This is a genomic window from Paenibacillus durus, assembly GCF_000756615.1.
GTDB classification, from domain to species: Bacteria; Bacillota; Bacilli; order Paenibacillales; family Paenibacillaceae; genus Paenibacillus_AQ; species Paenibacillus_AQ durus.
Genome location: NZ_CP009288.1, coordinates 5,646,867 through 5,704,537, shown reverse-complemented (window position 1 = coordinate 5,704,537; position 57,671 = coordinate 5,646,867). Strand labels below are relative to the sequence as shown.

Here is a 57,671-nt window from a genome sequence, read left to right as displayed (position 1 = left end):
TGCCAGTCGAGTTAACCGAACGCGTTAGTATGTAGCGGGCTTTAGAAATTGCGGTGTCCATGGAAACTTCATTTTGTTTAGACTGATGGAATATAGACTCCAGGTCAATCAGAATCGGATGATCCTTGCAGGCAATGATGTTCTCATGATGGAAATCTACGGCATCAATACTGTACAAAATGGCCAGTATTTGACCCAGCCGTATGTAATAATCGTTCAATTGCTCCAGTTGATCACATTCCCGGTATACGACAAAATTGGACCAGCCGTAGGTTCCGCAATTCAGAATCGTATATGTGGCCAATTTTCTCGGCGGCTGTCTGAGGTTGACCCAGCTCAAGATCTGTTGGAACTTGATATCCACCTCATGGCTTCGAGGTTTATAGACAACTCTTCCGTTCGCAAAGGTGATAATAGCGACCATTTTTCCTTTATCATGGGAGTCGCCAAGGCCGAGATCCAGATCGATTATATCCCCGCTGACGCCGAACTGCTGGCTAATTTGTTCAGCATCATTTGATAGGCGGTGCAGTAATTCGGCAACATTTTGTACCCAATAGGCGGTTTTCGTACACATGAGCCGGAGCAGAACCGGGTATTCATCAAAAAAGGAATGGATATAGGAGATATCATTCAGGAAAAGACGGTTGAAGCTGTGGTATCTTTCTTCTGGACTACCACCGGTCAACTGCTCTTGAACCCGTAACACGTTCAATTCAAGAATAAGGGTCTGATAGCCGATTTCCAGAAGTGTTTTTTTCAGGTGATACAAGGTTTTGTCCTTAATTGAAGCAGGTAAAGCTACCTTGTGGGAAGCAAGCTCCAAATCGGCCACATACGCAAAGCGCATCAGAAGGGTATCAAAGAAAAGGGGATTTTGTATTGTGTTATCCGTCGTAAAGCCGGATTCGCTGTAAGTGGCAAAGAAACGGTACTTTATATTCAGCCAATGATCATGATCGTATGAACTACTGGTATTTAATTCGATAGAAGCAGATAAAGAGGATTTAGCAATTGATTCCACATCGTCATTTGTAAAGATGGAAATCGATTTGTTAAGCCAATCTTGGTCATCGTTAAACAAAGTACGCCAATAAGAGGTTTTTTCCTGTACCTCCGCATTGCTGGCCGCATCCGTAACGAGTTCTCTTTCACTGTAGACATAATATTTATTGTTCATGGTCGGCACACACCTACTAAGGTATTTGTAGTGAATTAGTTATAGCAATATACATTCCTAAGGCGAATAGGTAAAGCGGGCGAGGGAAATAAGGTCCCCGCCCGCGGTTTGTAGCCTTGCTTTTTTAGTTGCAGCTAGGCATACATTCTTTGGTGGCTGTACAAACCCAACCATTGTTGCCCAGTGTCATGCTGATCAAGATGCTTGTGCTTGTAGTCAAAGTGTTGGTGTCAAAACCACCAGTAAAATCCTGCAAGTCTTCTTCTTTCAGTTCCGCTAATACATCACCGGAAGGATGATGGATAGCACCAAGGCCTTTTCTCGCCATCGGGTTTTTCCATGCTGTTACCAATGCTTTGTCGTACATAGTAATCGCTCCTTTTCCTTTAATTGAAAAAATTAGTAGACTTGGAATTCCAGACATAGTATATTTTATTCCATAAAGGGTAGTCAACCCCTAATTCTTACATATATTTTAAATTACAATTTTGAAAGGATGATGATTTCTATGAAAAATTCGAAGATCCGTAATGAGTTTCTGAAAACTAGTAAAACTGTAGGTGTAGTTACAGAGGAAGAATTGAAAATGCTCACTGGGGGAGCAGGCGATGTAAATCCGGAAACTACTATACTGACTACATCTTCATGGACTTGTATTACAGCGGGAGTAACGGTGTCGGCAAGCCTTTGCCCAACTACCAAATGCACTAGCCAATGCTAATTTAACTTCTGTTATAGTGTAAACCTGACCTAAGTGGCTATCCTTTTTTTGTAAGAATAAGGGAGAAGGAAAAATGAAGAGACCTGCGGGCAGAGGGTTAACACTAACCCCATCTGCTCGCGTATTATGTTGCATCAAACTTGTGCCGCAGCCGATTTCTCTGGAGTCCAAAGGACGAGCCGCAGCTGAACCGTTGCTAAGCGGCTGTCATGAAGTTTGTTTTCATGGTAGCCCTTTTTTATTAATTTATGATAAGGGATGATAAATGATGAATAAGCTTCAATCCGCGTTTAAGCAGAGCGCTTACCTGCGTGAACTGGCTCCCTTTTCAACCGAGATGGAGAATGTCGACGAGGGTACGGTTAATTACAATATTTCCGAGAAAGCGCTATACAATAAGCTGAGTTCGCTTCGTCTGACTAAGCAAAACTATGAACATATAATCCGGAATTACCCGCAACTGATAGAGAATCATTTGCCGGAATGGGTTCAAGTCTTACGAAAAATTACAGCTTATGATCCAAAAGCTGTCTCGCATATAAAATACGAGCTCCCCCATAAATCCTTTGTTACTTATTTCACCCCATTTATTCTTTATGTCCAGAATGAAATGGAAGATTTCTTCAAATCACTGTCCCGAGAAAATAGTCTGGTGAAAACTAAGATTGATATCCATCAATACATGGAATGCGTTATTTCCATTATCCATAGCGACATTGATAAGCTATCGACCAAGATGCTGATTGCCGAGCTGAATATAGCAAGAATGGAAGGAAGTCTGAAGGGCAGCGACGGTGAAGAACGCTATATTTATTTTGTTGAGCAGTACTTGGGGGATTCCGAGAATTTCGCGGGAATTTTTGAGGTGTACCCTGTACTGGGAAGAGTTCTCTGTGAACGGCTTGTTCAATTGATTGAAATACATAAAACGCTGGTAAAGCATTTCCTGATGGATTACGAAACAATTGAAGAAACATTCGGCTTCCGCTCACCCCGCTTGACCGGGGTCAAAGGAGATTTGGGCGATTCCCATAAGAAGGGGCGCAGTGTGGAAATTATTGAGACGACTGCGGGCAAGCTAGTTTACAAACCGCGCTCGCTCGCGGTTGACTCCCATTTTACTGAGATCGTGGCTTGGGTGAATGCGAGCGGCGTGAAGCATTCTTTGCGTGCTGCCAAAGTACTAGACCGTGAGCAATACGGCTGGCAGGAATTTATTCAATATGACGATTGTATCGACGAAGCGCAGATCCAGCGTTTCTTTTACAGACAGGGAATGAATGTGGCTCTTCTTTATGCTTTCCGTTCCGTCGATTTTCATAATGAGAATTTGATTGCAGCGGGTGAGTATCCGATCCTGATCGATTTAGAGACTTTGTTCGATAATCAAATTGATTTGTTCCAAAACCAGAACCAGCTTCATATCACTGCGCTGGAGCTGAAGAATTCCGTGCTGTCTTCGATGATGCTGCCGGTCAAATTCAATCACGATCAGGCCTTGGACTACGATTTGAGTGGTATTGCGGGCAGAGGAGGACAAAAGTCCAAAAGGAACAAAGGTTATACCATCAGCAACTTTGGCACGGATGCGATGGCCTTTGTCGAGACGGAGCTGGTGACAAAAAATAAGCTGAATGTTCCTGCTATCAACGGACAGGATATTCAGATTTTTGACTATAAAGAGTATTTGCTGGAAGGCTTCCGCGACACGTACCGCTCAATCGAATCCCATAAATTTGAATTCGAGTCCCTGTTGAACATGTTCAGCAAGGATGAAGTCCGGCATGTCTTCCGACCTACACATGTGTATGGAAAATTCCTAGAGGCGAGCACCCATCCAAAGTATTTGCAAAGGGGGATTGACCGGGAAGGCTTGTTTGATTATATGTGGTCCATTACGGAATGGTCCGAACTCGCCAATGTGTTTGTCCGTTCCGAAATCAATGATTTGGTCGTCCATGACATTCCTTATTTCACTTTCCTTGTGGGTGGCAAACATCTGTATAACTCAGCGGGCAAAGAATACAGGGACTTCTATAAAGAAAGTAGCCTGGCATTGACCAAATCGCGTATCCGCTCCTTCTCGGAAGCAGATCGTCTGAAGCAAGAGCGGTATATCTCGCTGTCGCTGGCTACGCTGATCGACAACGTCTGGAACGGCATTTCAGAACAACCGGCAGAACTGCCCACGCCGGTTCATCTAAGGGATGAAATTGTAACAATTGCTGACGGGATGTTAGCCAAGGCCTTATATGATAAGAAGGGTAGAAGCCCCTTTTGGATCAGTACCAGTGTCGGAAATGAAGACGACATATTCCTGTCACCGCTCCCACCGGGCGTGTATGACGGCATCGGAGGAATAGCGATCTTTTATGCTCAACTGGGTGTTTTCTTAAAGTCGGCGGAATATGAGAGAACCGCAAAATCGATCTTGAACGTGCTTATGGGTGAAGAAAAGTTTTGGTTGGCTAATATGGACTCGACCTCGGCATTTTTTGGGATTGGGGCGTTTGTTTACGTGTATTCTTACTTGGGCTGCTTGTGGAATGATTCGTCCTTGCTTCATAGGGCCGTTGGTCTGCTCCCCGCAATTGAAAAGCTTCTCCCGCTCGAAGAAGAGATAGATATTATCAGGGGCCATGCCGGTTTATTAAAGGTATTGGCTAACCTTTACCGTGCATATCCGGCCGATGAAGTCATTCGGGTGCTTCAGATCCTATCAGAACGATATTTGCAGCAAATTAGAAATACTGTAATTCATTCGGACAGCGGGCGGTCCGCCGGATTTGCCCATGGCATCAGTGGGATTGCCTTTTCCTTGGCCCATGTCTATTGTGTGCTTCCGTCAAGCGATATTCAGCGTACGATCATGAAACTGGTGGAGATAGAAAATCGCTTTTATGTGGGATCGGAGCGGAAATGGTTAGACTTGCGGGAGAACAAACATGCGCTAGCCGCTAATTATTGGTGTCACGGTTCATACGGTATTCTGTTGGCTCGAGCCCATATCCATGCTCTGCTGCCCAGCTTCCCAGCCGAGCTTCTGATGATTGACCGTTTGCTGAACGACCTTTCCGAAACGGAGGGAGCCACTGGGCATTCGATGTGTCATGGAGAACTGGGGAACCGCAATGTTCTCCTGGATGTACACCGTTTGTTGCAAGGAGCGAAGCTGGCCGGTGAAGCTGAGTGGATGCAGCTTAACAAAACACCGGACAGACCATGGAGAACCGGGATGCATCCTGATATCGAGTCGCTTGGTCTGTTTACTGGAATTAGCGGAATTGCTTTTGGTATGCTGCGGCTCCTTGACCCTGAGATTCCATCTATTCTGGCGCTGGATATCCCGCTGAATGAGGTAGATGTATGTTCATAAATAGAACGCCGTTTGTGGAACAAATGCAGCAGACGGAGTGTGGCATATGCTGTATTTCGATGGTTGCCGGGAAATACAATGCCCACAAGACCCTAAGGGAACTGCGGAACATGGCGGGCATAGGCCGTGACGGTGTCACACTGTACACGATGCGAAATACGGCCGTCCGGTTAGGCTTCAAGGCCAAAGTATTCCGGGCGGAATTGCATCAGTTGTCGCAGCTTCGGCTGCCGGTGATTGCCCATTGGAACGAGAATCATTATGTAGTCATCGATAAAATAAACAAAAACAGCATAAAAATTATCGATCCGGCTGTGGGCAGACAAACGATTTCCTATGAGGAATTTCAGAAAAGCTATAATTTCATTGTTTTGGAAATGACCCCGACGGAACAAGTCGTTCCGCAAAAAAGAGTATCGGTTTGGGGCAAGTTTCTGAAGTATCTTATGGAAATTCCTAAAAAAGTGACTATTGTCATTATAATAGCAATTATCTACCAGTTAGGAACACTTGGGATGCCCATCTTGGTCCAATATCTCATTGATAACATTATTACGGCCAATAAATTTCAATTACTGTCCATCTTTATGGTGAGCGTTATCTTTTTGACGATCGTTCAAGGTTTTGTTCAATTTTTCCGAGGCAAATTCATCATTGTACTGAACAATACGTTGGATAAAAGGATGATGCAGCATTTCTTTTCTCATATCTTGAAACTCCCTTACCAGTTCTTTCAATTAAGGTCGTTTGGGGATCTGTTATTCAGGGCGAGTAGCCTCCGGATTATCAGAGAGATGCTCTCTTCTAAGCTTGTACTTGGATTGCTTGATTTCAGTGCGATTACATTTATTACAATTTACATGCTTAATAAATCCTTAGTCTTAACTAGTCTGGTGGTCGGGCTGTCGCTGTTGAATGTTCTGATGCTGATCCTTACCAAACGCAGGTTAAAAGAGGTAAATCAAGACGAAATTCTGAAAACCTCCCAACTTCAGAGCTATCAAACCGAGTTTTTGTACGGTATCTTCGGAATTAAAACGGCAGGCATAGAGAAGGAAACTTACCACCGCTGGGCCTCCTTTCTCGATCAACTGATTCAGGCTTACAAAAACAAGGAAGGGTTCATGAATATGATCGCTTCCCTTTCCGGAACACTCCAAATGATGTCGCCGCTTCTGGTACTGTGGATCGGGGCCATGCTGGTATTTAACAACCAGCTTTCGCTGGGGGAACTGATCGCGTTCTACTCGCTTTCGAATAACTTCTTCAGTATGAGCGGTTCCATCGTCCAAACGATCAACTCGTTTATGTTGACAGGCGCTTATCTTGAGCGGGTCCAGGATGTACTGGACGAGCCGTTGGAGCATACGGACGATGACAAGGAGAGCATTACTGAGTTCAAAGGCAACATCCGCCTAGACAATGTGTCATTCCGATACAGCGAGCACAGCGATTGGGTGGTCAAGGACATTAGCCTTGATATTGTATCCGGCCAGAAAATAGCAATTGTCGGGCAGTCCGGTGCAGGCAAAAGCACCTTGGCCAAGCTAATTCTAGGCCTGTATATGCCGTCGAATGGTAAGGTTTATTTTGACGGCAAGGATATCCGCGAATTGAATCTGAGCGCCTTGCGTAAGCAAATTGGCGTTGTTCCACAGGATGTCTCTCTGTTCAACCGAAGCATTAAAGATAATATCTCTTTGTATAAGGAAGATGTCAGTCTGGAGGAAATTCAAAGCGTCACAAAGATGGCTGAAATCTATGAGGATATTGTCAGAATGCCGATGGGATTTAACACCATGGTATCGGAACTAGGAATGAACATCTCCGGTGGACAAAGACAGCGAATCGCTCTCGCCAGGGCGCTGCTAAACAAGCCGTCTGTCATTCTGCTGGATGAAGCAACCAGTTCCCTGGATCATCAGAATGAAAAGCGCATTGATCATTTTTTAAGACGGCTAAAATGTACCCGGGTGGTGATTGCCCATAAGCTCACGACCATTATGGACTCGGATCTCATCATCGTAATGGAGAATGGAGAAATTACGGCCCTGGGAACGCATCATGACCTACTGAAGAAAAGTGAGTTCTATGCGGAATTTTACGCTAAATTTCAAGAGCATGCGTATTCACCCGTTTGAAGAAAGGGGAAGTGTAATTTGAAAAAGAAAAAACCGCTGGCGTCCCTGTTGCTGCTCATGGTGTGCGCGCTCCTTGCAGCCACGCCTTTCAGAACGGTCAGCGCTGTGGATGTGGGAAACAGTCAGTCGGAGACGATATTTGTTCTGCTGGACAGACCGCACCAAATGAAAACGATCGATTCTCTTCTAAGTAAAAGTCAGCTTACGGCAGATAAAATTCAGGAAATTGGCTTCCTAAAGTTGCAAGGAACTTCTGAGGAATTGGATAGGTGGCTGAAGAAATCCGCAAGCGAGGTGGATTTTTCCTGGTATAAGGACCCCGGAGAATCCGCAGAAGCCAAAATGCTTCAAAACAGAAACTACTGGGATTTGCATGGAATGGAAGAACTGAATGCGTATTTATGGTATGCGGAAGCACAAACTAATCATTATACGACATATGATATTCAGGAAGGCAATCCTAAGGTCAAGATAGCTTTGCTGGACAGTGGTGTGGATTTAGCGAATGAGCATTTTGGACAGACAATTCTTACAGTGGACAGCTGGAATTATGTTGACGGCAACAATAGTGTTCAGGATGAGAATGGCCATGGTACTCAGGTAGCAGGCGTTTTGAGTCTGCTGGCTCCGAAGATCAGCATTGTCCCTTACAAAATCATGAATAATGGTGGCGGGAACAGCTTCGCACTTCTAAGCGCCATCGTTCGGGCAGCCAATGACGGGAACCAGGTGATCAATATCAGTGCTGGCAGTTATATCCGATTGGATGATGCAGGGCGTATTCTGCGGGAAGCTTACCAACGGGCGGTCGATTATGCAGATAAAATGAATGCCATTATTGTGGCGTCTGCTGGAAACCGTGGGACCGGTGATAAATCCAATGCTGCGTCAAATGAAATTCATGCCCCCAGTATGCTGGAGCATGTCATCAGTGTCGGTGCGGTAATGAAGAGCAATCGGCTGGCTCCTTATTCCAACTATGGCCCATATATTGATTTTGTCGCTTACGGCGGGTATTTTGGCGACGACTTCGATACGACCGGAAATGTGAACGTGACGGATCTGATGTTGACGGCATTTCCCAAGTCGTTACCGAACACTGCATTGGATATTATGCTGAATATTCCGCAAGGCTACTCCCTTTCCTTCGGAACGAGTCTGGCTGCGCCGCAAGTATCAGCAACGGCAGCTCTGCTGATTTCGAACTATTACGACAGGCATCATCATTATCCGCAAGCCGATAATATTTTCCGCCTTCTGAAGCAAAGTGCTGTCGATCTTGGCGATCCAGGTAGGGATGACAAATTTGGCTACGGTGAGGTTATTGTGGACCAGGCTCTTAAACTGAAGAACTGACAAGGAGGAATGAATCATGTATAAATATGAATTTGTATCCATTTCCGTAGGAACGCTGAGTGGCAAGTTGAAGGAAGATTACCGGCAGGTGATCGAGCAGCATTCAGCAAGGGGATGGAAGTTGCACAGCATTGTCCCGATGCCAGTGCTGGCGGGGGGCCAGGTGTCAACGTTGGAGCTAATCTTCGAACGTTTTGAACAATAATAGTGAAGGAAAAGACTGGCCTGAACTGCTCCCCGTCAAGTAGACAGCATAAAAAATAAAAGCGTTTAGGCGGCCTTGGTCCTGAATTCCATGGGAATAAGGCCGTTTAATTTGGCTTGCAACCGTTCGTTATTGTAAAAATGGATATAGTCCTCCATATCGTGCTGAAGTTCCTCAAAGGTCGAGTAAGAATGCAAGTAATACCGCTCACACTTGAGGGTTCCCCAAAAGGACTTCATGGGACCGTTATCGATACATCGACCCACTCGGGACATGCTCTGCGTCAGTTTTGCACCAAATCGCTTCTTAAACTTCAAAGAGGTGTACTGAAAACCCCGATCGCTATGAAGCATAGGCTTACTTCCCTGTGCCGTCCGCAAGGCGGTTCGTACCGTTTCAAAGACAAGCGCGTTGTTGTTGGAACGCCCCCAGTACATAAGAGATAATCGTGTTGTCATAAAGATCCAGGATGGCACTTAAATAGGCCTTCTCGCCATTTCCATATTTGAGTTCCGTGACATCGGTTACCTATTTTTTATTGGGAGCCGACGCATGGAACTTACGGTTCAGCAGATTCTCTGCCACCTGCTGCGGGGTGGATCGGGCATAGGCTTTTCGCGCTCTGCGGATCACCGACTGAATGCCTCGAATCTTCATCAGCGGCGGATTCGCTTGGGATTCAACGCTTGTTCCGTCTGCCGGCGCAGATGCAGGGTTAGTCGGCGGTATCCGTAGATTCCCCCAACCTGCTCGTACAGCGAAATCAGGGCATCGGTAAGCTTCCGGTTTTCCCGTTCACGGGCACTGGGGCGATGCGCCCGCCATTTGTAGTAGCTGGATCGTGAAATCCCTGCAAGATCACATAACAGCTGGACCGGGAAGGCTTCTTGCTCATGAACCGCCTGAATGGCCAGATAAATCCGTTCCTGACGATGTGCGCTTAGCGTCGGCCTGCTTTCGAGTTCCTGCAACTTTTTGAAGAACGCATTCTCGGCCCGAAGCCGCTCATTCTCATATTCCAGCTTCTTCATTGCGAGCTTGTGGTGTTCCGTTTCGGTGGTCTCTTCGGGTTCCTTTTTTCGCCCCCCCGGCCATCCCGGAGCGCATCCTCGCCACCCCTCTCGTACTTCTTGACCCATTGGTACACCTGCTGGTACGAAACCTGAAAATGGTCCGCTGTCTTCTGATAGTCGTGTTGCTGTGCAAGGCAATAGAGCACGATGTCTATCCGCTCCTGCCACGTTGTCGTCCGCCCCTTGGTCATAGCCTTTGTTCCACCTGAATAGATTTTTATGCTGCTATGATCATTATACGTCTTCACCCAATTGCGAAGTTGGGTTCGGCTGACGATTTGGTATTTATCGATAATTTGGGATTGGGACAAACTCCCCGAAAGATAATCCAGTACCGCTTGAAGCTTGAACTCTGCGGAATACCTTCGATTACGGGTCCGAGTCTCCAGCCCGGCATAGCCATACACCTCATATCGCGGCTGCCACTCTGCCAAGGTTGTTCTCCCGATGCCATAGATCTTCGCGGCTGCCCTGATACTTATCTGCCCACTTTCCATTGCTTGTAGGATCATGAGTTTCTGCGCAACTTGATATGGTGGTTTTTGCATGAAAAATGCTCCCCTCACAGTAACAAGTTTTTATTATTTCACCTGTCTACTGTATGGGGAGCATATCAAATTCATCCTTGGCCGGCCGGTTTCATTTTGGCCTACCGCATGTTTCCTCAGCAAATTATGGGCGAGCGAAAGCCGCTCTGGCCCCCTGGCTCACCCCGATCCCTCGGTTTCCTTTCGCTCCGGTATATCCATAGCTTCACTTCATATCCACTACACGTTTTACTCCGGATTTTCCGCACAAAAACCCAGTTTTCGACTAATCCCGCGCACCCATGGATATCTCCATTAGAAGAAATATACAAGAATTTGGTGAAATTTGTCGATCCAGATATTGTATTTGAGCTGGCGTATTCCGATATATCAAATATATGAGGGAAGAGTTGGAATGAAAAACAGTAAGAGGAAGGGGATTGAATGAGAATGAGCGTAAAATTTATAAGTAAAAAAGTAAAAGGTGTACTATACGCAGTCCTTGTTGGATTATTATTTACTTTTGGATTTGTTGGATCGAAAGAAGCCTTTGCGGATAGTGAATTAAATCGTCCGGAGTATCACATTACTCCTCAAGCAGAGTGGATGAACGACGTCCAAAGACCTTTATACATCAACGGTCAACACCATCTGTACTATCTTTATAACGACGACTTTTCATGGGGTGGAAATGGTACGGAGTGGGCTCATGCGGTGTCTACGGATTTAGTTCACTGGGAGAGAAAACCAGTCGCTATAGAAAAATATAAAACTCCGTATGGAGACCCTTGGACGGGCAGTACGGTTATCGATGAAAATAACACAGCAGGGTTTGGTAACAATGCTGTAATTGCGTTAGTAACGATGCCATTTGAAGGACAATCTACTCACCTTTGGTATAGTACAGATGGCGGAAATTCCTTTAAACATTATAATATCGTCCAGCATAACCCAACAGGAAGTGCCGATTTTAGAGATCCCAAAATCATTTGGCATGAACCAACAAAAAAGTGGGTCATGCTATTAGCAGAAAGAGATAAAGTAGGGATTTATACATCTTCTAACTTAAAAGACTGGGAGTATGCTTCTTCTTTTGTCAGACAGGATATTGGAATTGTTGAATGTCCTGATCTTTTTCAATTGAACGTAGATGATAATAGCGACACTAAAAAATGGGTCTTGATGGTAGGGGGAAATGGGTTTAATTATGGTGTTACCACAGGTTCCAGTTACTTTGTAGGGGACTTTGATGGAAGGGAGTTTCACGCTGAAACTCCTGTCAAATGGCTGGAACGGGGCGCAGACTCCTATACAGGGGTTACTTGGGATGCTCCGTATACAAATGGGAACTACAGGTACTTTATTTCGTGGATGAATAATTGGAATTACGCTCGCAAGCTCCCGTGGGATACGTTTAATGGAAATACGAGTATCGTAAGAGAAATGCGGCTAAAAACAACAACAGAAGGATTAAAGCTGGTGCAAAAACCAGTATGGAATCTTCTGGATAGTTTTCCCACAATATTGGATATAAAAGAGGAAGATATATACACGGGTCAAGAGAATATTTTTAAAGATTTTCATGGACTTTCTTATTCAATTGAGGCCCAAATAGATGTCGGAGATTTAACGGAAGGAAAGTTTGGGTTTTCTGTTAGAGATGGGGATGGGCAGCATGCAGATTTGACATATGATAAATCAATAAATGAATTTGTGTTTAATAGGGAAAATTCAAGGATAAAGATTGATGTTGAGGAGTTCAAGAGACCACAAAGAGTGATCGTAAAGCCGAAAGACGGGAAAATTAAGTTGGATATATTAGTAGACAGGGGTGCCGTCGAAGTATTTATCAATGACGGGGAATACGTGCTGAGTAATTTAGTATTAAATGATTTGTCTTCAGATGGATTGAGACTATGGGCAGATGGACATGTACATTTAGAGTACCTAAAACTAAGGACTTCTAATAAATTTACGATACTTTAAACAAAAAGACCCGCACAGCACGCGGACTTCGGCTGCCGTATCCGTCCATGGCTATTTCCTCAAAGTTAGGGGAAAATAGTGGCGTACAGTCTTCTATGGGCGTTTGCAAGCCGCGCGTCTATGGGTAATGTACAACAGAATGCCCAAAAGGAGACGCAGGTTCGATGAACTATGAAATTATGCATACGAATACGTTCAAGTATGAAACGCAGGTCGATCAAAGCCTGAATACGATCCGGCTTAAACCTTTGACGGACGAAGTACAGCGGTTGCTAATGTACCGGGCGGAGATTACGCCGGCTTCCCTGACCAAAGAATACACCGATTTGTGGGGCAATCAGGTGGAGACTTTTTTTATACCCGAGAAGCATAATCTGCTGGAAGTGAAGACCACGTCGGTCGTGAGCATTCAGCGAGGTTCCTTTATTCATGAAATCCGGTATTTGAAACGGATGCAGGATATTTTTCATTCTCAGCAATTCCGGCAGCATTATCTGTCCTATCTGAACGAGACCGACTATACTCTTCTGCACCCGGAGCAGTTGTCAGAAGTGAAGCGCGGGCTGGGCGAGATGGACAATCCCGTTCAGTACGCTTTACGGGTCATGAGGTATGTATACGAAACGTTCACCTATTGCGGAGAGGTGACAAGCGTGGATACGCTGGCCCGGCAGGCTTTTGAGCTGAAAAAAGGGGTGTGTCAGGATCTGGCCCATGTCATGATCGGCATCCTGCGCGCGTGCCGCATCCCGGCCCGGTATGTAAGCGGGTATTTGTACGTCGGCGAAGATTCCGCCCTTAAGGGCGATGCGGCTACTCATGCCTGGGTCGAGGTGATGGTACCTGGCATCGGCTGGGTCGGCCTTGACCCGACCAACAATGTGGAGGCGCTGGACAATCACATTCGTGTTGGAACAGGGCGCGATTATGCCGATGTCAGCCCGCTGCAGGGCGTGTACCGCGGGGGCAGCAGCACGCTTGAAGTCGGCGTGTCCGTGACGCTGCTGGAGTAACCCGGGGACTAAAGGCCGGAGCAGCCGGAAGGGCAGAGTGCGGATTTCAGCGCGGTATATGTCTAAAGTTGTAGACTGAGAAAATAAAGTGTTAAGCCGGGTTAATTAGAGTATCGTAAATAGAGGATAGTTAGTTCATTATATGAGCTAATATCCTCTATTTTTTGTTTTAATAGATAGACAAACTATAGCTTTTAAAGAAATAGGAGTTAAGGATCTGGCGGACTTTGTAGGTTGGTTGCGTAATCCATTTGAAAGTGGAAAAGTTACTCCATTACAAGAGGTTGAAGCGAAAGAACAGAAAAATCAGTGAATCTCATAATTACGCTGGTAACAAACTTATATGATTACTTTTACCGTAATCAAGAGATCCAACACGATATGGTAGATAAACTGATAAGACAGGTATATAGAGGAGGACATAGTCCATATAAGGGATTCCTACACCATGTAAATGAGGGAAAACGACGAATAAGAATATTAATTAAAAGGAAAAAAATGGTTCTCGATGTGCGTTTAATCGCGCAGCGTTGCATGTTAAAATAGTTTTATTTATGAAAGAAGAGGAAAAAATGAATAAAGAGACATCCGAAAAAAAGTTATTCTATTTGGATGGCATTAGGGGACTCGCGGCATTTGCCGTGGTTATTTCGCACTACATACAAGTATTTTATCCAGCTGCGTTAAATGGAAGACCGCAACAAGCTCATTTTGAATGGGATATCTGGTACGGACATTCTCCAATTAATTTATTTTATAATGGACAATTTGCCGTTTGTTTGTTTTTTGTGCTAAGTGGTTATGTGCTCAGTGTCAAAATGTTTGAAAAAGAGCTCGATAGTGAGACCTTTCAAAAATTGTTGCATTCCAGCGCCCTACGAAGGTACATTCGGCTTGCCGTGCCGGCAGCGGTATCCGTATTGCTTGTGTATCTAGCAATTATTACGAATGCCTTTCATCTCCAAGAAATATGGGGAACAACTTGGACGGATATGAAAAAGAACTACTACGCTTTAGATACTAATGTATATACCGTTATCAAGGCTGCTATTTTTGATCCGTTTTTCCGTTTTAAAGCACATCCTTACAATCCAGTCCTTTGGACAATGAGCTATGAGCTATTAGGTTCTTTTTTAATTTTCGGTCTTCTTGCTTTATTTGGACGAGTGAAAAAAAGATGGATTGTGTATGTGGTCTTATCTATTTCTTTTATTCAAACCTATTTTGTCGCTTTTTTGTGGGGAATGCTGCTCGCCGATTTACTCAAGCACAAATGGGTCCAAAGTAAAATAACGGCAGTACTTGTGCTTTTAATGGGGATTTACTTAGGTTCGGCGCCTTATACTCCATTAATGGGGACTATGTACGAACCCATAGAAGTGTGGACAAAAAATATCAATGAATGGATTCAATTTGACATCGAACCACGACTTCTTGCACGAACCCTAGGTTCTGTTATGATTTTGTTTGCTCTGCTTCGTTTAAAAGTGCTGCAGCATGTGTTTGGATGGAAACCGTTTGCTTATTTAGGACAAATTTCATTTTCTCTTTACCTCATTCATTTCACTTTCCTAAATACGTTCTCCGCGTTCCTGTTTAGTAAAGTGATTCATCATTTTAGATATAATCTTGCCTATGCAATTACGTTTCTGGTTTCCATGGTGCCCTTATTTATTTTGTCGCATTACTATATGAAATATATTGATCAAGGTGCTTTAAAACTAGCTCGAAAAGTTGAAAAAAAGATGACCGCATAACCCCAAAAAAGCGCAGATTTCCTACTTTTGTATGGAAACTGATTATAATTAAAAAATCCCCTTGTTCAGCTAACGGAGAACGATAGTTAAACATAAAGGGTTCCACATATTAGTCATGTACAATATGTAGAACTCTTTATTTTATCTGATTTTCTTATATTTAGCTCTTGATAAACTGAGAAAATAAAGTAATAGACTGGCGAGGGTATTAAACTACCATGAAAGAACGGATTAATTTTCATACTCTGTGGTGCAGCGCGCTCTCTGGCGCTGCATGTATGGCTAACGGGCAGGATAATTCAATAAACAGATCAAATAAGGGTATAATTTGAAGTTATACCTTTATGACAATCTGATCAACTCCTTTTCCTTAAACCTAATAAATATGATACAGACGGCTTTCTTTTGGCGGCAAAACTTGCGGGTACTTTAGACAATCACGAATCGTAACCGATTCTTTCACCGTTAATGGATGTCCTCTAGGAACAACAATTTGAAACTCTTCTTCAAAATCAATTTCCCCTGATTCAAGCATGCAAATCAGCACGGCTTTGCAATCGGCTCTCAAACACCTCGCAGATGCGTATGAACAATTTTTCAGAAAATTAAACAATGCTCCCTGTTTTAAAAGCAAGAAGAATCCGGTACAATCCTACACTACACAAATCCAAGGGAAAAGCCAATGTCCGGAAGTGAGTATTGTAGACAGTCGCATCAAGCTCCCTAAACTGGGGTGGGTGAAGTTTGCCAAAAGCCGTGAAGTGATGGGGCGCATCATCCATGCGACCATTCGTCGCAATCCTTCGGGAAAATACTTTGTATCCGTGCTTGCGGAAACGGAAGTGGATGCGCTGCCCAGGGCCCATTCCGAGGTCGGCATCGATGTCGGACTCAAGGATTTTGCGGTTTTGTCAAATGGTGAAGTATTTGACAATCCCAAATTCTTTCGCACCTTGGAGAATAAACTAGTCAAAGCCCAGCGCAAGCTCTCACGCCGGATGAAGGGCGGCTCGAACTGGAACAAACAGCGGATCAAAGTAGCTCGGATACATGAAGACATCAGCAATGCAAGGAAAGATTACCTGGATAAAATCTCCACGCATATTGTCAAAAACCACGACATGATTGCAATCGAAGACCTACCCGTCCGGAGTATGCTAAAAAATAGGAAGTTGTCCAAAGCGATTAGCGAAGCCTCCTGGTCCCTGTTTCACAAGATGCTGGAATATAAATGTGCATGGTATGGGAGGGTGCTGGTCTCCGTAGGCCGTACCTTTGCCTCTTCCCAATTATGTTCTTGCTGTGGGTACCGGAACCCAGAGGTCAAGAATTTGAACGTGCGTGAATGACATGCCCGGGGTGTGGAACTCGCCATGACCGGGACTTAAATGCCAGCCTTAACATCATGGCCGAAGGCCAAAGACTGCTACAAGTGTAGATCTTACATAACTGCCGGAACGGCAGGGTTCGCTTGGTAAACTTCTCTTCGGTAGTAGGAGTATTGCCTTTGTATGATAGGGACAAAGAAAGCTATTGGATGCTGCCAGGATATATGAAAGGGATTGAAGCTGCTGGTGGAATTCCGTTCATATTGCCGTTAACCTCGGATATAGAGATCATTACAAAAATAGCAAATATGTTTGATGGGTTTCTCTTTACAGGTGGACATGACGTTAATCCCGAAATTTACGGTGAGAACGTAGAAGATGTTTGCGGGGAATTGTGTAATGAGCGGGATGATATGGAGACAGCTTTATTTAAACAAGTTGTAGATTTGGATAAACCAGCATTTGGGATCTGCCGTGGGATACAGTTGTTTAACGCTTTGCTGGGCGGAACTCTATATCAAGATCTTCCGACCCAATTCAAGTCTGGAAATAAAATTGAACATAAACAAGCACCCCCATATTCTGTACCAGTTCACAATGTTTACATAGAAAAAGGTAATCCGCTTTACCGAATTATTGAAACGGAAAACTTTAAAGTCAATAGCTACCATCATCAAGGGATTAAGGAGCTGTCAGATCAACTAATTTCCGTTGCGAAAGCTGAAGATGGACTAATAGAAGCTGTTATTATGCCGCAAAAAAATTTATCTTAGCTGTTCAGTGGCATCCGGAATTCAACTACAAATTGGATGATTATAACTTTAGATTATTTGAGGAATTTGTAAAATCATGTGAGAAGTAAGGAGTTCAAGCTATAAAATACTTTTTTGCTAGCTAAACTTGTTTCCGCTAACGGAGAACGATAGTTCAATGAAACCGCGAAAGTCTAGGACTTTTTCTCGTCCTTGACAGTCGCTGTTTCATTTTCAAGGGACAGTCTAATACTTATTTCTGCTGACAACATACTCTTTCGGATAAAGTCATGCCGAGCGGGGCCTTGGCTTCGGTCACCCGCTATGCTGCGCGGCAGCGTACGGAGGATCGGCTTAGGCGCGGGCTCCTGCTCGCGTTAACGTCCCGCCTCGTATTCCGTCCGCAGAATCGACAGGATGTGAAGCGAATCGAACCTGTCGCCGGCCTTCACGCATTCCCGCAAGGTACCTTCCGGAGTGAAGCCCGCCCCCTCGTAAATATGGTGCGCTTTGGCGTTATGCGTCTTGACGTCCAGCCACAGGCGGTGTGCGGATGTGCTGCGGAACAGCCATTCCTTGAGCAGCCGGAGCGTCTCTTTGCCGTAGCCGCTTCCTTTTTTCACCACAACTATACGTTTGATGCATATCGACAGATTGGGATCGGTAAGACCCGTTACGATCACGTATCCCGCTTGCTCCCCCGCCGCATCTTCGATAATGATGTGCAAAATATCGGGGTCCCGCAGTGCGTCCCGGTGTTCTTGCTCGTTCCATTGGCCTACATAAAGGCTGTTGTGCCGATCCCGCTCGGCCTCAATCACGAATGCCAAGTCGTCCTCTTTCGTCCTCCGCAGACATATTTTTCCTGATTCGATCAAATTCCGCCCTCTCCTTCCATAAATTTTCATAATTATATATTAAAGAAGAAGTTTTGTCCCCCTGACATCTGTTAGAATACGGGAGTACACTGTTTTCTGTAAATATTCATCAGGCTTGCACAGGCCGGTCAAGGCTTTGGTCGGGAGCAGCCCGACGTGATATAATTAAGAATCACAAAACTTCTTATAGAATGAGGAAAATACATGGATTCCATAAATCAACCTTCCAGGCCTCCGCAAAAAGCGACGATTGCCGATGTGGCCAAAGCGGCGGGGGTTTCCAAAACGACGATATCCCGCTATTTGAGCGGTGACTATAAATCCATCTCCGAAGCCACCCTGCAAAGAATTAAGCAGAGTGTAAAGGAGCTTCGCTACCGCCCAAGCCGTCTGGCAAGGGGCCTGCGGCAAGACCGCAGCTATTCCATCGGCATGATTTTCGCCGACATCTCCAACCCCTTCTCAACCTCCGTTCTTAAGGGGGCTGAGGACGTGTGCACCAAGCAGGGGTACAGCATGATTGTGTGCAATACGGATAACGATCCCGAGAAGGAAAAAAATTATATCTCGATGTTGCATGCCCAGCGCGTTGACGGGCTGATCATCCACCCGACCTGCCAGAACCTGGAGAATCTGCGGGAACTCTCGGAGGACCAAATTCCGATCGTATTGATCGATCGCAGAATCCCGGGACTTAAAGTCGATACGGTCGGGACCGATAATGACAAGGCCATGACCGAAGCGACGGGGTATTTTCTTGACCAGGGGTTCGAGCGGATCGGCTTCTTCTCGCAGCCGATTCAGCATGTCAGCTCCCGGATTGAGCGGGCTAGAACCTTTGTCCAGATTCTGGCTGCGGCCGGACATCCCAGCGTCGACGATATTTACGAATATGAGCCCCGGATCCAGGGGCAGTTCGACGAACAGCTGGACCGGTTTATCGCCGAGACGCAGGGTCAATACCGCATGATTTTTGCGGTCAACGTAGTGACCCAGCTGAAATTGATCAACGCTCTGCAGAAGCGGGGGCTCCGCATCCCGGAAGATGTCGGCTTTGCCGGAGTTGACGATTCGGAGTGGGCGCCCGTGGTCGGTTCTGGACTTACAACCATTGCGCAGCCGACCTATGAGATCGGCTATAAGGCGATGGAGCGGATTCTGGAGCGGATTGCCGGAGATAACGGCCCGCAGCAGCATTTTGCATTGTCTGCGAATTTGATCACAAGAGGCTCAACTCCTTCACGAAATGCTAAGATCCTGTGAACTGTATTGACTGGGGAGCCTCCCCTCATGTATCTTAATGCCAGTGGAACCGATACCGATAACCGATTCCATTCCTAATCGATTAGCGTAGGTTGTGAAAAGTGTCACGTAGGGTCGCTTTTAAACAAAGCGGCTCATCTTTAGAAGTTCAATGGAACCGATACCGTTTATCGATACCATAAATTGAATTCTAGGGATTTGAATGGCTATTTTTTGACTAAAGGAGAATTTGGGATGACTCAGGTATTTACAACAACGGCTTCCCTGGGGCCTTTGGCCGCAGACGGTGGACAGGAATTATGTGTCCCGGTAGCCATAGCCGCAGGCTGTGCCGGTATTGAAATCCGCAGAGAGCTGTTTCGGGAGGAAACCCCTCGCCTGGACGATCTGAAAGACTTGATCAGGAAGGGTCAGCTTGTAAGCGTTTATTCGGCACCTATTGAGCTGTGGAAGGCGGATGGTTCGCTGAATGTGGAGAAGCTGGATGTTGTTATACCGGAGGCGCTGTCAATCGGAGCGGTATGGCTCAAGACTTCGCTTGGGCATTACAAATCCGGAGTATCGGATCTTGAAGGGCTTAAGAAATACTGGAAGAGCCTTGTATCCGATTCGGAAGCTTTGGAATTGACGGTTGAGAATGACCAAACACTTCATGGCGGTAATGTAATGAAGCTCCGGAAATTTTTTGAAGATTGCACAGAAGCGGGGCTTTTTATCCAGATGACCTTTGATATCGGCAACTGGGAATTTACCGAAGAAGAAGCCATGAAAGCGGCGGCGGAACTAAACAAATATGTCGGCTATATTCATTTAAAACATGTAGAGAAAATCGATGGGAAACTGGTAACTCTGGGACTTCCGGAAGAAAAAGATAGCCTATGGCGTAACATTCTGGATCTGCTCCCGCGCGATGTGCCGCGAACGATTGAGTTCCCGGTTGAAGGTGAAGATGTTGAAGGGGTTCTGCGGCAGTACGTATCAATGATATCGGAAGCATAAGAAGCAAGTTTTGCGAAGTGGACACTGTAAGCAGATGCTGTCAAAACTTATGGCCTATGCTTTCGAAGAGAGTTTTGCGAAGTGCACACTGGAAGCTTATGCAGTCAAAACTTATAGGAGGAATGGTTATGAAAGCATGCGATGTTGTAACATTCGGAGAAGCCATGGCTATGTTCATCGCCGATCGTCCGGGCGAGCTGCATCAAATCGAACAATTCACGAAGGCCCTTGCCGGAGCGGAAACAAATGTCTCCACAGGTCTGGCACGGCTCGGCTTTGGCATGCGGTGGATCAGTAAGGTCGGAAACGACGCATTTGGAAAATTCATTATTGATGCTCTTCGCAAAGAGAACGTTGATGTGGATGCCGTATTTACGGATGAACGTTATCCAACGGGATTTCAAATGAAATCCAAGGTCTTGGACGGCGACCCGCAGGTACAATATTTCCGTAAAGGCTCCGCCGCCAGCACAATCTGCCCGGCAGATGTCGATATGAAGTACTTTACCACTGCAAAGCATCTCCATTTGACAGGAATTCCTGCGGCAATCTCGGAATCCGCCCGCGAACTGTCTTTTGAAGCGATTAAAGCAATGAGAGCGGCCGGACGGAGTATTTCTTTCGATGTGAATCTGCGGCCGAAGCTGTGGAGCAGCGAAGCGGAAATGATCGAGAACGTTAATGCACTGGCTGTTCAGGCGGATTGGGTGCTTCCGGGCGTAGGAGAGGGCAAGCTGCTTACCGGTTATTCCGATCACAGAGATATTGCGGCTTACTATCTTGACCGCGGAGTGAAGCTTGTTGCTGTGAAGCTTGGACCGGAAGGCGCATACTACCGCACACCGACTGAAGAAGGCGTTGTTGAAGGTTTCAAAGTAAAGGCGGTCGATACGGTTGGAGCCGGAGACGGTTTTGCGGTCGGCGTAATCAGCGGTCTGCTTGACGGTCTGGCGGTTAAAGAAGCGGTACGCCGTGGCAATGCGATCGGAGCCCTTGCCGTAACAGCAGAGGGTGACGCGGAAGGATTGCCTACCCGTGAGCAACTGGAAGCCTTTATGAATGCATCCGTTATAACTCAATAAGGAGAGAAACGATTATGGATAACAAAAAGCTGGCGCCCAGCCGGTGGCTGAAACTGATTCCTGTTATATTTTTTACTTATAGCTTGGCCTACCTGGACCGCGCAAACTACAGTTTCGGTTCGGCATCCGGTATGGCGGATGATCTTCATATTACACCGTCGGCTTCCTCGCTGCTGGGCGCGCTGTTCTTCTTGGGATACTTCTTCTTTCAGATTCCCGGCGCGACTTACGCCGCCAAGAGAAGTGCTAAGAAACTCGTATTCGTCTGTCTAATCTTGTGGGGATCATGTGCTGCTGCGACCGGTCTCGTAAATGATATCCGAGTACTCTATGCCATCCGGTTCACACTTGGGGTCGTAGAAAGCGCTGTAATGCCGGCAATGCTGATCTTCCTAAGCAACTGGTTCACGAAAAGCGAACGTTCCCGTGCGAATACGTTCCTGATTCTTGGCAACCCGGTTACGGTTCTTTGGATGTCCATTGTATCCGGATATCTGGTACATGGCCTCGGCTGGCGGCATATGTTTGTCGTTGAGGGTTTGCCTTCCGTAATTTGGGCGTTCTTCTGGTGGAGACTTGTCAAGGACAAACCAAGCGAAGCCAAATGGCTGTCTGACACTGAAAAGAAAGATCTTGAACAAGCGCTTCTTGAAGAACAAAAGGGTATGAAAGAAGTCAAGAACTACCGTGAAGCGTTCAAAAACCCTAAGGTTATTATGCTGTCCATCCAATATTTCTTCTGGAGTATCGGTGTTTACGGTTTTGTTATGTGGCTTCCGTCCATTCTTAAAGAGTCTTCGGGTATGGGAATTGTCAATGCAGGCTGGTTGTCCGCAGGCCCGTACCTGGCAGCCATTATCGGTATGCTTGGCGTCTCTTACTACGCTGACCGCACCATGAACCGCAAAGGTGCCGTTTGGGTTTGTCTGCTGATTGGCGCGATCGCTTTCTATGGTTCCTATTTGATCGGGGCCTCGAACTTCTGGCTTTCCTACTCGCTGCTGGTTATCGCCGGCGGAGCGATGTACGCACCTTATGGACCTTTCTTCGCCATCATTCCTGAGCTTCTGCCAAAGAACGTTTCGGGCGGCGCGATGGCGCTGATCAACAGCTTTGGAGCACTTGGTTCTTTTGTAGGCTCTTACATTGTAGGTTACCTGAACGGCTCGACCGGTTCGCCTGACGCTTCCTTTATGTTCATGGCGCTGGCGCTTGTGGTATCCGTTGTAATGACCATTGTAGTAAAGACTCCGAAGGGCAACGCCCCTGACGAGAAGATGGCTGCTTAAATTCATTCTGGAAGATACGGCGCGCCTGTCAATTTTGGCACAGCGTCGTCTCTTCCGTTTATGTATTATTAATAATGTAGGATTGACATATTCGTTCAGAAAAAATCAAGTGGACAAAATCAAGCAGTAAAATTTGGAGGGAATTATTATGAGTAACCGAATTTCTACCATTGCGCCGTTTACCAGAGCAATCTTGAAGGCCCATCTGTGTTCCTGCGGAGTAGACTACTCCAAAATGGATAAGCCAGTCATCGCCGTAGCCAACTCCTGGAACGAAATCGTACCGGGACATGTGCATTTGCGCCAACTGGCTGACCGTGTGAAGGCAGGGATCGAGGCTGCCGGCGGTCTGGCGCTCGAATTCAACACTATCGCCGTTTGCGACGGAATCGCCCAAGGACATGAAGGCATGAAATATTCGCTGCCGAGCCGCGAAATCGTGGCCGACAGCGTGGAAACGATGGTGAAGGCGCATGGTATTTTTGACGGCATGGTCGTCCTGAGCTCCTGCGACAAAATCGTTCCGGGCATGCTGATGGCTGCTGCGCGCCTGAACCTGCCGGGTCTGGTTGTACTTGGCGGTGTTATGCCGAACCACATCAAGCCGAAGGAATCCAAAGCGGCAAGACGGGCATTCCTCGACGGAAAGCTCGATGAAAAAGGTCTGGTTGAAGTAACTAACCAATACTACCCGGGTCCTGGGGCATGTCCGTTCCTCGGAACAGCCAACACGATGCAGGGATTGTCCGAGGCGCTCGGCATGGCTATGCCGAATACGTCCTGGATGCAGGCATTGTCGGACGAGCAGTTGGATGCCGCTGAAGCTGCTGGACGTCAAGCTGTTGAGCTGGTGAAGAAAGGCATTACGCCGAGCCAAGTCATGACTCGCGAAGCGTTCGAGAATGCCATTTCCGTACTGCTGGCTATGGGCGGCTCGCTGAACGCGTGCCTGCATCTGCCAGCGATTGCGGATGAACTCGGCATCGAACTGCCGATGACCCTGTTCGACGATATCAGCCGCCGCGTACCGTTCCTGGCGGGAGTAACGCCGAATAACCAAGAATATACTACGAACGATCTGCAGCGTGCAGGCGGCATGAAGGCTTTAATGAAGGAACTCGGCGGATTGCTGCACACCGGTGCTCTGACCGTAACAGGCGATACCGTGGAGAACAACATTGCGGACGCAGCTGTACTCGACCGCGATGTTATCCGCACGCTGGAAGAACCGCTCGACAAGGAAGGCGGCGTAGCCGTACTGGTAGGCAACCTGGCTGTTGACGGCGCGCTGATCAAGCAGTCGGCGGTAGCTCCTGAGCTGAGAAGCTTCACGGGACCGGCTAAGGTGTTCAACTCCGAGGAAGCTTTCTCGGAAGCCTATGAAGCGGGCCTGATTCAGGAAGGTGACGCCGTCGTGATCCGTTATGAAGGACCGAAAGGCGGACCGGGCATGCGCGAGCTGCACCGCTGTACGGAAATCCTTGGAAAGTTCAAGCGCGCCGCACTGGTAACGGACGGCCGTTTCTCAGGCGCAACATCCGGCTTGTCGATCGGATATGCGAGCCCTGAAGCCGCCGAAGGCGGAACGATTGCACTGGTGCAGGACGGCGATATGATTGAGATCGATATCGCTAGCCGCAAGCTGCAGCTGCACGTATCGGAAGAAGAACTGGCGAAACGCGCCGAGCGTCTGGAAGAGTTCAAGATTGAAGCTAGCAAACTGCTGCGTCTGTACGCACAGCATGCTTCCTCGGCTTCCAAAGGCGGCGTTCGCGTCGTATCCGAAGGCAAGAGTGAGGCTCCAGCGGTGAAAGAGGGGGTCACAGTATGCCAAAAGTAGTTGCGCTGCCGCGTTCTTTCTCCCGTTCGGAGGAAGCGAAGGAAATGCTGCTTCAGGCGGGATTCGAGGTCATCTGGAATACAGAGGGCCGTCCGCTGAAAGAAGCTGAGCTCATCGAAGTAATCAAAGGCGCGGACGCGCTGATTACCGGGATCGACGAGGTTACTGCGAAGGTGCTGGAAGCTGGCGCTCCAACCTTGAAGGTTGTTGCGAAATACGGCGTCGGCTACGATAATATTGATGTGGAAGCCGCGAGCCGTCTAGGCATTCCGGTAACGATTACACCGGGCGCTCCTACCCGTTCGGTAGCGGAGCTGGCGCTTACCCTGATGCTGAGCGTCGCCCGCCATATCCCGCAAATGAATGCTGGAGTAAGGGAAGGAGGCTGGGGCCGCACTACCGGTTCGGAGCTGGGAGACAAAGTGCTGGGCGTTGTCGGTCTCGGCGCTATTGGAGCCGAAGTCGTGAAGCGTGCGGTTGCTTTTGATATGAAGGTCATTGCGTATGACGCCTTTGTCCGTCAAGACATGATCGATAAGTATGGCGTGCAGTACGTTACCCTTCAGGAATTATACGCGCAGTCCGATTTCATCACTCTGCATGCTCCGGCGATCCCTGAAACGGTTGGCATGATCAACAAGGAGTCTCTGGCGCAAATGAAGAAGTCCGCAATACTGATCAATACGGCACGGGGCGACCTGGTCGTTGAGCAGGACTTGTACGAGGCGTTGTCCTCGGGACAAATCGCGGGCGCGGGTCTGGATACTTTCATTCAGGAGCCGCCGGCTACGCTGGATATCGTCGGACTGCCTAATGTGGTGACTTCCCCGCATGTTGGCTCCAACACGGTAGAGGCCGGTTACCGCATGGCGAAGATGGCTGCTGAAGAAGCTATTCGTGCGGTGAACGGAGAAGCGCCTAAATTCCCGGTCAAGGCCCCGGTTAGCAAGTAATCGAAGCCAATACGTTCGCATTATCACCTCATACTTAAGCAAAGGGGAACTGGAAATGAAAAAGCTGCGCATAATTAATCAAATACATGAGGGAGGCGTTGTCGCGGTGCTCCGCGGCAACTCCCCCGAAGAAGTCGTGGAAATGGCGAAGCAATCGATCGCGGGAGGCATCAAGATTATCGAGGTTACGCTGACCGTGCCGTTTGCCTTGAGAGCCATCGAGAAGCTGGCCGCTGAATACTCTTCGAGCGCGCCTGCCGACTCCGATAAATATGCTGTTATCGGCGCGGGAACCGTGCTCGATCCTGAGACTGCACGCGCCGCTATCCTGAGCGGTTCGGAATTTGTGGTTGGACCTTCTCTGAATCCGGATACGGTTAAGCTGTGCAATCGGTACCGTGTGCCAATCATGCCGGGGGTTATGACGGCAAAGGAAATTCAGGAAGCACTCGACCTGGGTGTTGATGTTGTGAAGCTGTTCCCTGGAAATCTGTATTCCCCGTCCATGATTAAGGCCTTTAAAGGTCCTCTGCCGCAGGCGAATGTGATGCCGACCGGCGGTGTCAATCTGGAAAACCTTAAAGATTGGATCAAAGCTGGAGCATTTGCTGTCGGCATCGGCTCCGACCTGACCACAGATGCCCTGCGCGAGAAGGATTACAGTCTCGTAGCCAAGAAATCGGCTGAGTACATCGAGGCGTTCAAAGCAGCGATTAAATAAGGTTGCTATTAATGAATAAGGTTGGCCCATTGTCCTGCGTGAGCGGACGGCGGGCCAACCTTTTTCCATTCTCAGAACGTCTTTCCGGTATTGGGCAGTTCCTCCCGGTATTTGAACGTTCTCTTTTCCAGCGCCGCCAATGAATAATTGATAGCAAGTCCGAGCAGAGCCAACACAATCACGATGGCGAACGTTTCCGGAGGTTTGACATTGGCCTGAAAGAAATAGAGCGCATAGCCAAGCCCTGTATTGGCTCCCAGCATTTCAGCGGCTATTAGCACCAGAACCGAGGTGGTGGCACTTAACCTGATCCCTGTAAAAATGGAGGGCAGCGCTCCCGGTAAAATGACCTTGGTGAACAATGACAATTTGGAAATTCCCATCGACCTTGCCGCTTTAATTAGACTAAGGTCAGCCGATTTCACTCCCGCTATCGTGTTAAGCAGCACTGCCCATAAAACTGCCCAGAAGATAACGGCCACTCTGGAAGTCTCGCCAATACCGAAAAAAAGAATAAATATCGGAAGCAGCGCGAGCACGGAAAGGTTGCGGAAAGTTTGGAACAGAGGGTCGATGAATCGTTCGAATCCTCTGTACCAGCCGATGAGAAGTCCAAGCGGAATCGAGAATGCAAGCCCCAGAATGAACCCGGTCAGCGATCTGCGCAGACTGATAAGCAAGTTCTCCACAAGCTCTCCGGATACGGTAAGCTGCCATAGCGCAACGACGACTTTGGAGAAGGGAGGGAAAAATACGGTGTTGACCAAGTGCAGCCGTGCGATGATTTCCCAAAGCGCCAAAAACAGAATGATCGACAGCAGCTTATATATAGAATTCCAGATTGATCTTAATACTTTGACCACTGCAAAATCACCACCATTGTTATAATAGATCTTGACGGTTACATGCTACTGGGGCGCGTACTCATTAGTAAAAATGTCGGCAGGCTGAATATCACCTTTTTTCCACAGCCCGATCTGTTCGGCAATATCGAACCACTGCTTGATATAGTCCTCTTTAATGCCTTTGTCCTCATCGTACCAGAACACGCTCAGATCTTCCGGCTCCAGCTTCAATTGCTTGGCGACGATCTGCTTCGCTTCTTCCTGATGCGAATTAATCCATGGCCGCACTTTGGCGAGCGCTCTTGTAAAGCCTTTTACCACATCAGGATTCTTCTTAATAAAATCTTCGCTGAACCCGCGAACGGAAAGTCCGGCCCCGGGGGAATGCAAAATATCCCAGCTTGTCGCGATCTGGCGGATTCCTTTCTGCTTGAGCGCTATGCCCGCAAAAGGAGGATGCGAGGTCGTCACATCAACCAGTCCTTGTTCCAGCGATTGCTCCTGCTGCCCGGGCGACGGCAGAGTTGTCCAGTTTATATCCCCAGACACATGCTGCCTGCTCAAATAGTACTTCAAATAACCGTCTGTGCAGGGTGCTACGTTCGAAATGGAAACCTTCTTGCCAATGATGTCCTTCAGCGAGTGGATCGGGCTGCTGTCTTGAACGAGATATCTTACATGGGGGAAATCCTTGTTGTCCACCATTCCCGGAGCTACAGCCAGCATCTTGAGTCCGGCCAGACGGGCCTGGGCTACATTGGGTGGATGTCCACTAATAAATGCGTCATTTATACCCTGGGCGATAAGCTGAAATTCTGTTACTCCTTTACCGAGCACTCCCGTATATTCGATCTTGATGCCTTCTTCCTTGAAATAACCGAGTTCATCTGCGATCGTGATTTCATTGAACCCGGTCTGGGTCGCCACCCGAATCGGAAAAAGGCCGTCGCTATCCGGTTTGCCGCTTGCCCCCGAGCTGTCGTTCCCGCAGCCTGCGGAGATAATAAGCAGTACAGAAATGAGCAATATAAAAGCAAAACGTTTTTTCACTTGATATAACCCTCCAACTCATATTGTAATAACGGTTCAAGACTAATCGCTGCTGACATCTATCTGATTGGCTTCAATTCCTTTTTGTCATTTACCAACTCCTATTAATTCTTTTTATTCAATTATTTAACAGTTATAAACTGCAAAATATTGAGTGCTGCAAGCATGTTGAAAAACAAAGGCTCTTATGCTGCGCAAAGACACAAAAGGCCAAACTCAAGTCACCTTTACAAAAAAGGGACCAAGCTCAGCCTCTAGAGAACCAGTCGGTTGCAATCTATGAAATTATTAAACCAAGTTATCTGATGTAGATTAACGGGTTACCTTTTTATAATATAATTTAAGTTTGCTTGTCAACCATATTTTGTACAATATCGAAAAAAGAGAGCCGTAAGGGAACGCCGCCGATTGCTGGAGAACGAATTTGCATATATGGATAGGAAGATTCCGTAAAGGCAATCTCAACGGTAATCATGTATAATAGGGCTGTTGAAATCATTGGAAAGATGAGGAGTGCTTAAGGCCGTTATGTATACACTCGATGTCATTTCCTGGCTCACTGAGGAGAATCTGCGGAGCATGCTGGAGCGTTACCGGTCGCTCGGTCCTTTTCCGGGAATTGTGCTGACGTTTATGAAATCGTTTGTTCCGCCGCTGCCAACCCTGCTCATCGTCGGCCTGAATGCGGCGGTGTACGGGCTGTGGCTCGGTTTTTTGTACTCCTGGGTTGGCCTTGTGGCCGGCTGCCTGGCGACTTTTCTGATGATCCGAAAAATCGGCTCCCAGCGCTTCTTGCGCAAATGGGCGCAGCGGCCGAAGGTGGCCAGAGCCATGGAGTGGGTGCGGCGCCGCGGTTTCAGCTATGTGTTCCTGCTGAGCTTGTTCCCTGTTGGGCCGTTCGTTATTATCAATGTGGCCGCCGGGCTTGCCGGTATGCGGCTGCGCTCCTATCTGCTGGCTCTGGCCGCAGGCAAAGCGGTCATGGTATTCGCGGTATCGTATATCGGCAATGATGCCGGAAGGTTCATCCGAAATCCCGTTGAAATGATCTATGTGGCGCTGTTCGTTCTGCTGTCGCTGTGGGGAGTCAAATCAATTGAGGCTTATTTCTCAAGGCCCACACGCAGCGATGGAAGCGGAAGCTCTTAGTTCAAACACTCTTAAGGAAAAGAGGAATGCGACGCATGAAATACCGCAAGCTTGGAAGCACCGGCCTTAACGTATCGGTTATCGGAGTGGGCACTTGGCAGTTCGGAGGCGAATGGGGGAAGGATTTCGCTCAGGATGAAGTCGATGAAATGCTGGACAAGGCCGGCGAGCTCGGAATCAATCTGATTGATACGGCTGAATGTTACGGAGACCATCTCTCTGAAAAGTTTATCGGCAGCTACCTGAGCCGCCGCAAACGCGAGGACTGGATCGTTGCAACCAAGTTCGGCCATCATTTCAGCGGCCATCTGAAACGGGAACAGCTGTGGAGCGCGGACGATGTTCTGAAGCAGCTGGACGACTCCCTGCGCGCGCTTCAGACGGAGTATGTTGACTTATACCAGTTCCATTCCGGCACCGACGCCGAATATGATAACGACAAGCTGTGGAATATGCTGGACGCTCAGAAGCGCGCAGGGAAAATCCGCCATTTGGGGGTTTCCATCAGCACCGCGAATGACGGGGTTCATCAGACATCCTCCGCTCCGCAGATCGGCGCCGAGGCGATTCAGGTAGTGTACAACCGGCTAGAGCGTCAGCCGGAAGAGAAGCTGTTCCCGCTGTGCAAGGAGCATAACCTTGGGGTGCTGGCCCGGGTTCCGCTGGCGAGCGGATACCTTAGCGGCAAATACAAGGCGGATGCGGTGTTCCAGGCCGGCGATGTGCGGGCGAACCATGATGCGAAGAAGCGGGAGGAGCAGCTGCGCATCGTCGGCGAAATCGCGGCTAACGAAGTGCCGGCCGGCCTGAACATGGCGCAGTGGGCGCTGGGCTGGTGCCTGCAGCATCCCGCCGTGACGAGCGTGATCCCGGGCTGCAAAAATGTGCAGCAGGTTATCTCAAACGCAGAGGCAGCTGATCTGGATATGGTGGCGGAAGGGTAGTTTGGGGCGGTAAGAAGGGACATGAGACCTGGCCGGGATAGAGTGGAACGGAGTAACCGATGGCAAAAATAATGCCAGCGACAATGCCGCTGGCAACGCCCGCTCCAATAGAGGGGAACGTCAGGGGCCGCGCCGCGTATCGTACCGAGCCGTAAATGAAGGAGCGAGGCGGTAAGGATGGGAATGGGAGGAGCCGGACCGGATATTTTGGCTGGACTGGACTGTGGAGGGCTAGAGGGGAACGGAGCAGAATGTAGGGGGACGGATAAAGCGGAAAAGTTCCCCTTTATTTGCCTGAAATCGGGCTTTTCCAAGGTTGGCCGGGAAAAGCTCCCTCTTAATTCCGCGTTTAAGCCGGAATGGACAGGGAAGTGGGAAATAAGCTGGAGCTTTTCCTGTTCAGCGGATAAAAGTGCGCTGTAATTTATGAATAAGCGGGAGGATTTCCGCTTCATGGATAGGCTTGCCTGCGGTCTTGGGCAAGCCTTTTATACAGCAAGGACAGGAGACGATCCGCAGAGGCTGGAGCAAAGTACGCCATCCTCTGCGGCTCGTTGCTTCAGGGCTAAGGGGGAGGGCAGTCCTGCAAAGCTCCGCCTCAGAGGGCTGCTTCGGCCGCGTGCCTGCCCAAGCGGCCTGCCCCGGCCAGCGAGCGCTCAAGCCGCCCGCCTCGTGCCCCGCAAAAGCGTGCCGCCCTCGGGCCGTGTCCCTGTCCAAGCGGCCTGCCCCGGCCAGCGAGCGCTCAAGCCGCCCGCCTCGTACCCCGCAAAAGCGTGCCGCCCTCGGGCCGCGTCCCTGCCCAAGCGGCCCTGGCTCCGGCCAGCAACCGCTCAAGCCGCCCGCCTCACACCCCGCAAAAGCGTGCCGCCCTCGGGCCGCATCCCTGCCCAGGCGGCCTTGGCTCCGGCCAGCGAGCGCTCAAGCCGCCCGCCTCACACCCCGCAAAAGCGTGCCGCCCTCGGGCCGCGTCCCTGCCCAGGCGGCCCGGCTCCGGCCAGCGAGCGCTCAAGCCGCCCGCCTCGTACCCCGCAAAAGCGTGCCGCCCTCGGCCGCGTCCCTGCCCAGGCGGCCTTGGCTCCGGCCAGCGAGCGCTCAAGCCGCCCGCCACACACCCCGCAACAGCGTGCCGCCCTCGGGCCGCGTCCCTGCCCAAGCGGCCTTGGCTCCGGCCAGCGACCGCTCAAGCGGCCGACTACAGCGTGAACAACCGCTCCATATCCGGTCCGTCTCCGCCCTCTGAGCGGTGCCGCCAGCAGTTGGTCGCGGGATTATAGCGGTAGTCGGCCTTCCAGGCTTCTCTGTGCCTTACAATCGCATCCAGGGCCGACACGATCAAGGCGACGTCGCCGGAAGTCATGACGGGATGCAGCGACAGGCGGACCCATCCCGGCCGCCGGGATTGATCGCCGCTGTGGATGGTCTTGCCAATCAGAACGGAGGCCTCCCTGCCGATGGTGAGCAGGTAATGCCCGTAAGGCCCTGCGCAGGAGCAGCCGCCGCGGGCCTGAATGCCGAAGCGGTCGTTCAGCAGTCTGACGACGAGGTTGTAATGCATATCCCGGACCGTAAAGGAGACGATGCCGAGACGGTGGCGGAAGCCGCCCTCCAGCACCGTTATATCCGGTATCGCCTGAAGTCCGTCCAGCAGCTGAAGGCACAGCGTACGCTCATGCTGCAATATGTTCTGCGTCGTCATCCGCTCCTTCAGCCGAAGGCACAGCGCGGTCCGGATCGTCTGCAGAAACCCGGGCGTTCCGCCGTCCTCCCTGGCCTCAATTCCTTGGGAGTAATTGGGGCCGTCCCACGGGCTTACCCACGAGACCGTGCCGCCGCCCGGCTCGTCGGGACGCCGGTTGCCGTAGAGCGCCGCGTTGAACACCAGCACGCCGCTTGATCCCGGCCCGCCGAGAAATTTATGCGGCGAGAAGAAGATGGCGTCCAGCTTCTCCATCGGTGACGGCGGATGCATGTCGATGTCGGTATAAGGAGCGCTGGCGGCGAAATCGACAAAGCACAGACCGCCGTAGCGGTGCATGACGGCTGCCATCTCTCTGTACGGCGTCTCGATTCCGGTGACATTCGAGCACGCGGTGAACGAGCCGATCTTCAGCCTGCGGCCCCGGTACGGCCGCAGCGCGGCTTCAAGCTGCCGCGGATCGGCATTTCCGTCCGGTCCCGGGGGAAGGACGACGACATCGCCGATACTCTCCTGCCAAGAGAGGAGGTTGGAGTGATGCTCCATATGGGTGATGAAAATAACCGGCCGATCCTCCGGCGGCACCTTCACCCGTTCCTCCATCCATTCCGGCAGCCGGAGCCCGAGCAGCCGCTGCAGCTTGTTCACCGCCGCGGTCGTACCGAAGCCGCAGGTTAGCAGAATGTCGCGCGGGCCTGCGTTCACATGGCGCTTGATGATGCGCCCGGCTTCCTCATAAGCCCGGGTCATCGTTATCCCCGTGGCATTTGCCTCGGTATGCGGATTGCCGACAAACGGGCCGAACTGCTCCTGTATTTTGCGCTCGATCGGTTCGTATAGACGGCCGCTGGCCGTCCAATCGGCGTACAGCAGCGGCTTTTTTCCGTAAGGGGTTGAAATGGGATGTCCCAGGCCGATAGTATGTTCGCGAAAAGGGCTAAAATACGCCTCCAGAGAATCGTCCTCTTCCGCAGAAGAGGCGAGGATGGATTTAAGCATGGGCAATCCCTCCAGCCAAGAGTCTTTGGCTCAGTATATGCCGGGGGCGAAAAATAGGTTAATGCCCAGTAAGAAGCGGCCAGACTTGCTTGCCAAGCCGGAACAGAGTATGTATCGGGGCGGCAGTTAGGCCGCCTTTCTTCCTAAATAAACAGCTGAAGGTCGCTCTCCAGCGCGTCTTTCAAATAGGTGGCCGCATCAATAATCTCCACTTCCGGCAGTAGCTCCTCAGGCTTAAAGCCCATAATTTCCACAGACAGCTTGCAGGCGTAGAATTTGATGTTCTTTTTGCGGGCGCCCTTCAAGAAATGAATTAGCTTCGGCGCGCCTTGATCCTCAATCATTTCTTCGAGCATCCATTTTCCAAGCCCGCTGAAATTCATCCGCGACAGCGGAAGCTGCTCCGGTCCTTTGGGCGTCATGACGTCCATCAGCTTTTCATAGATACTCTTGTCCTCGAGCGTCGTTTTTTCGGGGTCCCGCACCAGGAACAGCCCCCAGAACGCGAAGAAGATCGTAACCTCCACCTCGATCTCTCTAGCGCTATTTGCCAGAATCAGACCGGCCATCGCCTTGTCGTATTCGCCGCTGAACATCAGCAGATTCATTTTTTTGTTCACTGCCTTGGCCACCTCCGTGGGAGAATGACCTTAGTATGGGCGGTTAAGGCGAGAGTATCCATTTTTCACAATTTATACAAAGCTCCGTCCGGGAGAATAGTGCAATTTGAAGAACAACGATGAAGATGAGGATGATCGTAAAAGGCCTTTTCTTAAGGAAAGCCATAATCTGCCTCCGATACGAGTAAGTTCAGGCCAGAGAGCATACTCGGATAAAAGTTATTAATCTAGCATGTCATTAGTACAGCGGCAGGTCAATAGGATTTTCGCAGACAAAAAGAAACGGATCTCCGCGTATGCTTTGCTAAGGAGCAGCGCGAACATCCGTTAGACTGGCCATGGGCCTAATAGTTACTTCTTGAATATACGCAGCGGAGCGCCGAGCGGCAGAAACGTGCGTCCGAAGTGAGCGTTCAGGACGGAAGCACCGCAGCCGTAGAGGGAGACGATCCCGATGCCAAGCTCCGAGAAGGCCGCGAGCTTATGAAAGGCTTCCGCAGCGATTTCGAAAGAATCAAAGGTTAAACCGAGAAACAGCAGATCGATCAGCGCAAAGATGATAAGCAGCACTTTATTGGTTTCGGTGGCGCCGATGGTCATAAACAGTGTGAAGATCAGATAGCCGAGGAAGGCGAAGCCGAGCTGCTTCGGATCGACGGCTTCGGCAAGCACAGCACCGAATACGCCAAGCTTGATCAGCCAGCTTCCGGCCATACCGAACCAGAAAAAGGCATAAGCTCCGAAAGCGGTCATGCCGAAGGTATTGTTATGCTTGGCGTCCTGGATGCAGGCGAACAACTGGGCGAATGCACCGAGGAAAATGGCCCACGGAATCACATAGCTCAGGCCGCTGGTGATCTCCAGCTTTTGCGAGGATGCCACAAGGGTGACGATGGCCAGTCCGAACAGACCGATCGCGCTTGGATCGGCGGTGACCCATTGGACAGACTGGGTTGACGAGGTTTGCGCTGACATAAACAATAAAGCCCCCAATACAGTTATAAGTGTTGACTTATACGGAATGGAATCGATTCCGGCACAAGCCAGCCTATCATACCACATCACTTAGGGCTTGCCTATAATGAAGAAGGATGGATTTTATCGAAAAATGCTGGAACTTGTGACATTCGTTTGTATAATTACAATGACAACTATGAACGAATTAAGGCTGGGGTGAGGCAGTGAACGGGAGAAGCTTTTTGGAGTTGGTTGAAATCCGGACAAAAGCGGCGAGTGTGATTCCTTTCATCATGGGCACGCTGTATGCTCTTTACCGGTTCGACAGTTTTTACGCGGGGCGCTTTGCGCTAATGCTGGTATCGCTGCTCTCTTTTGATATGGCGACAACGGCTATCAATAACTATTACGATTTTAAAAAAGCGTCAAGAACGCATGGCTACGGCTATGAAACGCATAATCCCATCGTTCGGCGCAAATTGAAGGAAAGTGCCGTGGTCGGCACGATCATTCTTCTTCTGCTGCTGGCGGCAGGCTGCGGGCTGCTGCTTGTGGCCCGGACGAACCTGCTCCTTTTGGTACTGGGAGGGCTGTCTTTTCTGATTGGCATTTTATACTCGTTCGGGCCGATCCCGATCTCCCGGATGCCGCTTGGGGAACTGTTCTCCGGGCTGTTTATGGGCTTTGTCATCATTTTTATCTCCGCCTTTATCCATACGGACGGGACGCTGGCGCTGCTGACTTTAGAGCGGGGATGGGTTCACGTTCATCTGAACCTTGTGGAAACGATCTACCTGTTCTGGTTCTCGGTACCGGCGATTGTCTGCATTGCGAATATCATGCTGGCGAACAACATCTGCGACATTGAGGAGGATATAGAGAACCGCCGCTATACGCTGCCAGTCCACATCGGCAAAGAGCGCGCGCTCATTCTGTTCAGGCTGCTCTATTATGTGTCTTATGCCGATTTGGCCGCGCTGCTGCTTCTGGGCTTACACCCTCTTTTGGTGCTGCTCCCTCTGCTGACATGGATTCCTCTGCAGCGCAACCTCGCGAAATTTACGGCAAGACAGGAGAAGGCTGCAACCTTTATTCTGTCCGTGCGGAATTTCGTTCTGCTGAATGTCGCGCGCATCGCCGTTCTGGGTACCGCACTGCTTCTTCCGCGATAACAGCACATCCGGTCTCTCTGATGTCCGGTTTAAGCCGAAATGGGGAAGGAGATAGCTTTGCGGCTGGGATATTCTTCAACAATTATGGACATTTTTTGAGCTGAGCGCAAAATGGGCGCAGGTTCCAGTATTTACTTAGACAGTCCACCGGATACAGAGTAGAATTACAGATAGAATAGCTTCTTTGTGAACTTTATATTGTATTTATTAGCATGTATTTCCATATGTCTACTGTCCGAGATTAATCGCGGCTTATGTTCACAGCATGGCAAGATCAGACTATTATTAAACCGGTGAAGAGGTTGACTTATGGATCATATGGGAATCCACAATAACATATGGATTATGCTGCTTTCATTCACACTTTCGATACTTGCGTCCTACTCCGCTTTAAATCTCATCTCTCAAGTTCCATTCTCAACGGCATCGCCCAGGACACGCCGTTTATGGCTTCTGTTAGGAGCCTGCGTGCTTGGAATCGGCATGGTGCCCTTCCTTGTGCAGAGTGATGTAATTCTGCTAATGGGCGTGTCTCTCGTCACACTGATCATGTTCGGAATAACCGGAGGAGCCGTATTCCTGGACCGGCATTTGCTTGAGCGGATGGCCTACCATGATCCATTAACGGGATTACCGAACCGCCACGGACTGGAACGCTACTTTAAAGACCGGTTTCTTCGCGGGCGCTCCGGCGCTGTGTTCTTCATCGACCTTGACCGGTTCAAATCGATTAACGACACGCTCGGCCACGATATTGGCGACATGCTGCTGCAGGAAGTGGCTTCAAGGCTGCTTCAGAGCGTGAGCTCAAAGGGGAAGGTATTCCGTTTGGGCGGAGATGAATTTTTGATTGCTGAGCCCGGCTTTACTCCCGATGAGGCAGCGGAGGAAGCGCAGCGTATTCTCCAAGAGATCAAGAAGTCTTTCCGAATCCAGGACAATGATCTGTATGTCACCGCCAGTGTCGGCATCAGTATGGCGCCGGCGCATGGGAGCGACCGGTCTTCCTTGATGAAGGCAGCGGATACCGCGCTGTACTCATCCAAAGATTCCGGCAAGAATAAATTTAGTATTTTCGACTCCGAGATGAACCGGTACCAATTGCGTCGCATGTCGCTGGAGAAGGACCTCCGCAAGGCGCTTGCGCAATCCGAATTCATGGTCGTGTACCAGCCGAAATGGGATTCGCTGATGAATGTCACGGTGGGGCTGGAGGCGCTGCTTCGCTGGAGGCATCCCGAACATGGCATTATTTCTCCTGCCGAGTTCATACCCATCGCCGAGGAGACGGGACTGATTGTGCCCATTACCTACTGGATGCTGCATGAGGTGTGCAGTCAGAATTTACTCTGGCACAAGGAAGGGGTCGCTTCGGTCGCCGTATCCATCAATATGTCTGCCCGGATGTTCGAGACGGAGGATCTATATGAGGTTGTGGTGGAAGCTCTGACGCGTTCCGGGCTGGACCCGCAATATCTGGAGCTTGAAATTACGGAGTCGATTGCGATGAACAATATGGAAGAGACGGTAGCTCAATTGTCCAAGCTGCGAAGGCTTGGCGTCCGAGTATCGCTTGATGACTTCGGGACAGGCTTCTCTTCACTGGGTAATCTGGATGAAATCCCTGTCAATACGCTCAAGATCGACCAGGTGTTCATAAAGAAGAGCAAGATGCATTCCAAGAAAGCGATCATCAGCAACATTATCGCCATCGCCAGCAACCTTAACATGGACGTTGTTGCCGAGGGCGTGGAAACGCCGGAGCAGATCGAACTGCTGCAGTCGCTGGGCTGCCGGGTCATGCAGGGCTACTATTACGGGCGCCCGATGCCCGTTCACGAGCTGGGGCAGTGGTTTACAGAGAATTCGGCGGCGGTATAAAGAACATATGCTGCAGGTATCAAAGCATTAGTCATACATAATGAGGGCGCCCTAAGGACAGAATGGGGCGCCCTTTCTTGATCGGATGAAGTGCTTTACAGTGTGATGCGAATCATACCGCAGGTGAGCATTGCCTATGCTCAAGGGTAGGGTGTCTTATATTTAGCAAAGAGCGTAATATTTTACCCCGCACTGAAATGCTTATTACAGGCGTACCGGATTTACATTTTATAAATGCATTTGTTAATAAAGGTAATTATCGGGGATACAGTGTAATTTATTTATATATTTAAAATGAATAAAAGGTTGACAATTTGGTATGAAGCGTAATTTTAGCGTTGTCCTTTAGTTCTCCTCGACTATCAATTACCACTTTAAACCAAGTATATAGGAAATAAAAGGATGTTTATCCAATTCGTAAAAGAAGAGTTTAAACAGGCCTAAAGTTAAGCCCCGCCCCGGTTTTCCCCCTTTGAAAGATTCACTTGACGAGCACTGTCCGACCCCCTTTGAAATCGTTTTCCTAAGGTTTGTAGGTGCAAGTTCCCATTGTTCATATCGAATGCTGTTGCTAAGTTGGTAGTAGGCGCCGAAAACCCGGGAGTTTAACTTGATGAAGTGAAACTTTTTAATCTATATCAGAATAAGGAGTGAGATTTAATGCCGCGCAAAAAGCGTATGAAGAAATGGTCACGATTAATGCTGGCAACTACATTTTTAATATCAGGCAATGCCCTAACGCCTTTAGTTTCCGAGGCTGCAGTGCTTGTGGCTCCGCCCGGGGCGCAAGTATGGGAAGGCAAGATGGTCGATGCGAACGGCAACGTGCAGCAAGTGCATGATGAAAGACCTTTGGATAAAAACAATCTGCAAAAGCTGACCGTTCAAGGCGTCGAAAAGCTGGACAACGGCGTGAAACTGAATTTGGGCGAAATGGAATCCTATATCCGCTTGCTGTCTTCCGATATTTCCAAAGTATCGATCGTTAAGAAAGGCGAGAAAGAATTCGCTTCCGTTGGTATCGCGAAAACAGATTGGAAAGCTCCTAAATTTACAGTAACCGAAGATGACAAGAAAATTGTACTCAAGTCCGACAGCTTAACCGTAGACATCAACAAAAGCCCGTTCGGGATCAAATATTTGGATAAAGACGGCAACGTCATCAACGAGGACGCGGAGCAAGGCGTAGGATATGAGAACGGTAAGCCATACGTGTTCAAGAAGACCGAGAAAAACGAAGATTTTTACGGATTCGGACAGAAAACAACCGGCTTGAACCATCGCGGTCAGAAAATCGGAGTATGGAACCGTGAGAATCTGCCGGAACCCATTTCAAAATACACTTTCTCCTCCGTTCCATTCTTTATCGGGTTGAAAGGCGACAAAGCCTACGGTATTTTATTCGATAATACTTACCGTTCTTACTACGACATGGCTGCTGAAAGCGACGATTACTACTACTTCTGGGCCGATGGCGGAAAATTGACTTACTACTTCATCAACGGACCGGAAATGAAAGACATCGTAAACCGCTACACGGATTTGACCGGAAAAATGCAAATGCCGCCGGAATGGGCGATGGGCTTCCATCAATCCGCTTGGGGCTATCACCAAAAGGATATTGAGCAAGTGGCCCAAACCTATCGTCAAAAAAACATTCCGATTGACGGCGTGATGCTGGACATCGAATGGATGGATGACTATAAAAACTTCTATTTTGGCGAAAAATTCCCGGACCCGGACGGCATGAATAAAAAATTGAAAGATGCGGGTTTCCATTATACTTCCATCATCGATCCAGCCATTCGCGTGCCTGACCCGGGACAACCGGAATATATTCCTTATACCGAGGGAACTCAAAAAGATCTTTGGGTTAAAAATCCGGATGGCACCAACTATTTGGGCAAAGTTTGGCCTTGGGGCGTCCCGTCCAAATCCGTCTTCCCTAACTTCATGAAACAAGAAACCCGCGACTGGTGGGCGAAATGGCATAAACCGGTCTTTGATAAAGGCGCAGACGGCATTTGGAACGACATGAACGAACCGGCTAACTTTAGTACGGTAGACTATTGGACGTTGCCGCTGGATCGGATTTTTGAAACGGACAATGGTGAAAAAGTAACGCATGAAGAAGCGCATAACGTTTACGCCCACACTGAGGCTCAAGCTACAGATCAGGCTTTCAAAACGAATAAACCGAACGTTCGTCCGTTTATCTTGACGCGTGCTTCGTTTACAGGTACGCAGCGTTACGCTACCGCAACCTGGACAGGCGATAACTGGAGCAGATGGGAAATGCTTAGAATTTCGATTTTCCAAGACGCTAATGTCGGCTTGACAGGTATGGCGATGGTCGGAAACGATATCGGCGGCTTTGCGAAAAAACCATACGAAGGCGTTGTAGCTACACCTGAATTGTTCGCTCGTTGGGTTCAAGTCGGCGCATTCTATCCGTTCTCCCGCGACCACTATAACAATGACGGTAAGAGCCCGATGGAAACAGACGCGGCTCAAAGCTTGAAATGGGGCAGACAAGAACCATGGCAGTTCGGTAAAGAAGTTGAGGATATCAGCCGCAAGTACATTTCCATGCGCTATGAATTGATGCCTTACCTTTACAACGCGTTCAAAGATGCGCATGAAAAAGGTAATCTCATTTTCCAACCGCTCGTGTACCAGTTCCAGCAGGACCAGAAGACTCATGATATCCAAGACCAATTCATGTTTGGCCAATCTCTGATGATGGCTCCAATCGTATACCAAGGCGCAACGTCCCGTGATGTATACCTGCCTGCCGGTGCGGATTGGGTGGATTACTGGACAGGCCAAGAGTATAAAGGCGGCCAAACGATCCACAAAGACGCCGATCTTGGAACGCTTCCGATCTACGTGAAGCAGGATTCGATTATCCCGCGCCGCGAAGTTCAGCAGCATTCCGGGGAGAAGAAATTGACGAACCTGATTCTGGATTCGTACGTGAAGGACTCGGCTTCCTATAGCTTCTATGAAGATGATGCGAAAACCGAGGATTACACCAGAGGCGAATTTAACATTACCGATTTTAGCGTAGATCAAAAGGGCAACCACATTGAGTTCAGCCAGAACAAACAAACTCAAAACTACGCTTCCGACATTCAGTCCTACACTCTGAAGCTGCATAATGCCACGGCGCCGAAGAAAGTGGAGGCTGCCAATGACAAATATGCGGAAGCAGCCAGCTTGGACGAACTGGGTAAAGCAGCAAACGGCTACTTCTTTGACAGCGCAGAGAAAGTGCTGTATGTAAAAATTCCTGTAAACGAGAGCCACAAAGTTAAGATTTTTAACTAATACGCTTGATGCACAAACGAAGAGGCTGTCCCAAAAGTAAACTCTTAAAGCTTAAAGGGCAATTCTCCTAAAAAAAACAAACCAACAGGCCGGTTAAGGGGTTCATCCTTGACCGGCCTGTTGGCCGTTTGCGTCCATCGTATGCTTCTTCAGCAAGCAAATTGTGGGCAAGCGAAAGCCATCCGACCTCCAGGCTCACTTTCTCCAAGCTTCGAAGCAGAAACCGCCGGAATCCCCGGTTGTTCTTCATTTGCCCAAACACACTTTCTACTTCCGTCATTCGCCGGGGGGAAAGAGCCCGTCCTTCCTCACTCCGCAGCTTCTTCCTGGCCTGCTCCTTGTACCGCAAGTACGCCATACTCACCGGATCTCCCGGTTTCTTTGCGCCTTGATACAGCCACCCTTTAGGGGGCAATCTTCACAGTTTTCACTTCGGTATACTCGCAGCTTCACTTCATATCCGCTATCCATTCTTGCTCCGGCTTTCCCGTTACAAAACCCAGCTTTCGCCCATTTCGGCGATTCAAAAAATTCGGACACAACAGCGATTGGAACAACGATCCGTTCGCGCAGCGTCCATACCGAGTACTCAAGTTGATACTACTCCAACTATAATGCTACATAGAATCTAGACAGCAAAAAAGGAGATTCTTAGTTGTGCCAACATCAAGACGAACATTCACGCCGGAAGAAAAAGCACGAATTGTACTAGAGATTCTAAGAGAAGAAAAGTCCATTTCGCAGCTTGCTTCGGAAGAAGGAATCCATCCTAATGTGTTAAATCGCTGGAAGAATGAAGCGACTCAAAATCTGGCTCAGCTCTTTGTAGACGACCGGAAAGGGATCACGAAGATGAAAAAAGAATACGAGCAGCAGATCGAAGACCTCTACGCCGAAGTGGGTAAACTGACCACCCAATTGTCGTGGCTCAAAAAAAAATCTGGCCGATAATCTCAGCCGTGCCGAACGGTTGCTCCTCGTCGAGTATGGGAACGCTGAACTTTCCATTCAAACGCAGGCGGACTTGCTCAGCCTGAATCGTTCCAGCCTGTATTACAAGCCGGTCCCTCCCTCCCCGGAGGAAATTCGCCTCAAGCACCGGATTGACGAGCTTTACACCCGCCATTCGTTTATGGGTTACCGGACGATTGCGGCCATCATGAACCGGGAAGGGGATGCTATTCATCCCAACACCGTACGGCGGTATATGCGGGAAATGGGGATCATGGCGATCTTCCCCGGTCCTAACCTGAGTAAGCGAGACCTACAGCACCGGATCTACCCGTATCTGCTGCGCAAGCTGTCGATTACAGCGCCGGATCAGGTCTGGAGTGTCGATATTACCTATATCCGCATGAAACAGGGCTGGATGTATCTGTATGCCGTCATGGACTGGTATTCGCGCTTCATTGTGGACTGGCAACTGGATCAAAGTCTGGAAATTGACTTTGTCCTGGAAACCATGAAACGCGCCTTGGCCCGTCGTGTTCCGTCCATCGTGAACAGCGACCAGGGCAGCCACTTCACCAGTCCCAAGTACATTGATCTGCTCAAGGAAAAGGAGATTCGGATCAGCATGGACGGGAAGGGCCGAGCGACAGACAATATTGTCATTGAGCGCTTTTGGCGCAGCCTAAAGTACAACGAAATTTACATCAACGAGTATGGCAGTCCAAGAGAGACCCGGCAGGGTGTAGGAGGATATATCCATTTGCATAATCACTACCTGCCTCATCAGTCCCTGCAAAACCATACGCCGGCTGCTGTGTATAACCAGGAGGTCATGCTTTTATCCACAAGTGATTAAGTGAAGGGAACTTTGTTCCCCTCCCGCGCCTTCGCTTGGGCCTTGTCCTCCACCTACAACAGCTCTACTTTTCACTTTGCACTTTTTTTCACACCTTAAATATATTCAAATCTCTGTCTTGACATCTTGTAGCACCGTAAACAAGGGGTGTCCCAAGCAGCCATTGCATGGCTTTTGGGACACCCCCTCGCTTTTTGCAGATAACCTGCGATTGTACATCTTTTGTTATCTTGAAGCCGCCACTGCATAATATGCCTGATACAATACAGTTTTTTACCCGTCCAATCTCATATGCAGCCAGTACAACCTCAAAATTCCTGCACAATCGTAGGAATTTCCCTGCTGGCATACGCATTCGCTGGAAAAACCTGCACTTTAGTAGTTTTTTTGAAACTCCCACTGTTTGAACATCGGCTTTTCCTCATCCCCGTTCTATTGCGCTCTTGATCCGCTGGACGCCTTCCCTTATCTTTCCTTCATCCAGGTGTCCATAGCCCAGAACAAGCCGGTTTCCTCTAAGGATAGCTGCATAAACCCCCTCCTGTTCAAAAAACTCCGGCAAATTTTCCGGCAGCGGAAAGGAAAATTCCGCCGTCAGATGAAGTCCGGCCGCGCGGCCGCATATGCGGAATCTCCCGCCGAAATGGCGTTCCAGGCTTTCCAGCAACATATCGCGCCGCCGCCGGTACACTTTTTTCATTTTGTAAATATGGGAATACAATCCTTTTTGCTCAATAAATTGCGCCAGCGAAAGCTGCGTAAGCCCCGGTGTCTGGTAATCGGACAACCGTTTCAGACGGACGAAATCTTCAATGAAGGGCAAGGGAAGAACAACGTAGCCGATCCGCAGAGCGGGAAACATCACTTTGCTGAAGGTTCCGATATAGAACACCTTCTCCGGGGCAAGGCTTTGCAGCGAGTGAACGGGAGCGCCGTCGTATCTGAACTCGCTGTCGTAGTCGTCTTCTATGATCCAGCTGCCGGTTTCCCGGGCATAGCGTATAAGCTCAATTCGCCGCTGTATAGGCAGGATGCCTCCCAGCGGAAATTGATGGGACGGCGTAACATAAATCAGCTTGGGCGGGCGCTGCTTCGGCAGACTGCTGGTGACAAGGCCGGAATCATCGACCGGAAGAGTGCGCACCGTAGCGCCCGTGGACGACAAAATGGTTTTCAGCTCGGCATTTGTAGGATCTTCTACCAGAGCCTCATCCCCGGAAGTGAGAAGCAGTCTGGCGGCGAGCTGTATCGCTTGAACGGCTCCACTTGTAATCACCAGCTGCTCGGGTCTGGCGGTTACGCCCCGCGTGTGCGCGAGATAGCCGGACAAGACGGACCTAAGACGCGGTTCGCCGGCGGGGTCCCCATAGCCCAGGGAAGAGTTTGCCGCATCCCGGGAGGCATTCCGCAGTAAATCCCCCCAGGCTTTTCGGGGGAACAGGTCTAGATCAGGCATGCCCGTCTTAAAGGAAATGATCTCGCTGCCCGTTCCCGCTGCCTTGGTTTGCGAACCGGCAGGGAACGGGCTCCCGCTGGCTTCAGGTGAAGACATGGGGGGAGAAAGCGCCTGCGGCATGACCGCACCTTCCGCAACGTACGTACCCGACCCGGAACGTGAGACGATAAAACCTTCCGCCAGCAGCAGCTCATACGCTTCCAGAATGATGTTCCGCGATACAACGAGCTGGGAGGCCAGCTCACGGGTCGAAGGGAGCTTGAGTCCGGCGGTCAGTTCCCCGGAGAGAATCCGGCTGCGCAAGGAAAGATAAACCTGACGGAACATCGGAATGCTCGAATGTTTGTCAACAGTGATCCACATATAGGCTCCTTTCCAAAATGGTACTATAAAAGCTTGGCGAAAATGGCACTACGAAAAACCGCTTTTGACGATTACAGTATATAACAACCAAGACGAAAGCGGTGATGACTTGAAAATAATCAGAAAAATCCCGTTAGCCGCTTATGCGGAACTTTGCGCCGCCGCGATGATTGCCGGCAGCTCCGTCGTTGCCGGCAAAGCGTCAGCTCTGCGGCTTCCGCTGTTTGTATCGCAAACGGCCTGCCTTGCCGTCGCTCTGCTCCTTCTGATTCCGCTCGCGCTGCGGACCCATAAAGGTACCTGGAAAGTAGGCATCCGGGACATGCTGCTGCTATTGGCGCAGGCTTTCTTTGGCATGTTCCTCTTTCGGGTATTCATGCTGTATGGACTCCGGTTCGCTTCCGCCGCCGAGGGCGGGATGATGACAAGCCTTACTCCAGTTGCGGTGGTGCTTCTCTCTTACATTTTGTTGGGGGAAAAAATGACCGCGCGGAGAGGGGGCGGAATCCTCTGCTCACTGGCGGGCATAGCGGTCATCCAGGTCCCTCCCCTGCTCATGTCCGGTGCCGCAGACGGGCCGGCTTCGGTAACCGGTATGCTGCTGCTGTCGGCAGCCGTTGCCGGAGAAGCGGCGCTAACCGTACTTCGGAAAATGCTCTCTCCCCGGATATCATCTCTGCTTGGGGTGGCCTATGTAACATTCTTCGCCTTCTTGATGTTTCTGGCTTGCTCCGTCATAGAGCTGCTTCAATCCGGATTTCCGAAAATAGGAGCGGTGGACGCGGGAATTATTCTGTACTACGGCATCTTTGTTACCGCCCTCGCCTATGTGCTGTGGTTCCGGGGAGTGGCCAAGGTGCCGACGGGTACGGCTGCCGTATTCACGGGCTGCATTCCCGTAAGCGCGCTTTGGCTGTCCTATACAATCCTCGGCGAACCGATTTCCCTTCGCCACCTGGCGGGAACGGCGCTGGTATTTGCCGGAATTCTGCTTGTTTCAGGCGCGCCGGAAAGGCGGAGCGAACCCCGTTCTACAGCGGCGTAAGATTATTTTGCTAATGAAAAAAGCCAGGCAGGCCGGATTGTTCCGGCCTGCCTGGCTGCTGTATTTATGTACCTAGTATCAATATGTCTGTCTCTATGCCACTTTGAATTGCTCTACAAGCCGCTGCAGCTTGTCCGCCAAGGAAGAGAGGAAAGCGGAGGAAGCTTCGACTTCCTGCATTGCGGCGAGCTGCTGCTGCGAAGCGGCCGACAAGCTTTCCGCGTTGGCTGCGGTCTGGTTGGATACGCTGACGGTGCTCTGGATCGCTTCAACCATTCCGTCCGCGATTTCGGCTAGCTGCCGCATCGTTTCGGAGACTTCCTGGCTTTGCGCCGCCATGCCGGATACGGAGCCTTCAATCTCCGAGAAGGCCTGTCCGGCATTGGTCACCATCAATGTCCCCTGGTGCATTTCCACAGTCGAACGGTCCATTGTCTCTCCGGCCAGATCCATTTGAGCGACAATCAGGCTCAGCAGTTCGCCGATTTGTCTGGCGGAATCGCCCGACCGCTCGGCCAGCTTGCGGACGGAATTGGCGACGACGGCGAAGCCGCGGCCTTCTTCTCCAGCCCGGGCCGCCTCGATAGCCGCGTTCAGCGCCAGCAGATTCGTCTCCGCTGCAATGCTCGCGATCGTACCGACGATGCTCTCGATTTCCTTGGAATGGCCGGCCAGTGTATGAATGATGCCGGACAGATCTTCGATGCTTCCGCTCATGATCTTCATCTGCCGGGTCGTGGAATCCATGGAATCCCTTCCGGTTCGGGCCTTGTCGGCTCCCTTGACGGCGTCGTTCATGGCGTTGTCGGCGTTTTGCGCGATTTCGGTAATGAACCTGGACATTTCCTGTACCGCCTGGTAGCTGCTTTCTAAGTGCCGAAGCTGCACTTGCGCACCTTCGGAAAGCTCGATGGTTACACCGACGGTATGCTCACCGGTCCGGTTCGTCTCTTGTGCGCTTGCCGACAGCTCCTGGGAAGAAGAAGCAACCTGCAGAGAGGTTTCGTTCACTTCAGTAATGAGCTTGCTCAGGTTGCCGGTCATTTCATTAAAATCCCGGGTCAGCGTACCGATTTCATCTTTGCTGTTATTTGCCGGGAGTTCTTGTGTAAGATTACCGTGGGCAACCTGATTGACGGCGAGGGATAGCTTGGACAGCGGGCTGACCATACGGCGGATAAGAACATAGGCAATCAGGATAGCGGCAACAAGGATGGATGCGCCGATGATAAAAGGCTTAATAATAATATCAAGCGTTCTCTCTTGAACTAGAGGACCGTCAAAATTGATGGCCATCAGGGCGACAATCGGTTTGGTTGGATCATTTTCTTGGTAGATGGGACCATAGCCGGTTTTTAAAGAAGTTCCTTGATAGGTGTACACCTTGGAGTAAGTGGAGTGCTTCATTTTAGTAATCATGGCCTTATCTTCGTCGCTGAAATAGAAGGAATCTCCCGCTTTGTATCCTCTGGCTTTCATATTCATATCGGCGGCAAGAATTTTTCCGTCCAGCGATAGAATAAAGGCTTCCTTAAAAATCGGTTTATGGGCTATGATCCAGCCGATCTTGTCCTCAATTTCGCTAAGATTGCTTGTGTCGCCTGCGGCCAGAGCACTAATCTGCTTGGGATCCACCAGTCCGGTAGTAATATTGGCACAGCCTACAAGTTCGAGGCCCGCAGCTTCATCCAACTGGTCATAGGCGGCGCGATAGCCGAAGAACCCGATGGAGGACCCCACGAGCAGAAGCACAAGCAGCATCATCCAGGTTAATTTTGTTGCCAATTTCATAATATTCCCCCATTTATATAGACAAATTATGTAGACAGTATTAATGGATTATATCAGATTAGAGGTTTGCTTGGCTGTACCTTATGATGTTCTTCCTCTTATCATAGTTTAACGGTTGCTCTTTCATGAAAATTTAGTGGAAATAATAGACTTTTTCATAATGTTTATTAAGAATAGTTGTGACTTTAGTCACGTGATCGATTTGTACTACTAGTCTCTCAAATCTAATAGTATAGATTGGTTGGCCCGCAACCTCGACATCCTGGATGACCGGGAAAAAGAAGTCGTGGGCGGCCGCTTCGGCTGGACACGGGAAGATAAGAGTTCGCATTCAGGGATGCGGGCTCTTTTTCTCTTAAATAAGCCGAATAGGTCTGATTATCCACGCAGCATCGTACAACTTCTTAATTTTCCTTTAAATTCCTCCGAAATCTGCTAAAATAGGATCATGGTAATGAACCATAAGTAATAAATAAAGAATCGATGAAATGAAAAGGCAAACCCATCGTAAGGTGGGGACGCAAAGTCATGGGTCCTGAAGAAGGATTGCCAGACCGCCAAAATATCGATCGGCGTGAGATAACCTGCGGCCGAACGCTTACATTGGCGTTGCGGTTTTTTTGTTTTTTCGAAAGACACGGGGTGGAGTAATGGGAAAGAGCAGATGGAAGAAGAGTATTGCAGGTTTGCTGATCTTGGCCTTGTTGGCCAGTCTGGCGCCTGCCGAGGTTCTGGCCGAAGCCGGCGCACAAGCACAATTGGGAGGAACGGCTGCCGCGCTGGAATCCAGTTCGGCGGATGCGGTGGATGAGGCCTGGGAGAACGGCCCTGATTTAACAGAAACGCCGCAGTTCTACAGTTTTGATGGTGATCAGATTCTGGAGGAGATGCCTGAAATTGGCGAGCAGAATGGCGGCTCCGGGGGCTCCAATCTTCAAATGTCAGAGTCGGTGCCTGTTTTCCCTGCGGATAGCGGGCAGATGACCCTGAAGTGGACGGATACTCTGAGTAATTGGATAGGTTCCCAGGAAGGGGAAGCGATAAACGCTCCTTCCGGCTACACGGTGACCGTAGATGTCAAGGACATAAGGAGCGGTCAAGTGTACAAGCTGGTGGACGAACGTGTGGACGTATCCGGCTTAAACCCATTCGTCTGGAACGGGAAAGATGCGGACGGTCATTCTCTGCCGGACGGCATCTATTACTGGCGCCTTTCAGCCATGCCGATGCAGGTTTCCTTTGAGCTGCCTCCTGAGGAGGAAGGCGGAGAACCGGTGATTAGGGAAATCAGCGCGCCTGCTTATTCGACGGAGTACCAAAGGGTAATGCTAGACCGGACGGGCCCCGAAATCATCGGTATCCATCCGCTGGGTGGCAGCCGTCTGGCCGTTGAGACTCGCGATCTGGTCGTCGGGTTGAAAAATATAACCGTACAAGGTTCCCAGCAGGAGACGAAGGAATGGACGACTTCCCCGCTTCGTGCGGCGCTCTCGGTTCAGCCGGGAGATTCGGAAACGATTCGCATAACGGCAGAGGATATCGCAGGGAATAGGACGGAAGAGACACTGCCGCTGTACCCGTTTATCCCGGGGACCGGACTCGAGGATTACGTACCGAATGCAGCAGCGTCTGTGGCGGATCAAGAGGTGCGGATTAACCTTGCGACAGGCAACGGTACGGAGACCTTCCAGGGGTTCACCCAGCAGAGTCCGGGGATTAATCTGGATGTCAATTTTACGTATAATCACCAGAACCGGATTAAAGGGCTGCTCGGCTATGGATGGACCTTCAATCTGGATTCCAGGCTTACGAAATGGAAAGACGATAACATCACCTGGCAGGGCTTCGACGGAACACTCTACTGGTTTAAGCCGGAGAACGGCGGGTATGCGACGTATGTGAATGGGCAGAAGCAATATTACCCGAAAATGTCGCTGGACCCTAATGAAGATAATCCTGACGACAGAAACGCTTTCGTTATGGAGTGGCCGGATCAGCTTCGCTACCGTTTCAAGAACGACGGACGATTTTGGCTGATTCAGGACCGAAGCTTGAACGAGGTTTATTTCAGTTGGTCGCGTTGGCACACGGATCACGGTTATGATAACCGGATCGAGAGCATTAGAGACACGAATGGTCATTTGGTGCAATTCCAGTACCAGCCGAATACGGGGGACCTGCAATCGACGGTCATGACGGAACTCGACGGACAAGGAAACATCGAGGGCACGAAGAAAAAGTTCTTTTTCATATATAATTCGGACGGCGAATTTGTAGGCTATCGTGATCCGTCCCAAAAAATCATCCGGTTCGTCTACGACGATCTGCACAGGGTCAGCCAGGTAATCGACAATGGCAGTAACGATCGGACAGCAAGCGGCATTACGCCGGAGTCGGTGGTAACAGACTGGAAATATGATGCTAAGAACCGCGTGACCCGGATGGGCATGAATCGCAAGCAGGACGCTAAGGAAGAATATCTGGCCGTACAGTATGGAGAGAGTGAAGCAAAGGTCGAACATCCGCTTGGCGCTTATACGCTGCGCTGGAATAATGCGTACCGGTTAACAGAAAGGGAAGAAACCGTCAAGACGGAAAACGGCGACGAGCAGGCGGTAACCGCTTATCAATACAGCGCCAATAACCTGGTCAGTGAGACCGGACCGCTCGAAGGCGTTCAGAGGTACCGGTATAACGACAAGGATCAAGTTGTCGCCCAGCAAAGCCCTTCGGGCCGTATTGTACATTACGAATATGACGCCCAGCAGGATTTGATTCGGGAGACGGGACCGCTGGGCCACAATATGGCTTATACCTACGTGAAGAATGGCCGTAAAATCGTCAGCCAAACGACGACCGTTTCGGCCGTTGATCCCGCAGGGGTTAACGAGGCTCAGACCATTGTCTCCAAAGAGGAATACAATGCCAAGGGACTGTTGTCTAAACGTACAGATGGCGCCGGCAATGTCTTCCTGTATACGTATGACGAGAACGGATTTCTTGCCTCAGACGGAACGGACGTATCCTATGTTAACGACTTGAACGGCAATCATATAAAAACCATTACCGATGCCGGTACGGCGGATGCTGCGGCGACGGTCTCGGCCTTCAATGATGTCGGATGGGTGACGCACCGCGAGAGTCCGAATGGACTGGTTGAGGACTTTCAATATGATGCATGGGGCCGCGTGAAACGGCAGGTACAGAAGGACAAGAACGATGAGGCCAAAGAAATTGTACGTACCTACCGCTATGACGACGGAGGGCATTTGACGGAAGAGTCCGACGGATTGACCAAGACGACCTATGTCTTGGACGGAGCGGGCAATGTCGTATCCCAAACGACGGTTCCTCTTGAAAATGGGACCGGGGGCAAGCTCGAAGAAGCCTTCGAGTACGACAGCCGGGGGCTGGTGCTGAAGCATACGGATGCTCATGGCGAAACAACGGAAACCTTGTATGACAAAGCCGGAAATCCGGTGAAGACCGTGGTCATGCCGGGCGGAATCACCACAAAATTCGAGTACGACAGTGCAGGAAGGCAGTTTGCGGTTGTTGAACCCGACGGCGGGCGGACGGAGTTCGGTTATGATGCATGGGATCGGGTAACCAAGCAGACCGCGCTTGTCAAGCCGGTCGTCCCAACAGGCATTTCCGTCAGCTTTAGTTCGGATACGCTAAGCGAAGCGGTGACAACGAGCCGCTATGACAGTGCCGGCCGGCTGATTGAAGTGAAAGAGCCGAACGGGTCCTGGACGCGGTACGTCTATGACGGCAATGACCGTATCACCCAGAAGGCGACAGGCGGGCGCGCTCCGGAATGGAACGGGATATCGCTTGCTTCGGGAGAGACGGATAGCCTTTACGCGGGAAATGAATGGCTCAGTATTCAGCATACAGCCTATGACAAGCTGGGACGCAAGCTTAGCGAGACCGACGGCAATGGAAATAAAGTGGAGTATGCTTATACGGGACGGACCGTAGAGACACGGACACCGGCGCTGAACGAGAGCGGTCAGGAGGCCGTCTATTCCAGTAAGCAATCCTATGATCCGTCGGGCCAGGTGATCCGGACCGTCTCTAGCTCGGGGGATGTATCCTCTATAAAGTATGATGCTTTTGGAAACGAAGTCGAATCCGTTGGCGAGGGAGGACAGCGGACGATAACGAAGTCGGATGCATATGGGAGGGTATCCGAAAGGATTGAAGACGTCGACCCTTCCGGAAGCACGCAGACCCTACGTTACACAACCGACGCGTGGGGTCATGTCAAGGAGGAACAGCGCCAGCTTAACGGGAGCGAGTGGGCGAAGACGTCATACCGGTATTCACCGGATGGTCTATTGGAGGAAGAGACGTCCGCTTCAGGCCTGGTAACCGCTTATCTCTACAATGAGCATGGTCAACTGCTACAAGCTGCCGAACGGAACAAAGCGGGCGAACAAGTGACCGAACGAATGACGAAATATGAGTATAATAATATGGGCCGGCAGGTTCGGACGGTACAACCGGACGGAAGCAGCCAGTTATCTGTATTTGATACTGCCGGAAACGAGCTGCTCTCGTTCGACGGCTTGAATAACATTACGTCCTACCGGTACGATGAGGCCGGTCAGCCGACTGAAATCGCAAACTACAAGCAGGGGACGACCGATTTAAGTCAAGAGAATATCTCTGCTCTTACCAGTTATGTATACGACGGTGCGGGCAATGCGGTACTGGAGAAAGATCCGAACGGGAATGTGAGCCGTTCCGTGTTCGATGCCGCCGGGAACTTGACCGGCAGTATTCATTATGAGAATCCGTCGATGACAGGTGAACGTATCGAAGAACGCTATGCGTACGACCCGAGAGGGCTGTTGATCTTGTCCACCGACGGGAATGGACATTCCACCGTGTACAATTATGATTCCGAGGGACAGCAGACGAAGACGGTCGATCCGGCAGGTCATTGGGTCAAACAGGAATATAACAAGGCAGGCTTTGTTACGGCGGAACGAAGACCTTATGGGCGCGATACGGAATGGCTGTACGATTATCGGGGGAACATGCTGCAGGAAAAGGATGCCCTTGGTAAGATTCAATCTTTCAAGCTGGATGTAGATGGCCGGCCGGAAACCGTGGTGAACCGTACCGGGGATACGGACAAGTACGCCTTTGACACGTCCGGACGCACGATCCGTGAGGAAAAAGCGGATGGAGGCGTTTTTGCCTACCGTTACGATACAGCCGGCAATATGCTGGAAGAAGTTCGGCCCGTCTATGGCTCAGTCCGTTACAATTACGACCTTCAGGACAGCCTGTCTTCCGTTTTGGAGAAGCAGTCTTCCGGGGCTGAACTGAAGACCGAGTATACCTATGATGCCGAACTGAACCGGACCTCGCAAAAGGACGGCAATGACCAGAAGACCGCTTATAACTATGATGAGCTTGGCCGCCGGCTTCAGAAAGTCGTTGAGCGTTCGGAAACGGGACAAGACGTGTTTGAGTACCAGTACGATGCCAACGGAAATCTGGTGCTTGAGAAGAAGCCGGGCGGCTTGACGATAAAGTATAAGTACGACTTCATGAACCGCAAAGTTCTTGAGGAATACAGCGATGGAACCTGGTATAAGTACACGTATGATAAAGCAGGCAACCTGCTAAGCAAATCGAGCGCAGAAGGAACGATAACTTACGCTTACTATAACAACAACCAGTTGAAGCAGGTCACTTATTCTAACGGTGATACGGTTCTCTATGAGTACGATCAGAACGGGGATAAGACTGCGGAGACGGTAAACGGCAGCCGGACGGCATATGTCCTCGATGCGAACGGCCGCCCAACGGGATATACCGACAGCAAAGGCTTCGAGTATGAGTATGTTTATGACGCCGACGGATATGTCAAAGCGATAAAATATCCGAACGGAACCGTCACTGCCCTGGATTACACCGCGGGACATCTGGTGGATTCGCTGAAGACGACCGGAGCTGGACAGGATCTTCATGCCGCCGCCTATACTCATAATGCCCGTGAGTTTATTACCGGTGTCCAGGAGCAGGGGAAGACAACAGGCTATACGTATAATGACCGTGAGCAGCTTAGCCGCATACAGACGGCTGAAGGCGACATGATGGAATACGAGTATGATGGCGCCGGGAACCGGACGGTACGCAAAACCGTCATTCAGGGAACAATCGCGGACAACGGACAAGTCATCACGACGGAAGAGCTGGTAGCGAAGGTGCTTGAATCCTATGGGATGAAGCCTCAGAAAGAAACTTCGAACCCGACCGATCCCGGAGATATCGAGCCCTGTACGATAGACGGTAATGGTAATGGTAACGGCAATGGGAACGGAAACGGCAATGGTAATGGCAACGGTAATGGTAATGGAAATGGAAATGGAAAAGATACCGGCAGCGCTGCCAGCAATACGAGCTACAACGGAAAAGTAAGCGATATGGAGATACCGAAATTGTCGGCCGTCGTCTATTCAGCGAAATCTCCAGTAGTCGCCGGAATGGTAAACACCGATAATGGCGGAGGTAACGGGAACTCCGATCCGGGTAATGGCAACGGTAACGGCAATGGTAATGACAACGGTAACGGCAATGGTAATGACAACGGTGGTGGTAATGGAAACGGTAATGGTAATGACAACGGTGGTGGTAATGGAAACGGTAATGGTAATGACAACGGTGGTGGAAATGGCAACGGTAATGGTAACGGCAATGGCAATGGCAACGGAAACGGAAACGGCAATGGTAATGGCAATGGAAATGGAAATGGTAATGGAAAAGGTAATGGCAATGGTAACGGAAATGGTAAGGATAAGGATAAGGGCTCTGACGCAGGCGGTGCTGGCTGCGGCAAAGGCTGGATAAAAGCGCTCGAGAAAGGGAACGGCAAGAAGCTCGGCCTATATAAGAAACTAGGTAGGCAGTTTGGTTCAGGCGTGGGATCAGGAGAGGGATCAGTCGAGGGAATAGACAGCTTATTCGAAACCGGCCAAATCGAACACATCCTGGCCGCGATCGACAACATCGTCAACGGCGAAGTCAACCTGCCGCCGGGCGGACATGATAAGCTGTTCGAACGCATTCGCGAAGTCGGAAAAGGATATACGGTCATCGGAACGAAATATTCGTACAATACCCGGAATCAGCTGGTTCACCGGGAAGACCTGATCCGGTATGAGGAATACGATTACTCGTACGACGATGCCGGAAATCTGCTCAACGACGCCCGCAGCAAATATGAGTGGAATGCGCGCGGACAGCTGACCAGGGTCACCTTCCCGGACGGGTTCGGCGAGAAGTATGCCTATGATATGCTGGGACGGAGAGTCAGCAAGACCCGATTTAATCATACGGGCGAAACGCAGGAAGTAACGAACTACGTCTATAAAGGCGATACTTGGGTCATCACCGAGGAACGGGATGGAGCCGGCGGGGTCACGAAGTCGTATTCATACGATACGAACGAGCGGCCGCTGACGATTACGTACAAGGGACAGACCTATTGGTACGTATACAACGGCCACGGGGATGTCGTCGCGCTGACGGATGCCGAGGGCAAAGTAGCGGCCCGCTACGAATATGATGCCTGGGGTCTGGTGACCGGCATGTACAATCGGTATGGCGAGCGTGTGCGTGAAGGTATTGGCTGGATGGGGGATCTCGGAAGCGGCAACGGCAGCCCGGGCTCCTTGCAGGGACCGGAAGACGAGAGCGGCAACACCGAGCCGGACTACCATCCCGGCAACGGCAACGCCAATGGAAAGGCTAATGGCAAGGCCAATAGCGAGCCAAGCGAGGAACAGACCGTAACCGGCGATTCGGCAGCGGCGGAAGAAACGGTTACCGCCACCTCTGCAGGAATCACCGACCTCGTAACGGAGGAAGCGGAGCCAACTGAGGATATCACAACGGAGCTGGTGAAGGAAAACCCATACCGCTATGCCGCCTATTACTGGGATCGGAAGACGCAGTACTACTACCTGCAAGCCCGCTACTACGACCCGCGCCAGGCCCGGTTTATATCGGAGGATACGGTAGAAGGGGAGATCGAGGCCCCGCCTACGCTGAATTTGTATGCGTACGTGATGAATAATCCGCTGATGTACACGGACCCGACGGGACATATTGCCTGGTATCAATACGACGACTTGGGTCGCGGGGTGTATGATTCTATGAAGGGAATGGTCACCGGACTGCTGTCCCCAAGTACGTACAAAGGATTATATCAGCTGGGCAAAGCCATTTATAAAAAGGAAATCTCTTTTACAGAGCTGGGCAAATCCGTCGTCGATTCGGCAGTTGGACCGTATAGATACCTGGCGTTAAACACGGGTAAAGTATTCGGTGGAAAACCAAGCAACAGGCAGGTCCGAACCTATGGAGAAAACCTGGGAGAGGTGCTAATCTCCTTTGCCGGAAGCGCCAAAGCGATGGGCCTGATTGGAAAAGTCGCTCCTGCATTAGCAAAAAAGCTGAAGCATATTAAGATCAAACGGCCTTCTGCGGGAGAAAAAATCGGCTCTAAGAAGACAGGTAAAGCCTTAAAATCATGTAACTGTTTTGTTGCAGGGACAAAGGTTCAAACAGACGAAGGGGAAAAACCTATCGAGGAAATCGAGGTAGGGGATAAGGTTCTCTCTAAGGATGAAGTAACAGGCGAGGTAGCGTATAAAGAAGTAACGGCAACGTTCAATCATGAGTCGGATGAGATTTATAAAATCCATGTGGGCGACCAAGTTATAGAATCGACCTATAATCATCCGTTTTGGGTGGAGGGCAAGGGATGGACCTTCGTCAAAGACCTCAAACCTAGAGACTTGCTTGTTCAGAGCGATGGGCATACACTCAAGATAGACAGCATTGAGGTAGAGCGCAAGCACGTCACGGTCTACAACATGACAGTGGATGAGTTCCATACGTACTTCGTTAGTGGCCTTGGGATATGGGTGCATAATACAAAATGTAGTAATAATAAACTTTCTAGTCCAAATCCTTTACCAAAAACAATTCGGAAACAATATGAAGAAATTACTTTGGGCAGGGGAACGCCTAGGATTGATCCTGCGACTGGTAAACAAAAGGTATTTAATGCAAAAGAATTAAAAAATAAATCGGGTGGTGGAAAGAATATATGGGCTGGTTCGTTAGAATATGACGTACCAGGAACAAACCATAGAATATTAAAAAGACCAGACGGGAAACTTGGTTACGTGTTAAATCATGACTATTCACAACCTAAATTATTTCCAGGACCGTGGTATCCTGAAGGTGGAAAATAAATATGGGAGGTAAGATGATTAAGTATTCAATAGTAGATGATGAAAGCAATTTGATTGTTGGAACATGCGATGACATCGTGGGACTATCAGGAGAATGTACTACAAGTGATGAAAACGAATCTTTCCACAAAATCATCCTAGAAAACTTTCAAATAGCGCAGACATTTAAAGAATATTGTAATAAGACGAAATCCAGTGTTACAAATATTCAGTTATGTGTCATGGATATCAAAGGAAACTCCATGGGTTCGTATTATTTCTCCTTAAGAGTCCCACTGTACTTCCAAAAAAATGGGTATGGGGATAAACTAATTTATGTTGAACTAATTGGAACACTACTAACAAAGGCTTCAAAAGAAGCCTTAGAAATTTGGGAGGTTTGGAGGCAATCTCTTCCTACGTCCACTAACTTATGGTTTAGTCTCTCGAAGGAACAAAGAGAAGGTTGGTTAGAAGTTGTACGATTATATTCTAAAGGAAGTTCTAATCAACAAGATGAACAACATGGAGTTTATTCTTTCGATGCAACTTACGTAACGGATTCAACTTCTTTCTTTTGTGCTTTAGGAGAGGCAATTAATGGTCCAGGTGGATATTTTGGCTTCGATTTATTGAGTCTGGAGGATTGTCTTTGTGGAGGCTTTGGTGTAATGCCGCCATTTACTATTAATTTGCAAAATGTGAGTGATTTTTTTGGGTTAGATAATGCTTTTTTTAAACAACTAAATGAGATATTTACTAATAAACAAGTAAAATTAGTTAGGCTCTAGTGTAGTGACCTTGAAGGTGTCCCCTTTAAGGTCTTCTTTTTTTGACCCTTCCCAGTGCCGAATGAACCGGGC

The 57,671-nt window shown here is 49.5% G+C and carries 40 protein-coding genes, 3 pseudogenes and 1 riboswitch (1 of these 44 only partly in view); of the genes and pseudogenes, 27 read left to right on the top strand and 16 right to left on the bottom strand.

The window, feature by feature from the left end:
- Positions 1–1,180, bottom strand: partial view of a type 2 lanthipeptide synthetase LanM family protein gene (locus PDUR_RS25155; protein WP_042208659.1) — the 5' end (the start) only. 1,964 nt of this gene lie to the left of the window's left edge; 1,180 of the gene's 3,144 nt are visible here — the first part of the coding sequence; the start codon lies at positions 1,178–1,180; its stop codon lies beyond the left edge, outside the window.
- A 124-nt stretch (positions 1,181–1,304) separates the two neighbouring features.
- Complete coding sequence (locus PDUR_RS25150) at positions 1,305–1,547, bottom strand: plantaricin C family lantibiotic (protein WP_036592998.1); 243 nt, start codon at positions 1,545–1,547, stop codon at positions 1,305–1,307.
- Positions 1,548–1,679: 132 nt separating this feature from the next.
- Between PDUR_RS25150 and PDUR_RS29295 the strand changes: the two genes are divergently transcribed.
- The 5 genes from PDUR_RS29295 to PDUR_RS25130 all read left to right on the top strand — a co-directional run bounded on the left by PDUR_RS29295 (position 1,680) and on the right by PDUR_RS25130 (position 8,979).
- On the top strand, positions 1,680–1,901 hold the full coding sequence (locus tag PDUR_RS29295) for a class II lanthipeptide, LchA2/BrtA2 family (RefSeq protein WP_081949670.1): 222 nt from the start codon (positions 1,680–1,682) through the stop codon (positions 1,899–1,901).
- Between the two features lie 265 nt (positions 1,902–2,166).
- Positions 2,167–5,277, top strand: a complete 3,111-nt coding sequence (locus PDUR_RS25145; RefSeq protein WP_081949668.1) for a type 2 lanthipeptide synthetase LanM family protein — start codon at positions 2,167–2,169, stop codon at positions 5,275–5,277.
- Complete coding sequence (locus tag PDUR_RS25140; RefSeq protein ID WP_036592999.1) at positions 5,268–7,418, top strand: peptidase domain-containing ABC transporter; 2,151 nt, start codon at positions 5,268–5,270, stop codon at positions 7,416–7,418. Before PDUR_RS25145 ends, PDUR_RS25140 begins: the two co-directional genes overlap by 10 nt.
- A gap of 18 nt (positions 7,419–7,436) precedes the next feature.
- Positions 7,437–8,774 (top strand): S8 family peptidase, encoded by a 1,338-nt coding sequence (locus PDUR_RS25135; RefSeq protein WP_051499770.1) that lies wholly within the window; start codon positions 7,437–7,439, stop codon positions 8,772–8,774.
- Positions 8,775–8,790: 16 nt separating this feature from the next.
- Positions 8,791–8,979: a DUF4177 domain-containing protein gene (locus PDUR_RS25130; protein WP_036593000.1), complete on the top strand. Its 189-nt coding sequence runs from the start codon at positions 8,791–8,793 to the stop codon at positions 8,977–8,979.
- Positions 8,980–9,044: 65 nt separating this feature from the next.
- Here PDUR_RS25130 and PDUR_RS30370 read toward each other — a convergent pair whose 3' ends face one another.
- The 4 genes from PDUR_RS30370 to PDUR_RS25120 all read right to left on the bottom strand — a co-directional run bounded on the left by PDUR_RS30370 (position 9,045) and on the right by PDUR_RS25120 (position 10,600).
- Positions 9,045–9,254: an IS3 family transposase gene (locus PDUR_RS30370; protein WP_367888851.1), complete on the bottom strand. Its 210-nt coding sequence runs from the start codon at positions 9,252–9,254 to the stop codon at positions 9,045–9,047.
- Between the two features lie 253 nt (positions 9,255–9,507).
- A complete protein-coding gene (locus tag PDUR_RS30155; protein WP_269079197.1) occupies positions 9,508–9,636 on the bottom strand; it encodes a hypothetical protein in 129 nt (42 codons plus the stop codon).
- Positions 9,636–10,010 carry an IS3 family transposase gene (locus tag PDUR_RS28365; RefSeq protein ID WP_081949664.1) on the bottom strand — a complete coding sequence of 125 codons (375 nt, stop codon included), beginning with the start codon at positions 10,008–10,010 and terminating at the stop codon, positions 9,636–9,638. Before PDUR_RS28365 ends, PDUR_RS30155 begins: the two co-directional genes overlap by 1 nt.
- Positions 10,007–10,600 (bottom strand): helix-turn-helix domain-containing protein, encoded by a 594-nt coding sequence (locus tag PDUR_RS25120; protein ID WP_081949662.1) that lies wholly within the window; start codon positions 10,598–10,600, stop codon positions 10,007–10,009. Before PDUR_RS25120 ends, PDUR_RS28365 begins: the two co-directional genes overlap by 4 nt.
- 429 nt (positions 10,601–11,029) lie before the next feature.
- Between PDUR_RS25120 and PDUR_RS25115 the strand changes: the two genes are divergently transcribed.
- The 5 genes and pseudogenes from PDUR_RS25115 (at position 11,030) to PDUR_RS25095 (ending at position 17,436) form a co-directional block, all read left to right on the top strand.
- Positions 11,030–12,565, top strand: coding sequence for a glycoside hydrolase family 32 protein (locus tag PDUR_RS25115; protein ID WP_081949968.1), 1,536 nt, complete (start codon positions 11,030–11,032; stop codon positions 12,563–12,565).
- A gap of 164 nt (positions 12,566–12,729) precedes the next feature.
- On the top strand, positions 12,730–13,578 hold the full coding sequence (locus PDUR_RS25110; protein WP_042208656.1) for a transglutaminase family protein: 849 nt from the start codon (positions 12,730–12,732) through the stop codon (positions 13,576–13,578).
- A 572-nt stretch (positions 13,579–14,150) separates the two neighbouring features.
- Entirely contained in the window at positions 14,151–15,335 is a 1,185-nt protein-coding gene (locus PDUR_RS25105) for an acyltransferase family protein (protein WP_042208655.1), read from the top strand.
- Positions 15,336–15,877: 542 nt separating this feature from the next.
- A pseudogene (gene tnpB, locus PDUR_RS25100) lies at positions 15,878–16,773 on the top strand (IS200/IS605 family element RNA-guided endonuclease TnpB); the annotation flags it as partial.
- Positions 16,774–16,842: 69 nt separating this feature from the next.
- Positions 16,843–17,436, top strand: a complete 594-nt coding sequence (locus PDUR_RS25095; RefSeq protein ID WP_233277432.1) for a gamma-glutamyl-gamma-aminobutyrate hydrolase family protein — start codon at positions 16,843–16,845, stop codon at positions 17,434–17,436.
- A 356-nt stretch (positions 17,437–17,792) separates the two neighbouring features.
- On the opposite strand, the gene PDUR_RS25090 is transcribed toward PDUR_RS25095, so the two are convergent.
- Entirely contained in the window at positions 17,793–18,293 is a 501-nt protein-coding gene (locus PDUR_RS25090; RefSeq protein WP_233277431.1) for a GNAT family N-acetyltransferase, read from the bottom strand.
- A gap of 204 nt (positions 18,294–18,497) precedes the next feature.
- Between PDUR_RS25090 and PDUR_RS25085 the strand changes: the two genes are divergently transcribed.
- The 7 genes from PDUR_RS25085 (at position 18,498) to PDUR_RS25055 (ending at position 26,440) form a co-directional block, all read left to right on the top strand.
- The gene (locus PDUR_RS25085) at positions 18,498–19,556 is read left to right on the top strand and encodes a LacI family DNA-binding transcriptional regulator (RefSeq protein ID WP_042208653.1); all 1,059 of its coding nucleotides are present in this window, start codon (positions 18,498–18,500) and stop codon (positions 19,554–19,556) included.
- A gap of 234 nt (positions 19,557–19,790) precedes the next feature.
- Entirely contained in the window at positions 19,791–20,555 is a 765-nt protein-coding gene (locus PDUR_RS25080) for a hypothetical protein (RefSeq protein ID WP_052410395.1), read from the top strand.
- A gap of 128 nt (positions 20,556–20,683) precedes the next feature.
- Positions 20,684–21,637 carry a sugar kinase gene (locus PDUR_RS25075; RefSeq protein ID WP_042208652.1) on the top strand — a complete coding sequence of 318 codons (954 nt, stop codon included), beginning with the start codon at positions 20,684–20,686 and terminating at the stop codon, positions 21,635–21,637.
- Positions 21,638–21,651: 14 nt separating this feature from the next.
- Positions 21,652–22,926: an MFS transporter gene (locus PDUR_RS25070; RefSeq protein WP_042208651.1), complete on the top strand. Its 1,275-nt coding sequence runs from the start codon at positions 21,652–21,654 to the stop codon at positions 22,924–22,926.
- A gap of 148 nt (positions 22,927–23,074) precedes the next feature.
- Positions 23,075–24,766 carry a dihydroxy-acid dehydratase gene (gene ilvD / locus PDUR_RS25065; RefSeq protein WP_042208650.1) on the top strand — a complete coding sequence of 564 codons (1,692 nt, stop codon included), beginning with the start codon at positions 23,075–23,077 and terminating at the stop codon, positions 24,764–24,766.
- Positions 24,754–25,719 carry a phosphoglycerate dehydrogenase gene (locus tag PDUR_RS25060; RefSeq protein WP_042208649.1) on the top strand — a complete coding sequence of 322 codons (966 nt, stop codon included), beginning with the start codon at positions 24,754–24,756 and terminating at the stop codon, positions 25,717–25,719. Before ilvD ends, PDUR_RS25060 begins: the two co-directional genes overlap by 13 nt.
- A 55-nt stretch (positions 25,720–25,774) precedes the next feature.
- Entirely contained in the window at positions 25,775–26,440 is a 666-nt protein-coding gene (locus PDUR_RS25055; protein ID WP_042208648.1) for a bifunctional 2-keto-4-hydroxyglutarate aldolase/2-keto-3-deoxy-6-phosphogluconate aldolase, read from the top strand.
- A 71-nt stretch (positions 26,441–26,511) separates the two neighbouring features.
- Here PDUR_RS25055 and PDUR_RS25050 read toward each other — a convergent pair whose 3' ends face one another.
- Both PDUR_RS25050 and PDUR_RS25045 read right to left on the bottom strand, forming a co-directional pair.
- Complete coding sequence (locus PDUR_RS25050; protein WP_042208647.1) at positions 26,512–27,303, bottom strand: ABC transporter permease; 792 nt, start codon at positions 27,301–27,303, stop codon at positions 26,512–26,514.
- A gap of 45 nt (positions 27,304–27,348) precedes the next feature.
- Positions 27,349–28,335: an ABC transporter substrate-binding protein gene (locus PDUR_RS25045; RefSeq protein WP_042208646.1), complete on the bottom strand. Its 987-nt coding sequence runs from the start codon at positions 28,333–28,335 to the stop codon at positions 27,349–27,351.
- A gap of 528 nt (positions 28,336–28,863) precedes the next feature.
- Here PDUR_RS25045 and PDUR_RS25040 point away from each other — a divergent pair.
- Positions 28,864–29,484, top strand: coding sequence for a TVP38/TMEM64 family protein (locus PDUR_RS25040; RefSeq protein WP_042208645.1), 621 nt, complete (start codon positions 28,864–28,866; stop codon positions 29,482–29,484).
- A 35-nt stretch (positions 29,485–29,519) separates the two neighbouring features.
- Positions 29,520–30,428, top strand: coding sequence for an aldo/keto reductase (locus PDUR_RS25035; RefSeq protein ID WP_042208644.1), 909 nt, complete (start codon positions 29,520–29,522; stop codon positions 30,426–30,428).
- A 399-nt stretch (positions 30,429–30,827) separates the two neighbouring features.
- On the opposite strand, the gene PDUR_RS28985 is transcribed toward PDUR_RS25035, so the two are convergent.
- From PDUR_RS28985 to PDUR_RS25015, 4 genes are all read right to left on the bottom strand, one after another.
- Entirely contained in the window at positions 30,828–31,262 is a 435-nt protein-coding gene (locus tag PDUR_RS28985; RefSeq protein ID WP_156130618.1) for a hypothetical protein, read from the bottom strand.
- Positions 31,263–31,620: 358 nt separating this feature from the next.
- A complete protein-coding gene (locus PDUR_RS25025) occupies positions 31,621–33,123 on the bottom strand; it encodes an aminotransferase class V-fold PLP-dependent enzyme (RefSeq protein ID WP_042208642.1) in 1,503 nt (500 codons plus the stop codon).
- Between the two features lie 143 nt (positions 33,124–33,266).
- On the bottom strand, positions 33,267–33,743 hold the full coding sequence (locus tag PDUR_RS25020; RefSeq protein WP_042208641.1) for a DsrE/DsrF/DrsH-like family protein: 477 nt from the start codon (positions 33,741–33,743) through the stop codon (positions 33,267–33,269).
- Between the two features lie 351 nt (positions 33,744–34,094).
- Positions 34,095–34,718 carry an acetate uptake transporter gene (locus tag PDUR_RS25015; RefSeq protein WP_042208640.1) on the bottom strand — a complete coding sequence of 208 codons (624 nt, stop codon included), beginning with the start codon at positions 34,716–34,718 and terminating at the stop codon, positions 34,095–34,097.
- A 206-nt stretch (positions 34,719–34,924) separates the two neighbouring features.
- On the opposite strand from PDUR_RS25015, the gene PDUR_RS25010 reads away from it, so the two are divergent.
- From PDUR_RS25010 to PDUR_RS25000, 3 genes are all read left to right on the top strand, one after another.
- Complete coding sequence (locus PDUR_RS25010) at positions 34,925–35,872, top strand: 1,4-dihydroxy-2-naphthoate polyprenyltransferase (protein WP_042208639.1); 948 nt, start codon at positions 34,925–34,927, stop codon at positions 35,870–35,872.
- Between the two features lie 309 nt (positions 35,873–36,181).
- Positions 36,182–37,753 (top strand): putative bifunctional diguanylate cyclase/phosphodiesterase, encoded by a 1,572-nt coding sequence (locus PDUR_RS25005; RefSeq protein WP_042208638.1) that lies wholly within the window; start codon positions 36,182–36,184, stop codon positions 37,751–37,753.
- Positions 37,754–38,413: 660 nt separating this feature from the next.
- Positions 38,414–41,083 carry a glycoside hydrolase family 31 protein gene (locus PDUR_RS25000; RefSeq protein WP_052410394.1) on the top strand — a complete coding sequence of 890 codons (2,670 nt, stop codon included), beginning with the start codon at positions 38,414–38,416 and terminating at the stop codon, positions 41,081–41,083.
- A 67-nt stretch (positions 41,084–41,150) separates the two neighbouring features.
- Here the strand turns inward: PDUR_RS25000 and PDUR_RS24995 are convergent.
- Positions 41,151–41,551 (bottom strand): annotated as a pseudogene (locus PDUR_RS24995) (transposase); the annotation flags it as partial.
- A 189-nt stretch (positions 41,552–41,740) separates the two neighbouring features.
- Between PDUR_RS24995 and PDUR_RS24985 the strand changes: the two are divergent.
- A protein-coding gene (locus tag PDUR_RS24985) for an IS3 family transposase (RefSeq protein ID WP_156130616.1) occupies positions 41,741–42,890 on the top strand; the annotation gives its coding sequence in 2 pieces (ribosomal slippage) (positions 41,741–42,015 and positions 42,014–42,890; 1,152 coding nt in all).
- A 421-nt stretch (positions 42,891–43,311) separates the two neighbouring features.
- On the opposite strand, the gene pdxR is transcribed toward PDUR_RS24985, so the two are convergent.
- The gene (gene pdxR, locus PDUR_RS24980; protein WP_042208636.1) at positions 43,312–44,709 is read right to left on the bottom strand and encodes a MocR-like pyridoxine biosynthesis transcription factor PdxR; all 1,398 of its coding nucleotides are present in this window, start codon (positions 44,707–44,709) and stop codon (positions 43,312–43,314) included.
- Positions 44,710–44,818: 109 nt separating this feature from the next.
- Between pdxR and PDUR_RS24975 the strand changes: the two genes are divergently transcribed.
- Positions 44,819–45,754 carry a DMT family transporter gene (locus tag PDUR_RS24975; RefSeq protein WP_233277430.1) on the top strand — a complete coding sequence of 312 codons (936 nt, stop codon included), beginning with the start codon at positions 44,819–44,821 and terminating at the stop codon, positions 45,752–45,754.
- A gap of 93 nt (positions 45,755–45,847) precedes the next feature.
- Here PDUR_RS24975 and PDUR_RS24970 read toward each other — a convergent pair whose 3' ends face one another.
- Positions 45,848–47,545: a methyl-accepting chemotaxis protein gene (locus PDUR_RS24970; protein ID WP_042208635.1), complete on the bottom strand. Its 1,698-nt coding sequence runs from the start codon at positions 47,543–47,545 to the stop codon at positions 45,848–45,850.
- 485 nt (positions 47,546–48,030) lie between these two features.
- Positions 48,031–48,107: riboswitch (cyclic di-GMP riboswitch) on the top strand.
- A gap of 88 nt (positions 48,108–48,195) precedes the next feature.
- Between PDUR_RS24970 and PDUR_RS30405 the strand changes: the two are divergent.
- The 3 genes and pseudogenes from PDUR_RS30405 to PDUR_RS24955 form a co-directional block, all read left to right on the top strand.
- Positions 48,196–49,395 (top strand): annotated as a pseudogene (locus tag PDUR_RS30405) (DUF6531 domain-containing protein); the annotation flags it as partial.
- A 78-nt stretch (positions 49,396–49,473) separates the two neighbouring features.
- A complete protein-coding gene (locus PDUR_RS24960) occupies positions 49,474–56,829 on the top strand; it encodes a polymorphic toxin-type HINT domain-containing protein (RefSeq protein WP_456238437.1) in 7,356 nt (2,451 codons plus the stop codon).
- A 2-nt stretch (positions 56,830–56,831) separates the two neighbouring features.
- Entirely contained in the window at positions 56,832–57,599 is a 768-nt protein-coding gene (locus PDUR_RS24955) for a barstar family protein (RefSeq protein ID WP_052410392.1), read from the top strand.
- The last annotated feature ends 72 nt before the right edge of the window (positions 57,600–57,671 follow it).

Bases quoted from the DNA above. Each gene is read 5' to 3' on its own strand.
- PDUR_RS30370 (WP_367888851.1), bottom strand. From the start codon at position 9,254: ATGTCCCGAGTGGGTCGATGTATCGATAACGGTCCCATGAAGTCCTTT.
- PDUR_RS25025 (WP_042208642.1), bottom strand. From the start codon at position 33,123: ATGCTTAAATCCATCCTCGCCTCTTCTGCGGAAGAGGACGATTCTCTG.
- PDUR_RS25080 (WP_052410395.1), top strand. From the start codon at position 19,791: ATGACTCAGGTATTTACAACAACGGCTTCCCTGGGGCCTTTGGCCGCA.
- PDUR_RS25035 (WP_042208644.1), top strand. From the start codon at position 29,520: ATGAAATACCGCAAGCTTGGAAGCACCGGCCTTAACGTATCGGTTATC.
- PDUR_RS25015 (WP_042208640.1), bottom strand. From the start codon at position 34,718: ATGTCAGCGCAAACCTCGTCAACCCAGTCTGTCCAATGGGTCACCGCC.
- PDUR_RS24960 (WP_456238437.1), top strand. From the start codon at position 49,474: ATGTCGCTGGACCCTAATGAAGATAATCCTGACGACAGAAACGCTTTC.
- PDUR_RS25085 (WP_042208653.1), top strand. From the start codon at position 18,498: ATGGATTCCATAAATCAACCTTCCAGGCCTCCGCAAAAAGCGACGATT.
- PDUR_RS28365 (WP_081949664.1), bottom strand. From the start codon at position 10,010: ATGAAGAAGCTGGAATATGAGAATGAGCGGCTTCGGGCCGAGAATGCG.
- PDUR_RS25105 (WP_042208655.1), top strand. From the start codon at position 14,151: ATGAATAAAGAGACATCCGAAAAAAAGTTATTCTATTTGGATGGCATT.
- PDUR_RS25075 (WP_042208652.1), top strand. From the start codon at position 20,684: ATGAAAGCATGCGATGTTGTAACATTCGGAGAAGCCATGGCTATGTTC.
- PDUR_RS25005 (WP_042208638.1), top strand. From the start codon at position 36,182: ATGGATCATATGGGAATCCACAATAACATATGGATTATGCTGCTTTCA.
- PDUR_RS24955 (WP_052410392.1), top strand. From the start codon at position 56,832: ATGGGAGGTAAGATGATTAAGTATTCAATAGTAGATGATGAAAGCAAT.
- PDUR_RS25150 (WP_036592998.1), bottom strand. From the start codon at position 1,547: ATGTACGACAAAGCATTGGTAACAGCATGGAAAAACCCGATGGCGAGA.
- PDUR_RS25120 (WP_081949662.1), bottom strand. From the start codon at position 10,600: ATGCAAAAACCACCATATCAAGTTGCGCAGAAACTCATGATCCTACAA.
- PDUR_RS24970 (WP_042208635.1), bottom strand. From the start codon at position 47,545: ATGAAATTGGCAACAAAATTAACCTGGATGATGCTGCTTGTGCTTCTG.
- PDUR_RS25145 (WP_081949668.1), top strand. From the start codon at position 2,167: ATGATGAATAAGCTTCAATCCGCGTTTAAGCAGAGCGCTTACCTGCGT.
- ilvD (WP_042208650.1), top strand. From the start codon at position 23,075: ATGAGTAACCGAATTTCTACCATTGCGCCGTTTACCAGAGCAATCTTG.
- PDUR_RS25140 (WP_036592999.1), top strand. From the start codon at position 5,268: ATGTTCATAAATAGAACGCCGTTTGTGGAACAAATGCAGCAGACGGAG.
- pdxR (WP_042208636.1), bottom strand. From the start codon at position 44,709: ATGTGGATCACTGTTGACAAACATTCGAGCATTCCGATGTTCCGTCAG.
- PDUR_RS25060 (WP_042208649.1), top strand. From the start codon at position 24,754: ATGCCAAAAGTAGTTGCGCTGCCGCGTTCTTTCTCCCGTTCGGAGGAA.
- PDUR_RS25070 (WP_042208651.1), top strand. From the start codon at position 21,652: ATGGATAACAAAAAGCTGGCGCCCAGCCGGTGGCTGAAACTGATTCCT.
- PDUR_RS29295 (WP_081949670.1), top strand. From the start codon at position 1,680: ATGATTTCTATGAAAAATTCGAAGATCCGTAATGAGTTTCTGAAAACT.
- PDUR_RS25055 (WP_042208648.1), top strand. From the start codon at position 25,775: ATGAAAAAGCTGCGCATAATTAATCAAATACATGAGGGAGGCGTTGTC.
- PDUR_RS30155 (WP_269079197.1), bottom strand. From the start codon at position 9,636: ATGAAGATTCGAGGCATTCAGTCGGTGATCCGCAGAGCGCGAAAAGCC.
- PDUR_RS25115 (WP_081949968.1), top strand. From the start codon at position 11,030: ATGAGCGTAAAATTTATAAGTAAAAAAGTAAAAGGTGTACTATACGCA.
- PDUR_RS25110 (WP_042208656.1), top strand. From the start codon at position 12,730: ATGAACTATGAAATTATGCATACGAATACGTTCAAGTATGAAACGCAG.
- PDUR_RS25000 (WP_052410394.1), top strand. From the start codon at position 38,414: ATGCCGCGCAAAAAGCGTATGAAGAAATGGTCACGATTAATGCTGGCA.
- PDUR_RS25040 (WP_042208645.1), top strand. From the start codon at position 28,864: ATGTATACACTCGATGTCATTTCCTGGCTCACTGAGGAGAATCTGCGG.
- PDUR_RS25130 (WP_036593000.1), top strand. From the start codon at position 8,791: ATGTATAAATATGAATTTGTATCCATTTCCGTAGGAACGCTGAGTGGC.